The sequence below is a fragment of the Citrobacter sp. Marseille-Q5395 genome (assembly GCF_947057495.1).
GTDB lineage: Bacteria > Pseudomonadota > Gammaproteobacteria > Enterobacterales > Enterobacteriaceae > Citrobacter > Citrobacter murliniae.
The window spans coordinates 344,953-401,980 of sequence record NZ_CAMSEL010000005.1 but is presented as its reverse complement, the minus strand read 5'-3'; the positions used below and the strand labels follow the sequence as shown (position 1 = coordinate 401,980).

Annotated in this window: 55 protein-coding genes, 2 pseudogenes and 1 other annotated feature (2 of these 58 running past the window's edge); of the genes and pseudogenes, 31 read left to right on the top strand and 26 right to left on the bottom strand. The window is 51.2% G+C overall.

Annotated features, from left to right (window positions below; translation table 11 throughout):
* Positions 1-827 carry the 3' portion of a thiosulfate reductase cytochrome B subunit gene (phsC, locus tag OH663_RS08095; protein ID WP_200011117.1) on the top strand. Its footprint begins 781 nt before the window's first position, so 827 of the gene's 1,608 nt are visible here — the last part of the coding sequence; its start codon lies off the left edge, out of view; its stop codon occupies positions 825-827.
* Between the two features lie 42 nt (positions 828-869).
* Here phsC and OH663_RS08090 read toward each other — a convergent pair whose 3' ends face one another.
* From OH663_RS08090 to OH663_RS08065, 6 genes are all read right to left on the bottom strand, one after another.
* Complete coding sequence (locus OH663_RS08090; protein WP_200011119.1) at positions 870-2,282, bottom strand: AAA-type ATPase lid domain-containing protein; 1,413 nt, start codon at positions 2,280-2,282, stop codon at positions 870-872.
* Positions 2,283-2,583: 301 nt separating this feature from the next.
* Entirely contained in the window at positions 2,584-3,150 is a 567-nt protein-coding gene (locus OH663_RS08085) for an NADPH-dependent FMN reductase (protein WP_045448979.1), read from the bottom strand.
* Positions 3,151-3,180: 30 nt separating this feature from the next.
* Positions 3,181-3,930 (bottom strand): 4'-phosphopantetheinyl transferase family protein, encoded by a 750-nt coding sequence (locus OH663_RS08080; RefSeq protein ID WP_045448977.1) that lies wholly within the window; start codon positions 3,928-3,930, stop codon positions 3,181-3,183.
* 167 nt (positions 3,931-4,097) lie between these two features.
* Positions 4,098-5,057: an HTH-type transcriptional regulator YidZ gene (gene yidZ / locus OH663_RS08075; protein WP_045448976.1), complete on the bottom strand. Its 960-nt coding sequence runs from the start codon at positions 5,055-5,057 to the stop codon at positions 4,098-4,100.
* Positions 5,026-6,207 (bottom strand): MFS transporter, encoded by a 1,182-nt coding sequence (locus OH663_RS08070; RefSeq protein ID WP_045448974.1) that lies wholly within the window; start codon positions 6,205-6,207, stop codon positions 5,026-5,028. The genes yidZ and OH663_RS08070 overlap by 32 nt, the downstream gene beginning before the upstream one ends.
* Before the next feature lie 111 nt (positions 6,208-6,318).
* Complete coding sequence (locus tag OH663_RS08065; RefSeq protein WP_200011121.1) at positions 6,319-7,956, bottom strand: hypothetical protein; 1,638 nt, start codon at positions 7,954-7,956, stop codon at positions 6,319-6,321.
* Positions 7,957-8,304: 348 nt separating this feature from the next.
* Between OH663_RS08065 and OH663_RS08060 the strand changes: the two genes are divergently transcribed.
* Together OH663_RS08060 and OH663_RS08055 are read left to right on the top strand one after the other, a co-directional pair.
* The gene (locus OH663_RS08060; protein ID WP_052369298.1) at positions 8,305-8,628 is read left to right on the top strand and encodes a hypothetical protein; all 324 of its coding nucleotides are present in this window, start codon (positions 8,305-8,307) and stop codon (positions 8,626-8,628) included.
* 23 nt (positions 8,629-8,651) lie between these two features.
* The gene (locus OH663_RS08055) at positions 8,652-8,918 is read left to right on the top strand and encodes a hypothetical protein (protein ID WP_045448970.1); all 267 of its coding nucleotides are present in this window, start codon (positions 8,652-8,654) and stop codon (positions 8,916-8,918) included.
* 110 nt (positions 8,919-9,028) lie between these two features.
* Here the strand turns inward: OH663_RS08055 and mnmE are convergent, their stop codons facing one another.
* The 6 genes from mnmE to OH663_RS26070 form a co-directional block, all read right to left on the bottom strand.
* Positions 9,029-10,393 carry a tRNA uridine-5-carboxymethylaminomethyl(34) synthesis GTPase MnmE gene (gene mnmE / locus OH663_RS08050; RefSeq protein ID WP_200011124.1) on the bottom strand — a complete coding sequence of 455 codons (1,365 nt, stop codon included), beginning with the start codon at positions 10,391-10,393 and terminating at the stop codon, positions 9,029-9,031.
* Positions 10,394-10,465: 72 nt separating this feature from the next.
* Positions 10,466-12,112 carry a membrane protein insertase YidC gene (gene yidC / locus OH663_RS08045; protein ID WP_045448966.1) on the bottom strand — a complete coding sequence of 549 codons (1,647 nt, stop codon included), beginning with the start codon at positions 12,110-12,112 and terminating at the stop codon, positions 10,466-10,468.
* 2 nt (positions 12,113-12,114) lie between these two features.
* Positions 12,115-12,372 (bottom strand): membrane protein insertion efficiency factor YidD, encoded by a 258-nt coding sequence (yidD, locus tag OH663_RS08040; RefSeq protein ID WP_003023846.1) that lies wholly within the window; start codon positions 12,370-12,372, stop codon positions 12,115-12,117.
* Positions 12,336-12,695, bottom strand: a complete 360-nt coding sequence (rnpA, locus tag OH663_RS08035) for a ribonuclease P protein component (protein WP_045448963.1) — start codon at positions 12,693-12,695, stop codon at positions 12,336-12,338. The genes yidD and rnpA overlap by 37 nt, the downstream gene beginning before the upstream one ends.
* A 17-nt stretch (positions 12,696-12,712) precedes the next feature.
* Complete coding sequence (rpmH, locus tag OH663_RS08030; RefSeq protein WP_003023858.1) at positions 12,713-12,853, bottom strand: 50S ribosomal protein L34; 141 nt, start codon at positions 12,851-12,853, stop codon at positions 12,713-12,715.
* Positions 12,854-13,081: 228 nt separating this feature from the next.
* Positions 13,082-13,162 (bottom strand): hypothetical protein, encoded by an 81-nt coding sequence (locus tag OH663_RS26070; RefSeq protein WP_442854990.1) that lies wholly within the window; start codon positions 13,160-13,162, stop codon positions 13,082-13,084.
* A 297-nt stretch (positions 13,163-13,459) separates the two neighbouring features.
* Between OH663_RS26070 and dnaA the strand changes: the two genes are divergently transcribed.
* The 6 genes and pseudogenes from dnaA to OH663_RS08000 form a co-directional block, all read left to right on the top strand.
* Entirely contained in the window at positions 13,460-14,863 is a 1,404-nt protein-coding gene (gene dnaA / locus OH663_RS08025) for a chromosomal replication initiator protein DnaA (protein ID WP_045448960.1), read from the top strand.
* Positions 14,864-14,867: 4 nt separating this feature from the next.
* The gene (gene dnaN / locus OH663_RS08020; RefSeq protein ID WP_045448958.1) at positions 14,868-15,968 is read left to right on the top strand and encodes a DNA polymerase III subunit beta; all 1,101 of its coding nucleotides are present in this window, start codon (positions 14,868-14,870) and stop codon (positions 15,966-15,968) included.
* Between the two features lie 145 nt (positions 15,969-16,113).
* Positions 16,114-17,187 (top strand): DNA replication/repair protein RecF, encoded by a 1,074-nt coding sequence (gene recF, locus OH663_RS08015; protein ID WP_045448956.1) that lies wholly within the window; start codon positions 16,114-16,116, stop codon positions 17,185-17,187.
* A 28-nt stretch (positions 17,188-17,215) separates the two neighbouring features.
* Entirely contained in the window at positions 17,216-19,630 is a 2,415-nt protein-coding gene (gene gyrB / locus OH663_RS08010; RefSeq protein ID WP_045448955.1) for a DNA topoisomerase (ATP-hydrolyzing) subunit B, read from the top strand.
* A 160-nt stretch (positions 19,631-19,790) separates the two neighbouring features.
* Positions 19,791-20,603, top strand: coding sequence for a sugar-phosphatase (yidA, locus tag OH663_RS08005; RefSeq protein ID WP_045448953.1), 813 nt, complete (start codon positions 19,791-19,793; stop codon positions 20,601-20,603).
* A 21-nt stretch (positions 20,604-20,624) separates the two neighbouring features.
* Positions 20,625-20,711 (top strand): annotated as a pseudogene (locus OH663_RS08000) (hypothetical protein); the annotation flags it as partial.
* Here the strand turns inward: OH663_RS08000 and cbrA are convergent.
* Positions 20,708-21,814 carry a colicin M resistance lipid reductase CbrA gene (cbrA, locus tag OH663_RS07995; protein ID WP_200011127.1) on the bottom strand — a complete coding sequence of 369 codons (1,107 nt, stop codon included), beginning with the start codon at positions 21,812-21,814 and terminating at the stop codon, positions 20,708-20,710. The pseudogene OH663_RS08000 and the gene cbrA sit on opposite strands and share 4 nt — an antisense overlap.
* 99 nt (positions 21,815-21,913) lie before the next feature.
* On the opposite strand from cbrA, the gene OH663_RS07990 reads away from it, so the two are divergent.
* Complete coding sequence (locus tag OH663_RS07990) at positions 21,914-23,140, top strand: YidR family protein (protein ID WP_045448949.1); 1,227 nt, start codon at positions 21,914-21,916, stop codon at positions 23,138-23,140.
* Between the two features lies 1 nt (position 23,141).
* Here OH663_RS07990 and OH663_RS07985 read toward each other — a convergent pair whose 3' ends face one another.
* The gene (locus OH663_RS07985) at positions 23,142-23,474 is read right to left on the bottom strand and encodes a YceK/YidQ family lipoprotein (protein ID WP_263525713.1); all 333 of its coding nucleotides are present in this window, start codon (positions 23,472-23,474) and stop codon (positions 23,142-23,144) included.
* 240 nt (positions 23,475-23,714) lie between these two features.
* Positions 23,715-23,787: a sequence feature (ROSE (Repression Of Heat Shock gene Expression) occurs in the 5'-region of heat shock genes and acts as an RNA thermometer to modulate expression.), on the top strand.
* On the opposite strand from OH663_RS07985, the gene ibpA reads away from it, so the two are divergent.
* The 6 genes from ibpA (at position 23,781) to OH663_RS07955 (ending at position 27,913) form a co-directional block, all read left to right on the top strand.
* A complete protein-coding gene (ibpA, locus tag OH663_RS07980; protein ID WP_045448945.1) occupies positions 23,781-24,194 on the top strand; it encodes a small heat shock chaperone IbpA in 414 nt (137 codons plus the stop codon). (Overlaps the previous feature by 7 nt.)
* Positions 24,195-24,304: 110 nt before the next feature.
* Entirely contained in the window at positions 24,305-24,733 is a 429-nt protein-coding gene (ibpB, locus tag OH663_RS07975; protein WP_045448943.1) for a small heat shock chaperone IbpB, read from the top strand.
* A 125-nt stretch (positions 24,734-24,858) separates the two neighbouring features.
* Positions 24,859-26,520, top strand: coding sequence for a putative transporter (locus tag OH663_RS07970; RefSeq protein WP_045448941.1), 1,662 nt, complete (start codon positions 24,859-24,861; stop codon positions 26,518-26,520).
* A gap of 166 nt (positions 26,521-26,686) precedes the next feature.
* Positions 26,687-27,034 carry a YidH family protein gene (locus tag OH663_RS07965; RefSeq protein WP_045448938.1) on the top strand — a complete coding sequence of 116 codons (348 nt, stop codon included), beginning with the start codon at positions 26,687-26,689 and terminating at the stop codon, positions 27,032-27,034.
* Positions 27,024-27,386, top strand: a complete 363-nt coding sequence (locus OH663_RS07960; protein WP_045448937.1) for a DUF202 domain-containing protein — start codon at positions 27,024-27,026, stop codon at positions 27,384-27,386. The genes OH663_RS07965 and OH663_RS07960 overlap by 11 nt, the downstream gene beginning before the upstream one ends.
* A complete protein-coding gene (locus OH663_RS07955) occupies positions 27,383-27,913 on the top strand; it encodes a radical SAM protein (RefSeq protein WP_200011130.1) in 531 nt (176 codons plus the stop codon). Before OH663_RS07960 ends, OH663_RS07955 begins: the two co-directional genes overlap by 4 nt.
* Positions 27,914-27,925: 12 nt before the next feature.
* Here the strand turns inward: OH663_RS07955 and dsdA are convergent, their stop codons facing one another.
* Together dsdA and dsdX are read right to left on the bottom strand one after the other, a co-directional pair.
* Positions 27,926-29,248 (bottom strand): D-serine ammonia-lyase, encoded by a 1,323-nt coding sequence (gene dsdA / locus OH663_RS07950; protein WP_200011133.1) that lies wholly within the window; start codon positions 29,246-29,248, stop codon positions 27,926-27,928.
* Between the two features lie 17 nt (positions 29,249-29,265).
* Positions 29,266-30,603 (bottom strand): D-serine transporter DsdX, encoded by a 1,338-nt coding sequence (gene dsdX, locus OH663_RS07945; protein WP_045448933.1) that lies wholly within the window; start codon positions 30,601-30,603, stop codon positions 29,266-29,268.
* 229 nt (positions 30,604-30,832) lie between these two features.
* On the opposite strand from dsdX, the gene dsdC reads away from it, so the two are divergent.
* A complete protein-coding gene (gene dsdC / locus OH663_RS07940; protein WP_045448930.1) occupies positions 30,833-31,756 on the top strand; it encodes a DNA-binding transcriptional regulator DsdC in 924 nt (307 codons plus the stop codon).
* Between the two features lie 89 nt (positions 31,757-31,845).
* On the top strand, positions 31,846-32,907 hold the full coding sequence (locus OH663_RS07935) for a cellulase family glycosylhydrolase (protein WP_200011136.1): 1,062 nt from the start codon (positions 31,846-31,848) through the stop codon (positions 32,905-32,907).
* On the opposite strand, the gene emrD is transcribed toward OH663_RS07935, so the two are convergent.
* From emrD to tisB, 3 genes are all read right to left on the bottom strand, one after another.
* A complete protein-coding gene (emrD, locus tag OH663_RS07930) occupies positions 32,834-34,018 on the bottom strand; it encodes a multidrug efflux MFS transporter EmrD (RefSeq protein WP_045448926.1) in 1,185 nt (394 codons plus the stop codon). The two genes, OH663_RS07935 and emrD, sit on opposite strands and share 74 nt — an antisense overlap.
* Positions 34,019-34,242: 224 nt before the next feature.
* Positions 34,243-35,076, bottom strand: coding sequence for a DMT family transporter (locus OH663_RS07925; RefSeq protein WP_048223184.1), 834 nt, complete (start codon positions 35,074-35,076; stop codon positions 34,243-34,245).
* 118 nt (positions 35,077-35,194) lie between these two features.
* Entirely contained in the window at positions 35,195-35,284 is a 90-nt protein-coding gene (gene tisB / locus OH663_RS07920; RefSeq protein ID WP_003840643.1) for a type I toxin-antitoxin system toxin TisB, read from the bottom strand.
* A gap of 522 nt (positions 35,285-35,806) precedes the next feature.
* Here tisB and ivbL point away from each other — a divergent pair.
* The 3 genes from ivbL (at position 35,807) to ilvN (ending at position 38,119) form a co-directional block, all read left to right on the top strand.
* Complete coding sequence (gene ivbL, locus OH663_RS07915) at positions 35,807-35,905, top strand: ilvB operon leader peptide IvbL (protein WP_003827118.1); 99 nt, start codon at positions 35,807-35,809, stop codon at positions 35,903-35,905.
* Positions 35,906-36,136: 231 nt separating this feature from the next.
* On the top strand, positions 36,137-37,825 hold the full coding sequence (gene ilvB / locus OH663_RS07910; protein ID WP_048223182.1) for an acetolactate synthase large subunit: 1,689 nt from the start codon (positions 36,137-36,139) through the stop codon (positions 37,823-37,825).
* Positions 37,826-37,828: 3 nt separating this feature from the next.
* The gene (gene ilvN, locus OH663_RS07905; protein ID WP_045448917.1) at positions 37,829-38,119 is read left to right on the top strand and encodes an acetolactate synthase small subunit; all 291 of its coding nucleotides are present in this window, start codon (positions 37,829-37,831) and stop codon (positions 38,117-38,119) included.
* A 1-nt stretch (position 38,120) separates the two neighbouring features.
* On the opposite strand, the gene OH663_RS07900 is transcribed toward ilvN, so the two are convergent.
* Positions 38,121-38,906: a DeoR family transcriptional regulator gene (locus tag OH663_RS07900; RefSeq protein ID WP_200011140.1), complete on the bottom strand. Its 786-nt coding sequence runs from the start codon at positions 38,904-38,906 to the stop codon at positions 38,121-38,123.
* Between the two features lie 326 nt (positions 38,907-39,232).
* Here OH663_RS07900 and rbsK point away from each other — a divergent pair, with 326 nt between their 5' ends.
* The 7 genes from rbsK to uhpT all read left to right on the top strand — a co-directional run bounded on the left by rbsK (position 39,233) and on the right by uhpT (position 47,667).
* A complete protein-coding gene (gene rbsK, locus OH663_RS07895) occupies positions 39,233-40,153 on the top strand; it encodes a ribokinase (RefSeq protein WP_263525712.1) in 921 nt (306 codons plus the stop codon).
* A 27-nt stretch (positions 40,154-40,180) separates the two neighbouring features.
* Positions 40,181-41,494, top strand: coding sequence for an L-fucose:H+ symporter permease (gene fucP / locus OH663_RS07890; protein WP_200011142.1), 1,314 nt, complete (start codon positions 40,181-40,183; stop codon positions 41,492-41,494).
* Between the two features lie 11 nt (positions 41,495-41,505).
* The gene (locus OH663_RS07885) at positions 41,506-42,519 is read left to right on the top strand and encodes an aldose 1-epimerase family protein (RefSeq protein ID WP_200011143.1); all 1,014 of its coding nucleotides are present in this window, start codon (positions 41,506-41,508) and stop codon (positions 42,517-42,519) included.
* A gap of 183 nt (positions 42,520-42,702) precedes the next feature.
* A complete protein-coding gene (gene uhpA / locus OH663_RS07880; protein WP_200011144.1) occupies positions 42,703-43,296 on the top strand; it encodes a response regulator transcription factor UhpA in 594 nt (197 codons plus the stop codon).
* Complete coding sequence (gene uhpB, locus OH663_RS07875; protein ID WP_048223173.1) at positions 43,293-44,795, top strand: signal transduction histidine-protein kinase/phosphatase UhpB; 1,503 nt, start codon at positions 43,293-43,295, stop codon at positions 44,793-44,795. The genes uhpA and uhpB overlap by 4 nt, the downstream gene beginning before the upstream one ends.
* Before the next feature lie 9 nt (positions 44,796-44,804).
* Positions 44,805-46,133, top strand: a complete 1,329-nt coding sequence (uhpC, locus tag OH663_RS07870; RefSeq protein WP_200011145.1) for an MFS transporter — start codon at positions 44,805-44,807, stop codon at positions 46,131-46,133.
* 142 nt (positions 46,134-46,275) lie between these two features.
* Positions 46,276-47,667, top strand: a complete 1,392-nt coding sequence (uhpT, locus tag OH663_RS07865) for a hexose-6-phosphate:phosphate antiporter (RefSeq protein WP_045448895.1) — start codon at positions 46,276-46,278, stop codon at positions 47,665-47,667.
* Positions 47,668-47,880: 213 nt separating this feature from the next.
* Here the strand turns inward: uhpT and adeD are convergent, their stop codons facing one another.
* Positions 47,881-49,653, bottom strand: a complete 1,773-nt coding sequence (gene adeD, locus OH663_RS07860; protein WP_200011148.1) for an adenine deaminase — start codon at positions 49,651-49,653, stop codon at positions 47,881-47,883.
* A gap of 176 nt (positions 49,654-49,829) precedes the next feature.
* Between adeD and OH663_RS07855 the strand changes: the two genes are divergently transcribed.
* Positions 49,830-51,164 carry an NCS2 family permease gene (locus tag OH663_RS07855; protein WP_048223164.1) on the top strand — a complete coding sequence of 445 codons (1,335 nt, stop codon included), beginning with the start codon at positions 49,830-49,832 and terminating at the stop codon, positions 51,162-51,164.
* A gap of 52 nt (positions 51,165-51,216) precedes the next feature.
* Positions 51,217-51,669: a DUF1198 family protein gene (locus OH663_RS07850; RefSeq protein WP_045448890.1), complete on the top strand. Its 453-nt coding sequence runs from the start codon at positions 51,217-51,219 to the stop codon at positions 51,667-51,669.
* Between the two features lie 126 nt (positions 51,670-51,795).
* Here the strand turns inward: OH663_RS07850 and OH663_RS07845 are convergent.
* A pseudogene (locus OH663_RS07845) lies at positions 51,796-51,951 on the bottom strand (hypothetical protein); the annotation flags it as partial.
* Between the two features lie 138 nt (positions 51,952-52,089).
* On the opposite strand from OH663_RS07845, the gene nepI reads away from it, so the two are divergent.
* Complete coding sequence (gene nepI / locus OH663_RS07840) at positions 52,090-53,283, top strand: purine ribonucleoside efflux pump NepI (protein ID WP_048223494.1); 1,194 nt, start codon at positions 52,090-52,092, stop codon at positions 53,281-53,283.
* A gap of 106 nt (positions 53,284-53,389) precedes the next feature.
* Here the strand turns inward: nepI and OH663_RS07835 are convergent, their stop codons facing one another.
* From OH663_RS07835 to OH663_RS07820, 4 genes are all read right to left on the bottom strand, one after another.
* Positions 53,390-54,769, bottom strand: a complete 1,380-nt coding sequence (locus tag OH663_RS07835; protein ID WP_200011150.1) for a carbohydrate porin — start codon at positions 54,767-54,769, stop codon at positions 53,390-53,392.
* A 205-nt stretch (positions 54,770-54,974) separates the two neighbouring features.
* Positions 54,975-55,277 carry a PTS lactose/cellobiose transporter subunit IIA gene (locus OH663_RS07830; protein WP_008786514.1) on the bottom strand — a complete coding sequence of 101 codons (303 nt, stop codon included), beginning with the start codon at positions 55,275-55,277 and terminating at the stop codon, positions 54,975-54,977.
* Positions 55,278-55,289: 12 nt separating this feature from the next.
* Positions 55,290-56,672 carry a glycoside hydrolase family 1 protein gene (locus OH663_RS07825; protein WP_200011153.1) on the bottom strand — a complete coding sequence of 461 codons (1,383 nt, stop codon included), beginning with the start codon at positions 56,670-56,672 and terminating at the stop codon, positions 55,290-55,292.
* Between the two features lie 20 nt (positions 56,673-56,692).
* Positions 56,693-57,028, bottom strand: the end of a protein-coding gene (locus tag OH663_RS07820; protein ID WP_045448884.1) for a PTS sugar transporter subunit IIC. 996 nt of this gene lie beyond the right edge of the window; only the last 336 of its 1,332 coding nucleotides appear in the window; its start codon lies off the right edge, out of view; it ends in the stop codon at positions 56,693-56,695.

Below are 57,028 nucleotides of genomic sequence, written 5' to 3'. Positions count from 1 at the left end.
ACGACCTTGCGCTCAGAAATAAACTGGCGGCGGTCGCGGTCTCAGCCCCTGTTGTTCGTCAGGTTGATGGTGCCCTGTTTACCGATACCTATATGATCGGCAATAACGGGAGTGGGCGAGTCGATCGTTTGTTTGCATACGTTCTGTGTGGATTCGTTATTCTGCTTATTTGCCATGGTTTGGGGCGACTTGTGATATCTCATCAGGCAACAGGCGGAAAGATAGAAAAACGTTATCTCTATACGTTGCCCGTTCGCTGCTGGCACTGGCTAAATGCACTTTGTTTTGCCGTACTTATTATCAGTGGTTGCGCATTGCACTGGGTAAGTTTTCGATTCTCTCTTTGGGTCGATGTACATAATATTACTGGCGTGCTTTTGTGTGTTATCTGGTTGGGCTTTATTCTGTTGGCCTGCTGCGGTAACGGGCATCACTATCGGGTTCGTTGGCAGGGAATTATTGGGCGCCTGGTACGTCAGACTCGTTATTATTTGTATGGTATTTTCCGCGGAGAACCTCACCCGGAACATGCTTCATCTGTGGCTAAATTTAATATCCTGCAACAACTGGGTTATATCGTCGTGATGTTTCTGTTGTTACCGCTACTGATTATCACCGGGTTATTGATGATGTACCCCGGTTATACGCCGGAAACCCTCTTCACATTGCCGGGTAAGCAAGTCGTTGCATATCTCCACTATGGTCTTGCTGTCACGATGGTGGCATTTATCATCATACATCTGTATTTGTGCAGTACTGGTGATACGCCAGGTGCGCTGATTAAAGGAATGATTGACGGTTTTCATCGTACCAGGACGCGTAAATAAAGGCGTTGCTCCCCTTTCCCTCATAATGAAAGGGGAGTGCTACTATTTATCTTTCACTGCAATACCGAGTTTCTTTATTTTGCTGTACAGGGTATTGCTATTCACACCAAGCAGTTCCGCTGCCCCACCTTTCCCTGAAATTTTCCCCCGCGTCTGGCGCAGCGCCAGTTGAATATGTTGACGCATCGCTTCATCAAGTGGCGCAATGGCATTGGTATTCATCTCGCCAGGCAGCATGATGTTGAGCTCATTGAGAGTGCCGCGAAAAAAGGCGTTTTCTAACAAACCAATTAATTCAGTAATATTGCCTGGCCAGTTGTACTCCCAAAGCAGGCGAAGAGAGTCTTCGCCTAAAACAGGTAAGGAGGCCTGTTTATGCTGTTTCGACAGGTATCTCAGATAGTGTATCAACAGAAGCGGAATATCGTTATGTCGATAACGGAGCGGAGGTAGCGTAATAACCTGACAGAGAATGTTGGCGTACCGTTGGCTTGTTATATTATGCTGATGAATGCTGTGATTTTCACTGTTACTGGGTATTTGAGTAGCTGAAAATGGTAGGGTCTGAATGGCTATAACCTGTATCTGGCAATATTCTCGGTAGTTTGAATGCAACCCCAGCAGAAAATTTTGCCAGCGCTCGGGTAATAACCTTATTTCATTTATCTGCAAAGACCCCTGATGCAATTCCAGAAATAAAGCAATGTTCGGTGGCAGAGCAAAATCGATAACCACCGTTTTGTCCACTTTTCCATTTTTTATGATTATCAATTGCCGGGCGGAGGCATCAAGTATTCCATAATAATGAATGCCGTTAGAATTGCGCTGTCGTAAAGCAGCTACAAAGGTTTTTTTTCCGACGCCCTCTTCACCCAACATCAGAATGGGTTGTTTACTATTTGCCAGTTCATCTAACGAATTATAAAGCTGGTACAGTGGGATATTGGACGGGCTGACAACGAATTGCTCATCTTCTTCTGATGCAGGAAGTCCTGGTATAAGAGGGGGGATATTTTTCAGTAAGAGGTTATGCCGTGACAGGGCAATGAAGGCAAGCAAGGAGAGCTCTCCTCGTACTGATTCAAACAACGCCGTATGCTGCGGTGTAAAGGCATTTGTATGGTAACTAAACACCCCCATTGCACCCAAACGCACGCCGTCCAGATGCATGCGCATCAGTATAAGGGATTTGATATTACGAAAGCAGGTATTTACAACATATTGAGTCAGCGGGCACTGACTCAGATTATCAATAAGTTGAGTGGAGAAATTATCCGAATAATCGAATTGTCGGGCAATGTTTTCAGGAATAGGGATGACATCCCGTTTCAGTCGTGCCGTTTTATGTGTCGCCAGTGCTAAAAACTGAATACAGCGGATGTCACTACGATAGTAGTTAAAAAAAATACCATCACATTCTATAGAATCTGGTATCGCCTGCAGGCAGGCATACATGGATTTCTCCAGCTGTGTACTGCTACATACTGCTGTCCGCAAATGTGACAAAGTCCTGTCCATGGCATATCCATTGTTCACGAGTGACAAGATGTCGGGAAAAAAAGAGTAGATATATTTATAAATAATATTATTACAACCGTAACAGTTGGTATAACTATGCCATAAATTGCCAGGAGAGAAAACAGAGGAGGGGATAATTCTGGAGCAGAGTCATAAATAACAGGAAATAAGATAATCCAGAAAGATTAGGCTCTTTCTGGATTATTTACAATCATCTGCGAATATTATGCGAACTCTTTTATGCTTTAACTCTCTGAATATATTCGCTAAAAGCAGTCAGCTGGCCGGTGAGATGATCCAACGTACTTTGATCAACCACTTCTCCGGTTTGTGGATCAACTTTGTTCTGAATGACGCCACCCATAAATTCCGGCTTGTTCATAACCATGGCGTCGAGAAATACCAGAATCTGGCGCAGATGGTACTGACAGCGTGCACCGCCGATGCCGCCCATTGAACTGGTCTGAATCAGAACCGGTTTCCCCGCCAGAGGTTGATCGGGCAGGCGAGACAGCCAGTCGATGGCATTTTTCAGTCCGCCCGGAACAGAATAGTTATATTCCGGCGTAACAATAACCACGCCATCGGCTTTCCTGATTTGTTCTGCCAGTGCTTCTACGCTTGCTGGAAAACCCTCTTCTTGCTGCAGATCGGCGTCATACAGAGGAAAATCACCGATAGAGGGTAATGCGTTGATTTCCATCCCCGCAGGAGCAATTTTTGGCAGCGTACGGGCAACCATTCCATTAAATGAACCTTTGCGCAGGCTCCCCAGTAACGTAACAACATTCAATGTTTCAGACATGGTTACTCCTGTTTCATCATGAAGGTTAAATCAGTTAAGCGTATAGCTCTTTGCTGCGGATAATTGTGAAAACCGGATCAGGCGACCCGTCGGCTCATTAGCGCGAGTCTGGATATCAGGCAAACATTTCCAATCCTGTTTACCATCAAACTCCCAAACCTTGAGTTTTTCAATGGCTGGCGTGACCGCGACTGACCATACCAATACATCTTCCGCATCGCAGATGGCTTCGATCTGCGCAGCATGGGCACATTTCAGACGTCCGGCACCGGGTAATAGCTGGAGCTCACGCGGGTCGTCATTGCACACATCACCGGTGAGTTTGAGTACGCTCTGGCGCAGAGTAATAAGTTGTGCGCGTGCTTCATTCGGATCGCTTTGGTTGTTGATCCACAGGTTTTCGTTACTGGAGAAATGGTAGGTTTCGGTTGAATGTGGATTATTAAACCCTCTGTTCGTCCGCTGAAGCTCCATATCCAGACCACATGCACCTTCTGTTGTCAGTGCGACACCAACCATATTTCCGGCATAAGAAATTGAAAAGCCAGGCAGATTTTTATCGCGAAAGACGGGCTTACCTTTGGCTTCAATAACAATGTCGGGCAGTGTGCTTGTGCCGTAAAGCATAAACATCAGTTCGGCGAGCAGGCTTCTGGAGGCCAGAAAGCGTGTCCGGCGGTGAGTCGGTAAATTGCTTGCTTCGATGTGGCATGGAGAAGGGAGACGAACTGAAACAAGGTGTCCCTCCGTAAGAATCCCTCTGGCAAAATGTGTCGCCATTTTTCGCTCCGTGATTAATGGTCCGTGATTATTACCAGAGTAACATTTACACGGCTTATAGGCAGGCTTTGCAGCCCAAAAAGTAGACGGAAACGAAATACATTACGCGACATTTACATTTCTGTAGCCAGCGTGGTTAATTTTGCAACAACATCGGGGGCGGATCGTCAGGTCATATCGCGATAAAGAGCCTTGATCGTCTCTTTTAACCAGACGATCTTAGGGTTGTGGCTGTTGCGTTTATGCCAAAGGAGGGTGAACGGTACGCGCATCTTCTCAAGCTGCGCAGCATCAAAAGGCATCGGACGCGCCACAAGCGGCAGCTGGTGAAGTTGGTTATAGCGCTTACAGTAGACTGGGGCCGTAGCTATCAACGCGTGATCCGGTTGCGCGGCCATAAACAGTGACTGCTCAAAACCAGGCAGACACAATGCGATATTTCGTTCGCGTCCCATCTCCTGGAGCACATCGTCCAGCGCCCAGGTATCGCTCTGCTCCCAGCTAATGCTGATATGGGGATAGCGCAGAAAAGTTTCCAGATTCCACTCTTCCCGCAATGCCGGATGATCCTCGCGCAACCAGACGCACGGGAGATCGGAAAACAACACCTCATAATCGATCGACAAAGGAAGCAGGCTGAGTAGTTCGCGCGATCGCGGGTGGCTTTCGCGGCCGGTAAAACCGATATCTACCTCGCCACGAATAATCGCGTCCAGCGAATCGTAGTCCCAGTTGCGCACTTTGATCGTGGCCTGTGGATAACGCTGATAGATCTGCTGTGAGAGCGTGTTGAACATGATCATCACCAGCGGTGTTTCGGCCACCAGATCAAACTTCAATCCGCGCGGCGATTCGTGGTTTGGCTTATCAAGCAGTTGGTTACTCATCTGCATCCACTCCGCCAGGTTTTGCTCCATGCTGACCATCAGCGGCGTTGGCGTCAGCCCCAGTGGGGTGTTTACAAACAACGGATCGTCAAACCAGGCTCTCAGTTTCGACAACGATTTACTGACCGCCGAGGGCGTGACGCTCATCCGCTTAGCGGTTTTGGTAACGCTGCGCTCCTGCATCAGGAGCTGCAGACAGAGCAGTAAATTAAGATCGAGACTGCTGAGGGATTTCTTCATGAGTTGGCGCGGACCGGTCTGGAGCAACAGTGATAATCAGCATGATACTTACTATGCTACAACCAATCAGAATCCCGATCAGCATATTCAGCGCATCGAGGCCGAGGATAGCGGCCAGCCAAATCCACACTGATGAACCACAAACCTGGGCAATGCCTAATGTCGAGCTGGCCACGCCTGCACGCAGCGAGAATGGCCCCAGCGCCTGGCTCATGGCGACACCGAAGCCCACCGAGAATCCCGCACAGATTAAAGTCAGCCCAAACAGAGTGAGCGCATGCGTATTGGCGAGCGTTAACACGATGCCTGCAGCGAGAAAGAGCCCTTGCGAGGTTAGCATCAGAGTTCGAGGTTTAAACAGGCTCAGGGCGAACGGTGTGGAGAACGATACTGCCATACTGATACCCGCAGTCATTGCCATCGTGGTGGCGTATTCACCACGGTCGAAGCCCATTACTTCCATCAGTAGCACCGGAGAAGTATTCACAAAGGTCAGGATCACAGATACGCTGAGGGTGGTAATAGCCAGTCGGCTGAGGAAAAAGCGGTTCACTAGCGACTCTGCGATTTGGTTGGTTTCCGCAGATGTTGAATGCGTTGCCGGGCGCGATTCCCGCAGGATAAACACTGAGAGCAGACAAACGACTACGCCCATGCCCATCATCGTATAGAACAGGCTCTGCCAGGGGTATTTGAGCATGATCAGGTGCCCCATCACCGGAGCCAGAACTGGCACGATACAGGTGATACCGTTCAACAATGACAGCACCTTCGCCCGACGGCGATCGTCCAGCGTATCGCGCAGTATCGCAAACGCCACTACATAGCAGCAGCCCGCACCAACGCCCTGAATGAAACGCCCTACCAGGAATGGCGTGCCACTTTCGGCAAAGGAGCACAGGGCAGAGGCGAAAATGAATATCAGGGCACCGACTATAGCCACTGGTTTTCGCCCTGACTGGTCCGCTACCTTACCCGCGAATAACATTGCTGTCGCCATCCCGGCAAGATAAACGGAGAATGCGATGTGCAGTTGCGCCTCGCTGGCATTCAGATCGGCGGCAATTCGCGGTAATCCCACCAGATACATATCAATTCCGGCTGGATAGAGTAAAACAAGGGCAAAGCTGCAGATTAGAAAGCGTGTCATAGCGACCTCATGAGGAATGTGGCGCTAAGAATACGGGGAGAGAGTCAGTAGTGCGAGTTGCCATTTGGACAACAGTGATTTCCTGATAGGAAAACACTGTTGTCGATTCAATTACAATTCACTCTTCTCGGTATTATTGGCGTAATCGCATTTTGCCCAAAGGGGTTTAATGGCATGCGTCGCACCGTTGAAGGGAAATTCTGCGTTTTTATTTTGTTGAGCGTGCAATAGCATATCGATCTCCGCATTGATGATAGCTTTCGCTTTGGAGTGATATCGCTGTAGTGAAACCTGGCTTAATTTATCGGGTAATTTCAGAAAGCTGTAACTTTTGACTTTATCGTAAACACCGTCTTTGACCTTCATTTTGCTGCCGGAGGGGACGCCAATTTTGAGATCATAGCTCTTTAGTCCTGCAATCCGCTCGGCAACGGTGATTTTTTCCGTTCGCTTGATATTTTTGCTGATCAGCAGCACTGTATTTCGTTGATGCCAGGCCTCAAACATTTGCACATTACCCACGTTTTCTTCATACGAACGTCTATTTGATTTAGGAAACAGAAAACTATTGGAGTTGTGGATTTTTTGTTCATTCTCAGTGAGGGAGGCCACGCTATCTTTTTTCTGTAATTCTTGCTCTGCAGCTGGGCGATAGATATGCAGCAGCCGATCGGCAAGCGTGAGCACCGCATCATAAAGGGTGTGTGTTTGAATGAGTTCCAATAGGTTATTGCGATCTATGGTTATTTGGCAAAATTCGCTATCCCAACTGATAGATTCGTGTTCTTTTTTTTCTTCGTTTTTTTGGGTTCTATCAGGTGAGATTGTTGTAAATTTCCAGCGATAGGGCGTTGATTGAGGTGTCTTCAGATAACGCAGGATGTCAAAAAGCCAGTGGTGAATATCAGTAGCATAAACGCCGATATAAACGTTCAGGATACGCTGAGCATCGTGCTCTGACCCTTGAGTGAGCACGCTGTCAATTAGTTGTTCGCAACCTTGTTTTTCAAGATCTTCCTTGATGGCTTTAAAATCATGACTTTCACGTATTCCTCTGATGGCGAATCCGCTGAAGGTATCCGCGAATGGTGTCAGCCATTGGGGGAGTGCACTGTGTTTTTGCCGATAATCCGCGATGAGATGGAACACTGTCTCGGATAAAATATCTAATCTATTGATAGAAAAATACTTATCTAATTTTTCTAATAGCAGGTCGCCATGTGAATGTGCTATTGAAAGATCCTGATGGCAGTAGCCTTTCCGTTTTTCTACGGGAATAGCTGGGCAACCTGTTTGACTGCTAGTTAAAATGGCAAACAGATCGTCGCGAATAAATTCCTCATGAAGGGACATCAGATGTTGGTAGCGCCCTCGGCGTTGTTCAGGCGGATGATTCATCTCCCCCCAAGTTTTCAGGCTTACGTTACCTTTATCGAACCCTTCATACAGTGTTCTCATAAACGCGAGAGTGTTCAGAAGAGGATCCTCTTTTTCTTCTTCAGCACCCACGGCATAGTTATCTGATTTATAAATCTCACTGATTTTAGCGCTTTGATCTTGCAGCGCAGTGATGACGCGATGTTGTTCTTCAAACCAATGGCGGCATTCGGGAAGCGTATAAAGGTGGCGAGCTTTAAAAATAAGAAGGAGTATTTGCTCGCTTATCGCATCGTATATATCCGGGAACGGGTGGCGTTCGCCAGAGAGAAAAGTGCGGAAAACCTGTTTTTGATGATCGGAAAGGGCCATTGATTCTCCATTTTTTGTGATTTCTATCACAAAATCAACCTGCGAAATTTTATAAATGTCATGCCGGGAAATGAAAGAACCCGGTAAGCTCAATCATGATATTTTCCGGAACTGATTGAAAAGTCTTCTATGTCTTTTGTATGCATCAAAATATCAAATAAAATCCACTTCAAAAAATATTAATTGAAGATTAAATATCAAGTAGATTTTAGTCATGATTTATTTTCATAATATTTTATTTTTTTTATCAATTTATGTATTTTTTTTAATATTTTGATTTATTTAATGTGTTGAATATCATTGATTTCAACGAGGCATGTGCCTGTTACTTTGATAAAGGTGATAAGTATGTTTAGCGATCTCTTTGATTATATTAGTGAAAATCCTTTCAAATCTCTTGCTGTCGTAGCGGCAACTCTCGCGACAGGCGGGGCGGCGGCGGCCATGGCCCCGGCTATTGGCGCAGCGGTCAGTGCTGCGGGATTGGGCGTGGCCGGGGGGACCTTAAGCGGTGCCGCAGCCTCTTCAGCGGGGCTCGCTGCGTTGGGAGGAGGGAGCTTGGCTTCTGGTGGACTAGGTATGGCTGGAGGGAAGGCTGTTGTAACAACTGTGGGGGCTGTGATTGGCGGCAGTACATCCGGCAGTATTGCCAAATCTTCATCAACTTATTAACACATTATTTGGAGGCATTAATTATGGGTATTGTTGCGGCAGGTTTACGTGAGTGGAACTATCAAAAAATCAACCGATTAACTCACGCTGGCTTTAGCGACGGCACTATCGCCAGTGCAATTAATGATGACTTGAATGAGCGCAATGTTGAATTGCCGTCACCGTTAACTGCAGTAGATGTTGAGTCATACAAAAAATTATCGTTTCTGGCAGGTGAGCGCTCGTTAATTTCTGAGCATAAAATTCGTGCTCTCACTGACGAGTGTGAACCCGACGCCATGGAATGCTGATAATTTGGATCGACGGAGAACCCGGTAAGCATGGGTTCTCCACCTTCTTGCGCCTAGCTTTCAATTTCTCGACAAAAGCACTCTCTCAAATTAAAAGCCAAAATTAGCGCTTACTTACCAATACAGAAACTGGAGAAAATCCTGCCCAGCAGATCGTCGGAAGTAAACTCTCCGGTTATCTCACTGAGGTTTTGTTGCGCCAGTCGCAGTTCTTCCGCCAGCAACTCTCCAGCCCACGCACCCAGCAACTGAGCTTTCCCTTGCTGGAGATGTTCTGCCGCTTCAGCCAGGGCTTGCAGATGACGACGACGCGCCAGGAAGCCGCCTTCCATATTAGTTTCAAAACCCATGCTCTGCTTGAGATGGTTGCGCAGTACGTCCACGCCTTCGCCGGTACGCGCAGAGAGGCGAACCAGTGAGTGGCCATTTACTTCGCTAAGACCCAGTGTTTCGCCAGTGATATCCGCTTTGTTACGCACGATTGTAATCGGTAGCTTCGCAGGCAGACGTGCAATAAAGTCAGGCCATATTTCTGCTGGATTTACTGCGTTCGTGGTGGTGCCATCAACCATAAACAGCACGCGGTCGGCTTGTTCTATCTCCTGCCAGGCGCGCTCGATACCAATACGCTCAACTTCATCGTTTGCATCGCGCAGACCGGCGGTATCGATGATATGCAGCGGCATACCGTCGATATGAATGTGCTCGCGCAGTACGTCGCGGGTGGTTCCGGCAATATCGGTCACGATCGCTGCTTCACGCCCCGCCAGTGCGTTCAACAGGCTTGATTTGCCTGCGTTAGGACGTCCGGCAATGACTACTTTCATCCCTTCACGCAACAGGCTGCCCTGACGCGCTTCGGCACGAACAGCATCAAGATCACTGATGACGCTATTGAGCTGCGCTTCAATTTTGCCGTCGGAAAGAAAGTCTATTTCCTCGTCCGGGAAATCAATCGCTGCTTCCACATAGATGCGCAGGTGAGTGAGTGCTTCCACAAGGTGGTTCACGCGGGCAGAAAATGCACCTTGCAACGAGTTTAGCGCCGAGCGTGCAGCTTGTTCCGAGCTGGCATCAATCAGGTCGGCAATAGCCTCTGCCTGAGCTAAATCGAGCTTATCGTTAAGAAATGCACGTTCAGAGAACTCGCCGGGTCTGGCAATGCGCAGGCCTGGAATCGTCAGAATGCGTTTTAACAGCAGATCGAGAATGACCGGTCCGCCGTGACCCTGAAGCTCTAAAACATCTTCACCAGTAAAGGAGTTCGGTCCGGGAAACCACAGGGCAATCCCCTGATCCAGCGCACTGCCATCTGCGTCTTTAAATGGCAGATAGTCTGCATAACGCGGTTTTGGCAGTTTGCCCAGCACGGTTTCGGCGACTTCGCGCGCTTTAAGGCCGGAGATACGCAGAATACCCACACCACCACGTCCCGGTGGGGTTGCCTGAGCGACGATGGTGTCGTTATGGCTCATGATATGTCTCGCTGAATACAAATAAAAAAGGCGGTCATCTGACCGCCCTTATTTTAGCGTTAACTCACCGAATCAGGAGTTTTTCTTCTCGCGGCTATGCAGGCCACGCTTCTCCAGACCACGGTAAATCAACTGCTGCTGAATAATGGTTACCAGGTTGCTGACGATATAGTACAGCACCAGACCTGACGGGAACCACAGGAAGAACACGGTGAAGATGACCGGCATAAAGGTCATGATCTTCTGCTGCATCGGGTCGGTCACAGTGGTCGGCGACATCTTCTGAATGAAGAACATCGTCACGCCCATCAGGATCGGCAGGATGTAGTACGGGTCCTGTGCAGACAGGTCATGGATCCACAGAGCGAACGGCGCATGACGCAGTTCAATGGAGCCCATCAGCATGTAGTACAACGCCAGGAAGATTGGCATCTGGATGATCAGAGGGAAACAGCCACCCAGTGGGTTAACCTTCTCAGCTTTGTACAGTGCCATCATTTCCTGGCTCTGACGCTGTTTGTCATCGCCCAGACGCTCACGCATTGCCTGAATCTTCGGCTGCAGCATACGCATCTTCGCCATGGAGGTGTACTGCGCTTTGGTCAGCGGGTACATGATGCCACGAACGATAAAGGTGATAACGATGATGGAGAAGCCCCAGTTACCCAGGAAGCTGTGGATGAACTTCAGCAGTTTGAACAGAGGTTGGGAGATGAACCACAGCCAGCCGTAATCCACGGTCAGATCCAGGTGCGGAGCAACTGCCGCCATTTTATCCTGAATTTCCGGACCAACCCACAGGGTGCTGGTCATCGCACCAGTCTGGCCAGGCTGTACCAGTACCGGCTGAGATTTATAGCCGATAGCGGCAATGCCGTTACCCAGATTAGCGGTGTAGAAGTTATTGGTGCCGTCGTTACGCGGAACCCATGCCGTTGCAAAATACTGTTGCAGCATTGCTACCCAGCCGTCTTTAGCATTGACGTTCAGGTTTTCGTTTTCAGCAATGGTGTCGAACTTGTATTTTTCATACTTCTCATCAGGCGTGGAGTACGCTGCGCCACGGAAGGTGTGCAGCGCAAAGTTGCTGCTACCAGTGTCACGATGAGATGGCAGATTGATGGATTGCTTCAGCTGACCAAAGGTGGAGACTTCCAGCGGTTTCTCGCTGGCGTTCTGCACGCTGTAGTTAACGTTGACAGCATATTCACCACGCTTGAGGACAAACGTTTTAGTGAATGTGTTGCCCGCTGCGTCAGTATAGGTCATCGGGATCTGCAGTTCGTTCTGACCATCAGCCAGTACAAAGGCGTCTTTTTCGACGTTGTACAGCGGACGCGGGCCGTTAGCCGGGTTATCCGGGCCATCGCGACCTGTCAGGCCACTTTGCGCCTGATAGATGAACTGTGGCGTGGTTTCCAGTAACTGGAACGGCTCGGTAGAACCGAGTTCTTTCGGGTAAGCTGGCAGCGAGGCCTGTTCCACATCACCACCACGGGTGTTGATGGTCAGATCAAGCACGTCAGTCTTAACCGTAATCAGTTTCCCCTGGCCACTGGCCGGTACGCCCTGGTCGGCGGCGCTACCCGCTGCGGTGGTCGTTGTCTGCGTGGTCTGTTGAGCTTGAGGTTGAGGATTTTTATCCTGCTCCCAGGCTTGCCAGATCATGAAAGACACGAACAGCAAAGCGATGACTAAAAGATTGCGTTGCGAATCCATCGTTAGTGTTCTCTGGTATCAAATGGTCCGGGCGGGACGGGATCGTCACCACCAGGGTGTAAAGGGTGGCATTTTAATACGCGTTTCACCGTCAACCAACTGCCTTTTATCACTCCAAACCTGCGCAATGCCTCAATTCCGTAGCTCGAACAGGTTGGAGTGAAACGGCAATGCGGCCCAAGCAGCGGACTGATAAGGCGTTGATAGACCCGAATGAGGGCTATCAGGACCCGCGAGCCAGGCGACAATGGCGACGCCATAATTTTTCCAACGCTTCCGAGAGAGCACGGTTATCGAGGTCAGCAACCCCTTTTTTAGCCACCACCACGAAATCCATCGCTGGAAGTTCGTGCTGACGAAGACGAAAACTTTCACGCGTCAGACGTTTAATCCGATTGCGTTCATGTGCGCGTCGAACGTTTTTCTTGGCGACTGTAAGACCGATACGGGGATGCCCCAGCGAATTCAGGCGGCCGAGGATGGTGATTTGCGGCGTGCCAGCCCGTTGTGGCTGCTGGAAGACGAATGTGAAATGAGTGGGAGTTAACAAACGTAACTCCCTGGGAAATGCGAGCTTAACCACTCAGGGGCTAGCTTTTATTACTTAGAAACGGTCAGACGAGAACGGCCTTTAGCACGACGACGTGCCAGAACCTGACGACCATTTTTATTAGCCATACGAGCACGGAAGCCGTGAGAACGGTTGCGCTTCAGTACAGACGGTTGAAAAGTGCGTTTCATGGCGATTTCTACCTAAACTTGAATAAATTCACTGACTTTTGCGTATACCCGAACGAATATCGAACGACTTACGCCACAGTGTGGGTGATTAAAGAGGCCGGATTGTAATAATTGTACACTCCGGAGTCAATTCTCTTTCCTTATTTCCCGCTTTTTTCCGCATGGTTTCGCGTAAAAAACAGGCAGCGTTGACGCCGTGAGGCGACCGTTACTCGCTGGGGGTAAGAATTATACGGGCTGGCGGATAAAGCGCAAGGATCGCCCGGGATCTTTATTAGATCGTTTAAGCAAAAAAGCCGCTTTGCTCATTAATTTTTTCAATATGCGCGCGAAAACCTGCAGCACTTCTCCAGGATCGTTTACACTTAGCCGATTCTGGATCATCCTGTGGATAAATCGGGAAGAATCTGTGAGAAACAGAAGATCTCTCGCGCAGTTTAGGCTATGATCCGCGGTCCTGATCGTTTCATTGGATCCTGATCGGGCATATAACCGCAGACAGCGGTTCGTGCGTCACCCTCTTGCAGGGTCTTTTCGACGTGCGCCAACAATCATGAATGTTTCAGCCTTTGTCATTTATCGACTTTTGTTCGAGTGGAGTCCGCCGTGTCACTTTCGCTTTGGCAGCAGTGTCTTGCCCGATTGCAGGATGAGTTACCAGCCACAGAATTCAGTATGTGGATACGCCCGTTGCAGGCGGAACTGAGCGATAACACGCTGGCTTTGTATGCGCCAAACCGTTTTGTGCTCGATTGGGTAAGGGATAAATACCTTAACAACATCAATGGATTACTGAATAGCTTCTGTGGTGCGGATGCCCCGCAGCTGCGTTTTGAAGTCGGTACAAAACCCGTCACGCAAACGCTGAAGACGCCGGTTAATAACGTTGTGGCGCCTGCGTATGTCGCGCAACAAGTACAGCCGCAACGTGCCGCACCGGCGGCGCGCCCGGGCTGGGATAACGTCCCCGCTCCGGCAGAACACACCTATCGCTCTAACGTTAACGTCAAACATACGTTTGATAACTTCGTTGAAGGTAAATCTAACCAACTGGCGCGCGCGGCGGCACGTCAGGTGGCGGACAATCCTGGCGGTGCCTACAATCCTCTATTCCTGTATGGCGGTACTGGCCTGGGTAAAACCCACCTGTTGCATGCCGTCGGTAACGGGATCATGGCACGCAAGCCGAATGCGAAAGTGGTGTATATGCACTCCGAGCGTTTTGTCCAGGACATGGTTAAGGCCCTGCAAAACAATGCGATCGAAGAGTTTAAACGCTACTACCGTTCTGTTGATGCGTTGCTGATTGACGATATTCAATTCTTTGCCAACAAAGAACGATCTCAGGAAGAGTTTTTCCACACCTTCAATGCCCTACTGGAAGGTAATCAGCAGATCATCCTGACATCGGATCGCTATCCGAAAGAGATCAACGGTGTTGAAGATCGTCTGAAATCCCGCTTCGGCTGGGGACTGACTGTCGCGATCGAACCGCCAGAGCTGGAAACGCGCGTGGCGATCCTGATGAAGAAAGCGGACGAAAACGACATTCGTCTGCCGGGCGAGGTGGCGTTCTTTATTGCCAAGCGTCTACGCTCTAACGTGCGTGAACTGGAAGGCGCACTGAACCGAGTGATTGCCAACGCCAACTTTACCGGCCGGGCGATCACTATCGACTTTGTGCGTGAAGCGCTGCGCGATCTGCTGGCATTGCAGGAAAAACTGGTCACCATCGACAATATCCAAAAGACGGTGGCGGAGTACTACAAAATCAAAATTGCGGATCTGCTTTCTAAGCGTCGATCTCGCTCGGTAGCTCGCCCGCGTCAGATGGCGATGGCGCTGGCAAAAGAACTCACCAACCACAGTCTGCCGGAAATTGGCGACGCGTTTGGTGGGCGTGACCATACTACCGTGCTTCATGCCTGCCGCAAGATTGAGCAGTTGCGTGAAGAAAGCCATGATATTAAAGAAGATTTCTCCAATTTAATCAGAACATTATCTTCGTGACGCTATGAAATTTACCGTTGAACGTGAACATTTATTAAAACCGCTTCAGCAGGTCAGCGGCCCGCTGGGTGGTCGTCCTACACTGCCGATTCTCGGAAATCTGTTGCTACAGGTTGCGGATGGTACGCTTTCTCTGACCGGTACCGATCTTGAAATGGAAATGGTGGCACGCGTTGCGCTGATTCAGCCTCATGAACCAGGTGCGACTACCGTTCCGGCACGTAAATTTTTCGACATTTGTCGTGGGCTGCCGGAAGGGGCTGAAATCGCCGTTCAACTGGAAGGCGACCGCATGCTGGTGCGTTCTGGCCGCAGCCGTTTCTCACTTTCCACGCTACCTGCCGCCGACTTTCCGAATCTGGATGACTGGCAGAGCGAAGTTGAATTCACCCTACCGCAGGCCACAATGAAGCGCCTGATTGAGGCCACGCAGTTTTCAATGGCTCATCAGGACGTGCGCTATTACTTAAACGGCATGCTGTTTGAAACCGAAGGTGAAGAGTTGCGTACCGTGGCGACCGATGGTCACCGTCTGGCAGTCTGCTCTATGCCGGTTGGACAATCTCTGCCCAACCATTCGGTGATTGTGCCGCGTAAAGGTGTTATTGAGCTGATGCGTATGCTTGACGGCGGCGACAACCCGCTGCGAGTGCAAATTGGCAGCAACAACATCCGAGCACACGTCGGTGACTTTATTTTCACTTCCAAGCTGGTTGACGGTCGTTTCCCGGATTATCGCCGCGTGCTACCGAAGAACCCGGACAAACACCTGGAAGCAGGCTGCGATATTCTCAAGCAGGCATTTGCCCGTGCGGCGATCCTCTCTAATGAGAAGTTCCGCGGCGTGCGTCTGTACGTCAGTGAGAATCAGCTCAAAATCACGGCGAACAACCCGGAACAGGAAGAAGCAGAAGAGATCCTCGACGTCACCTACCCAGGAACTGAAATGGAAATCGGCTTCAATGTTAGCTACGTGCTGGATGTACTGAACGCACTGAAGTGCGAAAACGTCCGTATTATGCTGACTGATTCTGTTTCCAGCGTGCAGATTGAAGATGCCGCATCACAGTCGGCTGCCTATGTTGTTATGCCAATGAGACTGTAGTGGAAAATAGCGGGCTATCTTACTTGCCATTTTCAACCTGGGCTGTGCTCGCCCCTGTCACGTACTTCGTGTACGCTCCAGGGGCTGTGCGCAGGCCGCGTTGAAGCTGGCTGCGCCGATCGCCCTGGCCTGAAGAAACCCTGATATGTCACTAACGCGCCTTCTCATTAAAGATTTCCGCAATATTGAAAGCGCGGATCTTGCTTTATCTCCTGGCTTTAACTTCCTGGTAGGAGCTAACGGCAGCGGCAAAACCAGCGTGCTGGAAGCTATCTATACGCTGGGCCACGGTCGGGCGTTTCGCAGTTTGCAGATTGGTCGTGTCATTCGTCACGAGCAGGAGTCGTTTGTATTACACGGGCGTTTGCAGGGTACGGAGCGTGAAACGTCGATTGGCCTGACAAAAGATAAGTTGGGTGACAGCAAAGTGCGCATTGACGGCACCGACGGTCATAAGGTTGCAGAACTGGCACACCTGATGCCAATGCAGCTGATTACGCCTGAGGGGTTTACTTTACTCAACGGCGGCCCCAAATACAGGAGAGCATTCCTTGACTGGGGGTGCTTTCACAATGAAGCCGGATTTTTCACCGCCTGGAGCAACCTTAAGCGTCTGCTCAAGCAGCGCAATGCGGCGCTGCGCCAGGTGAGTCGTTATGAGCAACTACGTCCGTGGGATAAAGAACTGATCCCGCTGGCGGAACAAATCAGTACCTGGCGCGCGGAGTACAGCGCCGGTATCGCGCAGGATATGGCGGATACCTGCCAGCAGTTTCTTCCCGAGTTCTCTCTCTCTTTCTCTTTCCAGCGTGGCTGGGAGAAAGAGACTGATTACGCAGAGGTGCTGGAACGCAGTTTTGAACGTGATCGCATGTTGACTTACACCGCGCACGGTCCGCATAAAGCGGATTTCCGTATACGCGCTGACGGTGCGCCGGTGGAAGATACGTTGTCTCGTGGACAGTTAAAGCTGCTGATGTGCGCCTTGCGTCTGGCGCAAGGGGAGTTCCTGACCCGTGAAAGCGGACGGCGCTGCCTGTACCTGATAGATGATTTTGCCTCTGAACTGGATGATGCGCGTCGCGGACTGCTTGCCAGTCGCTTAAAAGCCACGCAATCTCAGGTCTTTGTCAGCGCAATTAGCGCTGAACACGTTCTGGACATGTCGGACAAAAATTCGAAGATGTTCACCGTGGAAAAGGGTAAAATAACGGATTAACCCAAGATAAAATGAGCGAGAAACGTTGATGTCGAATTCTTATGACTCCTCCAGTATCAAAGTCCTGAAAGGACTGGATGCGGTGCGTAAGCGCCCGGGTATGTATATCGGCGACACGGATGACGGCACCGGTCTGCACCACATGGTATTCGAGGTGGTAGATAACGCTATCGACGAAGCGCTCGCGGGTCACTGTAAAGATATCGTCGTGACGATTCACGCTGACAACTCCGTGTCCGTTACCGATGATGGCCGTGGTATCCCAACCGGGATTCACCCTGAAGAGGGCGTTTCGGCGGCAGAAGTTATCATGACCGTTCTGCACGCAGGCGGTAAATTCGATGATAACTCTTATAAAGTGTCCGGCGGTCTGCACGGCGTAGGTGTTTCCGTGGTTAACGCCCTGTCGCAGAAACTGGAGCTGGTGATTCGTCGTGAAGGCAAAGTGCATCAGCAAACTTACGTGCACGGCGTGCCGCAAGCGCCGCTGGCGGTAACCGGTGAGACCGAAGCTACGGGTACCCAGGTACGTTTCTGGCCAAGCCATGAAACTTTCACCAATGTCGTTGAATTTGAATACGATATTCTGGCGAAACGCCTGCGCGAGCTGTCATTCCTGAACTCCGGCGTATCCATCCGCCTGCGTGATAAGCGCGACGGCAAAGAAGACCATTTCCACTACGAAGGCGGCATTAAGGCGTTTGTTGAATACCTCAACAAAAATAAAACGCCGATCCACCCGAATATCTTCTACTTCTCTACTGAAAAAGACGGTATCGGCGTTGAAGTTGCGCTGCAGTGGAATGATGGTTTCCAGGAAAACATCTACTGCTTCACCAACAACATTCCGCAGCGTGATGGCGGTACTCACCTTGCAGGCTTCCGTGCGGCGATGACCCGTACTCTGAACGCCTACATGGACAAAGAAGGCTACAGCAAAAAAGCGAAAGTCAGTGCCACTGGTGACGATGCCCGTGAAGGTTTGATTGCCGTTGTTTCCGTAAAAGTGCCGGATCCGAAATTCTCTTCGCAGACCAAAGACAAGCTGGTCTCCTCCGAGGTTAAATCAGCGGTAGAACAGCAGATGAACGAACTGCTGAGCGAATACCTGCTGGAAAATCCGTCGGACGCGAAAATCGTCGTTGGCAAAATCATCGACGCTGCGCGCGCGCGCGAAGCTGCACGTCGTGCTCGTGAAATGACTCGCCGTAAAGGCGCGCTGGACTTAGCGGGTCTGCCGGGCAAACTGGCAGACTGTCAGGAGCGTGACCCGGCCCACTCTGAACTGTACCTGGTGGAAGGGGACTCCGCGGGCGGCTCTGCGAAGCAGGGGCGTAACCGTAAGAACCAGGCGATTCTGCCGCTGAAAGGTAAAATCCTCAACGTTGAGAAGGCACGCTTCGACAAGATGCTCTCTTCTCAGGAAGTGGCGACGCTGATTACTGCGCTCGGTTGCGGCATCGGTCGCGACGAGTACAACCCGGATAAACTGCGCTACCACAGCATTATCATCATGACCGATGCGGACGTCGACGGCTCGCACATCCGTACGCTGCTGTTGACCTTCTTCTATCGTCAGATGCCGGAAATCGTAGAGCGTGGCCACGTCTACATTGCCCAGCCGCCGCTGTACAAAGTGAAGAAAGGGAAGCAGGAACAGTACATCAAAGATGATGAAGCGATGGATCAATACCAGATCTCTATCGCCCTTGATGGTGCTACGTTGCATACAAATGCCCACGCTCCGGCGCTGGCAGGTGAAGCACTGGAAAAACTGGTCTCTGAGTACAATGCTACGCAGAAAATGATTGGTCGCATGGAGCGTCGCTATCCTCGCTCATTGCTGAAGGAACTGGTGTACCAACCGACGCTGGCTGAAGCCGATCTGGCTGATGAAGCTAAAGTAACGGCCTGGGTTTCTCAGCTGGTTAACGTGCTGAATGAAAATGAAATGCACGGTAGCACCTGGAATAGCATCGTGCGTAAGGACGCTGAACTGAACCTGTTCGAACCGGTGATCCGCGTACGTACTCACGGTGTTGATACCGATTACCCGCTGGAGCATGAGTTTGTGACTGGTGGTGAATACCGTCGTCTTTGCACGTTGGGTGAGAAACTGCGCGGCCTGATCGAAGACGATGCGTTTATCGAACGTGGTGAGCGTCGTCAGCCTGTTGCCAGCTTCGAGCAGGCACTGGATTGGCTGGTGAAAGAGTCCCGTCGTGGTTTGTCTATTCAGCGTTATAAAGGTCTGGGTGAAATGAACCCGGAACAGCTGTGGGAAACCACCATGGATCCGGAAAGCCGCCGCATGCTGCGCGTGACGGTGAAAGACGCGATTGCTGCTGACCAGTTGTTCACTACGTTGATGGGTGACGCCGTTGAACCGCGTCGTGCGTTTATCGAAGAGAACGCCCTGAAAGCGGCGAACATCGATATCTAATCGTTATCCTGGATGAATCTACCCGGTTGTGTTGTGCAACCGGGTATTTTTTTGCCCACAAAAGGGGAATCCTGGTTCCTCTTCCTATCCCTTTTTCGTTGCTGTTTTTTGAGCGGAATCGCGTTAGCATGAGGATGGACTCATTTAATCCGGGGAACTCATGGCTATCAAACTTATTGCTATCGATATGGATGGCACACTTCTGCTGCCCGATCACACCATTTCACCTGCGGTCAAAACGGCGATTGCCGCTGCGCGCGCGCGTGGTATAAACGTGGTGCTGACCACGGGTCGCCCGTATGCCGGCGTCCATAGCTACCTGAAAGAACTTCACATGGAACAACCCGGTGACTACTGCATTACCTACAACGGTGCGCTGGTGCAGAAAGCGGGGGATGGCAGTACCGTTGCACAAACGGCGCTGAGCTATGATGATTATCGTTACCTGGAACAGCTGTCTCGTGAAGTGGGTTCACACTTCCACGCACTCGATCGCAACACGCTTTATACGGCTAACCGCGATATTAGTTACTACACGGTGCATGAATCTTTTGTCGCGACCATTCCGCTGGTGTTCTGCGAAGCAGAGAAGATGGATCCGGCAACCCAGTTCCTGAAAGTGATGATGATTGACGAGCCAGAGATCCTCGATAAAGCGATAGCGCGTATTCCGGCTGAAGTGAAAGAGAAGTATACCGTGCTGAAAAGTGCGCCGTACTTCCTCGAAATTCTGGATAAACGTGTCAATAAAGGCACCGGTGTAAAATCACTGGCGGATGCGCTGGGAATCAAAGCCGAAGAGGTCATGGCGATAGGCGATCAGGAAAATGACATCGCGATGCTCGAGTACGCAGGTATGGGTGTTGCAATGGACAACGCCATTCCGTCTGTGAAAGAGATTGCCAACTTCGTGACGAAATCCAACCTTGAAGACGGCGTGGCGTATGCCATTGAGAAGTTTGCGCTGAAATAAGTCAGCCACTTTTATTTACAGCCCGCGCTGGTCTATATCTCCGTTGTTGCCCTGATTGGCGCGATGTCATACATCCTGCTGGTTGGTGATGTGAAACGCGTAGGTTAATGCTCTTCAATCAGCCCGCCGGGTGTCACGGTGGGCTGCTCTTCCTGACCTGACGGGATATGTGCAACGCCGCTTTGCATTATCCATTTACGTGCTTGTGCTGATGTTAATGCCCGACTCTTAAGGATCTTGCCATACAGCTTGATACGCAGTTTGCGGGTGGCTTTGCGGTAAGCGTTATTGATATCTGGCGCTCCCTGCAGGAGTACGCATTTCAGGATCTCCGCGCTGTCCAGCGCATAGCTAATTCCCTCCAGCGAGCTGGCGCTGATAAATCCGGCAGCTTCACCAATCAGAAATGCGTTTTTCTCACCGCAAACAAAGTCCGACCAGCGTGATGGGAACAGCACCGTGCATTTCTCGCTTTTTACCGGTTTACCGAACTGAAAATGGAACGTCTCCATCTTTGTTTTCAGCGCTTCAAAGCGTGCCTGGCCATCCTTCATTGGGTATGCGCCACCGAAGATAAAAAATCCGTCTTTGCTGATACTCCAGGAATAACAGTCCGTAGCATCGTTATCAAAAATACACGAGTAAAACGGTACGGGATGTTGTTCAGCAAACCACTGCTGAATGGCGACATATTTACGGATTTGATGTTGTGGGTAGAGATGCCGGCGCACCAGTGAATTCGCTCCGTCGGCACCGACCAGATAACGGGCTGTAATCTGCTGTTCCCAACCGTCTGCGCGGAATATCACATGCCATTTACCGTCCTCGTGCCAGATTTTTCGACACAGGCTGTCGTGGTAAATTCTCACATCATCAGGAATAAGAGATTTCAGCCATAAATCAAAAGCATGTCGGTTAATGTTGATGTAGCTACGCTGGTAATTGCGCGTTAGTGATGCCGCTGTATCGATCGTTTTAACACTAAAAATCTGCGGGTTGGCGATGACATCAACGGGTAGCGTAATTCCGTCGCGGATAAACGATCTCTGGGCATCAGGAGCAAGCAAACCACCGCAAGGTTTGGTAAATCCTTCATTTCCACACTGGCGTTTTTTATCCAGTGCAATCACACGCATTTTTCCGCTCAACTGTCGCGCCAGCGTTGCACCTGCCGGGCCTAAGCCGATAATCGCTACGTCAAAATGTTCCATCTTTCTGTCCGCAATAATTAAGATAGCGATACGCTAAAGCCTGAAAGTGAAGTCCTTGTGAAGTATGATTGCTTAAATCGTCTTGTATCAGGGCTCTTCATGAAGCAAATCACCTTTACGCCGCGTAATCATCAGCTTACCAATATCAACACCTGGACCCCGGACAGCCAGTGGCTGGTTTTTGATGTTCGTCCTTCCGGCGCATCGTTTACCGGTGAGACGATTGAACGCGTTAATATTCATACCGGCGAGCTTGAGGTGGTTTATCGCGCTACGCAGGGGGCGCATGTCGGCGTAGTGACCGTTCATCCAAAATCGGAAAAATATGTTTTTATTCATGGACCTGAGAATCCAGATGAACACTGGCGTTACGATTTCCATCATCGCCGTGGCGTGATTGCTGGACCGCGTGGGGTGGTTAATCTGGATGCTATGGATATTACCTCGCCGTACACGCCAGGAGCGTTGCGCGGCGGTAGTCATGTCCATGTCTTCAGCCCGAACGGAGAGTTTGTCAGCTTCACCTACAACGACCATGTATTGCATGAACGCGATCCGGCGCTGGATTTACGTAACGTCGGGGTGGCTGCACCTTATGGGCCGGTGAACGTGTCCGCACAGCACCCGCGTGAGTACAGCGGTAGCTACTGGTGCGTACTGGTGAGCCAGACTACGCCTGCGCCACGGCCGGGCAGCGATGAGATAAACCGCGCCTACGAAGAAGGTTGGGTGGGAAATCATACGCTGGCGTTTATTGGTGACACGTTGTCTGTAAATGGCGAGAAAGTTCCGGAGCTGTTCATCGTTGATACACCGAGGAATGAAGGCGGCTGGAAACAGCCAGGTTATGCGCCTCTGGAAGGGACTGAATCGACAATGCCAGCACCGCCATCTGGTGTGGCTCAGCGTCGCCTGACGTTTACACATAACCGCGCCTTTCCTGGGCTGGTGAATCAGCCCCGCCATTGGGTGCGCAGTAATCCAAAGGCGTCTGAAATTGCGTTTCTGATGCGTGATGATAGCGGTGTTGTGCAGCTGTGGCTGATCTCACCACAGGGCGGTGTACCTCGTCAGCTTACGCGATGTACTACGGATATTCAGTCAGCGTTCAACTGGCATCCGTCGGGAAAATGGCTGGGATTTGTGCTGGAAAACCGAATTGTCTGCTGTGATGCGCAGACCGGAAAAATTGATTATTTAACCGAGCGTCACGGTAATCCACCTTCCGCAGATGCGATCGTGTTCTCACCTGATGGTCAACAGGTCGCGTGGATGGAGGATGTCGAGGGTTTCCGTCAGCTATGGGTGGCGGAAACCGGGCGGTAACTTAAGGGGCGGGCATACTCGCCGGGGGGATAACGGAGTTGGTGACTTGCGTTCTCTCCTCACTCCTTTCTACGCGGGATCTGACTGAGTTATCTGAACGGAAAAGATCCCACGGGAGTAGTATCGTATCCAGGACAGCGGTAAATGGCATATCCAGAATGGCCAGCGACTTTGTTCCCCGGTTTGTATCGCTTTCGCTTATCATCGTAGCGCTGGCGCGAGTGCCAGGATAGGTCCCCTCTTTGCCCCCGGTATGCGACATTACGCTGGAGCAGCCACTCACTAAGACCATCGCGCTGTACATTATCACTGTTAACAACATTTTTTTTATCATCATTTATTCATCTGTTAATCATCGGTATTTGCCTGATGAGTTATCGCGATCCATTGCGAAAAATAACGTCACCATCATGTCGCACTACGGCGGCTATCGCACTCTAACGACAACGACTGTCCACCCAGTGTATGCAATAGACAACAAACTGCAAAAAAAGTCAGATGAATACGCTTGAAAAGTTTGTATTAAGACCCATTTTTAGGATGTAGACACATGAAGGGCACGCCTGATGGGTGTCCTGGCTACCTGACCTGTCCATGATGGAAGGTCTAACATTCTCGCTGATTTCAGGAGCTATTGATTATGCGTAACTTTGACTTATCCCCACTGTACCGTTCTGCAATTGGTTTTGATCGTCTGTTTAACCTTCTGGAAAGCAATCAGAGCCAGAGCAATGGTGGCTACCCTCCGTATAACGTTGAGCTGGTAGACGAAAACCATTATCGCATTGCGATTGCCGTTGCGGGCTTTGCTGAAAGCGAGCTGGAGATTACCGCCCAGGATAATTTGCTGGTGGTAAAAGGCGCTCATGCGGACGAGCAAAAAGAACGTACTTACCTGTATCAGGGTATTGCCGAGCGCAACTTTGAACGCAAGTTCCAGTTGGCTGAGAACATTCATGTTCGTGGTGCAAACCTGGTGAACGGTCTGCTGTATATCGAGCTTGAGCGCGTGATCCCGGAAGCGAACAAACCGCGCCGTATCGAAATCAACTAATTCTGTTGGGCCGCGTCAGGCGGCCTGCTATCCCATGCTCGCCGTCAGGGAGCATATGCGAATCCTTGGATTCGCAGGTACTTACTCGCTTCTTAGAAGGAGAAATGACTATGCGTAATTACGACTTATCCCCACTGCTGCGTCAATGGATTGGTTTTGACAAACTGGCCAACGCTTTGCAAAACAGCGGTGAAAGCCAGAGCTTCCCACCCTATAACATCGAAAAGAGCGATGATAACCACTACCGCATTACCCTTGCGTTAGCTGGTTTCCGCCAGGAAGATCTGGATATTCAACTGGAAGGCACTCGCCTGACCGTGAAAGGCACGCCGCAGCAGCCGGATAAAGAGACCAAATGGCTGCACCAGGGGCTGGTAACTCAGTCCTTTAGCCTGAGTTTTACTCTGGCAGAAAATATGGAAGTCTCCGGCGCAAGCTTCACTAATGGCTTGCTGCACATCGATTTAATTCGCAATGAGCCAGAAACTATTCCGCCGCAGCGGATTGCCATTAGCGAACGTCCCGCATTAAATAGCTAATTAGCTCCTTGCCTTTGCCCCGCCATAAATGACGGGGCTTTTTTTGTGCTTTACCACCCATACTTTGCGCCTGTACTCTGCCAGAATCCATTTACTTAATGATGTTATTCACAGGGAACAGGATAATGAGTGATATAGCATTGACGGTCAGCGTTCTGGCATTGGTGGCGGTTGTCGGGTTATGGATCGGCAACATCAAAATACGCGGCGTTGGTTTTGGCATCGGGGGCGTGCTGTTCGGCGGTATCATTGTCGGGCATTTTGTCGATCAGGCAGGGATGACTCTGAGCGGTGACATGCTGCATTTTATTCAGGAGTTTGGCCTGATACTGTTTGTGTATACCATCGGAATTCAGGTGGGGCCGGGCTTCTTTGCTTCTCTGCGGGTTTCGGGCTTACGCCTGAATCTTTTCGCCGTCCTGATCGTCATTATGGGGGGGCTGGTCACCGCTCTTCTGCATAAGATTTTTGCCATTCCTCTTCCTGTCGTGCTGGGAATATTCTCCGGTGCGGTCACCAATACCCCGGCGCTGGGCGCGGGGCAGCAAATTCTGCGCGATTTGGGTACACCTGTTGATATCGTAGATCAGATGGGGATGAGCTATGCCATGGCTTATCCTTTCGGTATTTGCGGTATCTTGCTCACTATGTGGCTGATGCGTCTTATTTTTCGCGTCAATGTTGAGGCAGAGGCTAAGCAGCATGAATCAACGCTTACTAACGGACATGCGCTGATTCAGACGATGAACATTCGTGTTGAGAACCCGAACCTCAACAATATGGCGATTCAGGATGTGCCTATTCTGAATAGCGATAAAATCATCTGCTCACGCCTGAAACGTGAAGAGACGTTGATGGTGCCGTCGCCGGGGACGATTATCCAATTGGGCGACTTGTTACATCTGGTTGGGCAGCCTGCCGACCTGCACAACGCGCAGGTCGTGATTGGGCAGGAAGTGGATACCTCTCTGTCGACGCGGGGAACGGATTTGCGCGTTGAGCGCGTGGTGGTGACTAACGAGCAGGTACTTGGTAAACGGATCCGTGACCTGCACTTTAAAGAGCGCTACGACGTGGTGATCTCTCGACTGAACCGTGCGGGCGTTGAGTTGGTCGCCAGCAGTGATGCCAGTTTGCAGTTTGGGGATATTCTCAATCTGGTTGGACGCCCCTCGTCCATCGATGCCGTTGCCAATGTCGTGGGCAACGCGCAGCAAAAACTGCAACAGGTGCAGATGTTGCCAGTGTTTATCGGCATCGGGCTTGGGGTTTTGTTGGGGTCCATTCCGTTGTTTATCCCAGGCTTCCCGGTGGCGTTAAAGCTGGGGCTGGCCGGTGGTCCGCTAATTATGGCGCTGATACTTGGACGTATTGGCAGCATCGGCAAGCTGTACTGGTTTATGCCGCCGAGCGCCAACCTGGCGCTGCGTGAGTTAGGTATTGTGCTCTTTCTGGCGGTAGTTGGCCTGAAGTCAGGTGGTGATTTTGTCGATACGTTGATGCAGGGAGATGGTCTGAGTTGGGTTGGCTATGGCATCTTTATCACCGCTATTCCGCTGATTACCGTCGGGATACTGGCGCGTATCTTTGCCAAAATGAACTACCTGACGCTGTGCGGAATGTTGGCTGGTTCCATGACCGATCCACCTGCGCTGGCGTTTGCTAACAACCTCCATGCTACCAGCGGTGCGGCAGCGCTCTCTTATGCCACGGTTTATCCACTGGTGATGTTCCTGCGTATTATTACTCCACAGCTGCTGGCAGTGATTTTCTGGGGAATGGGATAAGTCTTTTAACTCACTGAAGATATTGCTCTTATCAGGCCTACAAGATCTATTTTGTAGGCCTTTCCTTTGTCTGAATCACATTACGCAGCCTAACGTTTGAGAATCGGGTTCATACTCCTTTACTGTTCCGGTATAACGACCAGATAACAACATTGAAGGAGTTGTGATGAAGATTTCCCTCCTCGGAGAAGCGCCAGATTACCGTTTCTCGCTGGCAAATGAGCGTACTTTTCTGGCGTGGATCCGTACCGCGCTGGGGTTTCTGGCCGCGGGTGTCGGCCTGGACCAACTGGCACCGGATTTCGCCACGCCGGTCATTCGAGAACTGTTGGCTCTGCTGCTGTGCTTGTTTGCGGGCGGTCTGGCGATTTATGGTTACTTGCGCTGGCTGCGTAATGAAAAGGCAATGCGTCTGAAAGAGGACTTGCCGTACACCCATAGCCTTTTGATAATCAGCCTGATTTTGATGTTTGTCGCGGTGATTGTGATGGGGCTGGTATTGTATGCCGGATAGCCGTAAATCGCGGCGTATTGCCGATCCCGGGCTGCAACCGGAGCGTACATCGCTTGCCTGGCTTCGAACTCTTCTTGGCTACGGCGCATTAATGGCGCTGGCGTTGAAGCATAACTGGCATCAGGTGGGATTTCTCTTCTGGGTTTCTCTCGGTGTACTGGCGATCGTGGCGATAATTCTCTGGCGCTATACCCGCAGTCGTAATCTGATGGACGTTGCACATAACGATTTTTCTGAATCTCGTGCGGTGCGTGACAAATTTATGATCTCTCTCGCGGTGTTATCTCTCGCAATACTGTTTGCTGTAACACACGTTCGCCAACTTATCGTATTTATCGGGGATTTTGCATGACGGGGTGTGAGGACATGGATGTTAGTGAGGGGGGGATTAAGATGGTGGTGGTGGATCACCAGAAATGTCAGTACCCTGTTGATTTATATCGAAACTTACAGAAAGGCGGCGTTCGTTCTGTGCAGTTTATTCCCCTGGTTGAACGTGATGAAAAAGGCAACCTGACAGCTGAATCTGTTTCTTCAGAAGACTGGGGACGGTTTTTAAATACGGTATTTGATATCTGGGTTCGTGAGGATATTACTCGAATATCCATTCCACTGTTCGATAACACGCTGAATCGGTGGTGTGGTCGGACGGGACAAGCCGATCGACAGACGATTTCACTGCTGAGTACGCGCTGTCAGTCATGTTCCTTGCTGCAATTCTATCGTGGCGATTGCCCGGCATATTGTGATGATGGGAAGGGGGGACTGTGCGCAGGTTATCGAGCGTTCTTTGACCACACCGCCCCGCATATGCGCGTTATGCGCGACTTGCTTAAACAGCATCGCTCACCGATGGAACTGATGGCGATGCTGCGTTAAGGTCAACGGCGTTTAACGTCCTTTAGCGAGGTACTGCGCCATTTCTTCATCCGGCACCATACCGCCGCCGGTGGCCCAGACCAGATGGGTGGCGTTATTGAGCTGCTCTGCGCTGAGTCCGTGCATCTGCTGATAGTCAGCAGAATTGCATACGCGCTGAGGACCGGCCATGCCCGCCAGAGCTGAAGGCTCCAGGCGAATACCTTCCTCCTGTGCCAGCCAGCCCAGCATATCGTACATAGTCTGGTCATCAAGAGTGTACAGGCCATCAAGCAGACGCTCCATTGCGCGGCCTACAAAACCCGAAGCGCGACCGACTGCCAGACCATCTGCCGCGGTCAGGTTGTCGATACCAATCTCCTGAACGGAAATCGTATCGTGCAACCCGGTGTAAACTCCCAGCAGCATGCACGGTGAATGGGTTGGCTCAGCAAAGAAGCAGTGCACGTTATCGCCGAACGCTAATTTCAGGCCAAACGCCACGCCGCCAGGTCCGCCGCCCACACCGCACGGTAGATAGACAAATAACGGATGTTCGGCATCCACCACGCGACCTTGCTGTGCAAACTGTGCCTTCAGACGTTGTCCGGCAACCGCATAGCCCAGGAACAATGTGCGGGAGTTTTCGTCATCGATAAAGAAGCAGTTGGGATCGGATTCTGCCGCCTTGCGACCCTGTTCAACAGCCACGCCGTAATCTTCTTCGTACTCAACTACCGTTACTCCGTGGCTGCGCAGTTTGGCTTTTTTCCATGCACGGGCGTCAGCAGACATATGTACAGTTACCTTAAAGCCAATGCAGGCGCTCATAATGCCGATCGACATTCCCAGGTTACCGGTTGAGCCTACCGCGATGCTGTACTGGCTGAAAAACTGTTTGAACTCAGGAGATAGCAGGATGCTGTAATCATCGTCGGTGGTTAGCAGACCAGCTTCCAGCGCCAGTTTTTCGGCGTGAGTCAGCACTTCATAAATACCGCCACGGGCTTTAATCGAGCCGGAAATTGGCAGGTGGCTGTCTTTTTTCAGCAGTATTTCGCCGCAAATACTCTGGCCGTACTCTTTTTCCAGCCGTTTTTGCATCGCAGGAATAGCGGCTAGCTCAGATTCGATGATGCCGCCGGTTGCAGCGGTTTCCGGGAATGCTTTCGCCAAATACGGTGCAAAACGAGCCAGACGGGCGTGAGCATCCTGCACATCGTGCTCCGTCAGACCCACGTAGGGTAAACCTTCCGCAAGAGAGGTGGTGCCCGGGTTAAACCAGGTCGTTTCTTTGAGTGCGACCAGATCCTCCACTAAAGGATACTGGGCGATGAGTTTTTGCATGTTTTCCATAGTACGTCTCTTTGCGCTTAGATGATAAAGGAAAGCAGGAATGTGCACGCTAGTGCAATCACCGACGCGATAAATGTCGCGGTCGTATAGTATTTAAACGTCTCATTCAGGGTAGCGCCGCAGTACTGCTTCACCAGCCAGAAGAGAGAATCTGTGACGATTGTGCAGCCAATTGCGCCAGAACCGATGGCAATAGTGATGATCTCCGGGCTGACGTTGGGGTAGAGCGGTAGCATCGGAGCAACAATCGCCGTTGCGCCCATCATCGCTACCGTAGCTGAACCCACTGCGGCATGCAGGATCAATGCCACCAGCCAGGCCAGCAGAATCGGGTGCATATGCATGTTGGAGAGGATCAGTGCCAGGGTATCCGCCAGGCCGCTGCTTTTGAGGATAGCGTTGAATGCGCCACCGGCACCGATAATCAGCAGAATGTTAGCAATTGAGCCAAACCCGTTCTCAGTATGGGTCAGCAGTGTGCTCATGCCGATATGCTGGCGCAGGCCGAGAATGTAATAGGCCACGAAGACGGCGATAAACATTGCTGTGATCGGATTACCGATAAACTCCAGCAGCGTATATACCGTACTGCCTTTCGCCATGTTCAGTTCAGCGACTGTTTTCACCAGCATCAGACCAATTGGCAACAGTACGGTAAACAGCGTTGCACCCAGTGATGGCAGCGTGTTTTCGTCTCGTACTTTGAGGTCGGAAAACTCGGCTGGTACTGGTTTAAACGGCAGGCGGTTACCGAGGAATTTGAGGTACAGCGGCCCACCAATCAGGGATGCCATCAGTCCAACAAGTAAACCATAAACGATAACAGTACCTAGATCCGCGCCCAGTTTATTCGCCACAAACAAGGCTGCCGGGTGTGGCGGTACTACACAATGCACCGCCATCAGTGCAGTACACAGCGGAATAGCCAGCTTCAGTAATGAGGTATTCGTTTTTTTGGCAATTGAAAATGCCAGGGGAATCAGAAGCACCACGCCGACTTCAACAAACAGCGTAATACCGCAAATCAGCCCAACCAGCACCATAATGACGTCAGCAGAAAGCCAGCGGCAGCGTTGAAGCGTCAGGCCGATGCGTTCCGCTGCGCCAGAAACCTCCATCATTTTACCAAGAATGGTTCCCAGACCGATAACCGCGGCGAGGAATCCCAGTGTGCCACCGATGCCACTCTCAATGGCATTGACCATATCCAGCGGCCCCATGCCCATCATCGTACCCACGAAGAAACTGGCTAACAGCAGCGCCAGAAACGGATGGAATTTAAACTTCACGATGGTCAAAACGATCAACACGATGCTTATCAGCAGCGTGCTCACAACCCAGATTTGAGAGTGCATATCTCACCTTGCCCTGTGATTAACATAGGTTACATTGGACAAAAAAACGGCATGGGCTGACAAACGATAAAATTGGCCTTTCACATGAGCCAAATTGAATCAAAAGGGTGATTTAGGTCTTATTATGGCTGGTTTATGCGACATGCTTCACTTTGAATCATCTTTGTGCTGATTTTTTCAGCGCGTTTTTTTACACTCCGGCTAAAAATTCAGGATGACGGAGGTAAATATGGATCCCCTGCGTGATGTCAGAAATCGTCTGCTCAATGGCTGGCAGCTATCAAAACTCTATACCTTTGAGGTGGCGGCCAGACATCAGTCTTTTGCGCTGGCGGCAGACGAACTGTCGTTAAGCCCGAGTGCCGTCAGCCATCGTATTAATCAGCTCGAAGAGGAGTTGGGCATCCAGTTGTTTGTTCGTTCACATCGCAAAGTGGAACTCACTCATGAAGGTAAGCGAGTGTTCTGGGCGCTGAAATCATCGCTGGATACACTCAATCAGGAAATTCTCGATATCAAGAATCAGGAGCTGTCAGGGACGCTCACCGTTTATTCACGCCCCTCCATTGCCCAGTGTTGGCTGGTTCCGGCTCTCGGTGACTTTACCCGTCGCTATCCATCGATTTCACTGACGATATTGACCGGAAATGACAACGTCAATTTGCAACGAGCCGGGATCGATCTGGCCATCTATTTTGACGATGCACCTTCCGCGCAACTCACTCACCATTTTCTGATGGATGAAGCGATAGTACCGGTATGCAGCCCGGACTATGCTCGCCGCTATGAGCTGGCAGGGTCTTTGGTGAACCTGCCACATTGCACGCTGCTGCACGACAGGCAGGCGTGGAGCAACGACTCGGGTACCGATGAGTGGCACAGTTGGGCGCAGCATTTTTCAGTGAATTTGCCTACATCGTCTGGTATTGGCTTTGATCGTTCTGATTTAGCGGTGATTGCGGCAATGAACCACATTGGTGTGGCAATGGGGAGAAAGAGGCTGGTGCAAAAACGTCTCGACAGCGGTGAGCTGATCGCCCCTTTTGGTGATATGGCGCTGAAATGTCACCAGCATTATTACATCACCACGCTGCCAGGCAGACAGTGGCCAAAAATCGAGGCGTTTATCGGCTGGCTGCAAGAACAGGTATGATGATAATTATTACGTTTTCGCTCTACACCTGATACCAGAGATTGTGCTAAATACGTGATATCACTCCCGGTTAATGCCTGAGGACAACCGTGTTAAAGCCGCTCATTTCTCTCATGTTGCTGTCCAGTGCCGCTGTGTATGCGGCTGAACCGCCGTTAACGGCTGAACACTACGCGCAACAGCTTGGAGTAGGAATGGACGTCGACTGGGCGCGCACTGAAAGGGGGATCCGTGAGTTCGATCCGCTGGTGGTGCGGGATTTTCGGGCGCAGGGGCTAACTCATGTGCGGATTCGCGTTGCGGGCGAGCCAACAGAGGCCAGGCTTATCCATCTGCGTAAGCTGGTGGAAGCCTGTGAGCAATATGGCGTGATCCCGATAATTGCTTATCAGGCGGATGAGTACAAAAAAGACCCTTCTACCGGAAATGAAAAAGAGGTCGTTAACTGGTGGGTAGCCGTGGCGCATTACTTTGGTCAAAGCTCACCGCTATTGGGTTTTGACCTGATCTATGAACCTGCCGATAAATTAAATCATAATCAGGCATCCCTCAATCGGGTGTATGACAAAACGATTCGCATGATTCATGCCATCGACCCGCAGCGTATGATTTTTGTCGCACCACGCCTGCGCGCCGCGCCGGAAGATTTACCAAACCTGAAGCTACCGCCGCAAAGTCAGAGTTACGTTCTGGCTGAATGGCATATTTTTCCGTGGGGGCTGCTAAAAAATAACGGGAAATACCCGTGGACATCGGGTACAACGGCGGAAAAGGCTGCCATTCGTGCCCGAATTAACAGTGCTATTCACTGGCAGCAGAAAACGGGTCATGTCAGTTGGGTCGGTGGCTGGGCACCCGGTGAAACGATCAAAAACGCGCCTTCCGCTGCGCAGTACGCGTTTGCCAGATTTATGGCATGTGAATTGAAGAAAGCGAAAATTCCCTATGCCATCAATACCAATACACAGTTTTATGATGGCGAGGAAGGAGCCTGGCGTCCGGCGCTGGAACCGTTAATGAAGATGATGATCATGCCGGAGTGTGAAAAGCCCGGCGATAAACCGGGCCATCATTCGCTTAAACCGCCTGCCCCTGATGAGACACACGTGATGCCAGCGGCAACCAGCACACAAAAATCAGTAGCCCCATAAGGGTCATCAGCAGGCCAAGACTGGCCTGTCCGGTTTGCGGCAGCATCGCGGAGAGCCATGCCAGCACGCCGGAACCAATGTTTTGTAAACCGCCGACCAGCGCTCCGGCTGTACCTGCCAGAAACGGGAAAGGCTCCATTGCGCCGCTGGTTGCCAGCGGGAACAGCATTCCGGCACCAAAGAAAAACAATGCGGCGGGAACCAGCAGTGTCCAGACGTTCATCACGTCAAACAGGCCAGGGATCCACATCATCAGCCCGGCTACCAGACAGCAGGTAACGGACTGCCACATCAGCGTCGAGAAGCGCTTGTTTGGGCGACCGGCGAACCACGCGCCGAAAAACGCCGCAGGAATAGGCAGAATAAACAGAATACTGACCGCCATGCTGCTTAAGCCTAAAACAGCGCCCATTAATACCCCGGAGCAGGCTTCGAAGACCGCAACGCCCGCCAGACCGCCAATCAGCATCAGCACGTAACAAGTGAATGCACCGTTGCCAAACAAGGTTTTGTAGCTGGCGATAAGCCGTGGGCGAGGTGCACCCGCAGGTCGCGTTTCAGGCATCCAGCGTGCCATGCTAAAGGTAACGCCCGCGCACAGAATCAACAGGAAAATATAGCAGGCGCGCCAGTTCCACAGGGTATCCAACATGCCGCCAATCAGCGGTGCCAACAGTGGGCTGACGAGGATCCCCATATTTAACAAGCTGTTGGCATGACGCAACTGAGTGCCTTCATACAGATCTCGCGGTAAAGTTCGCGCCATTACACCGCCGACCCCTGTTCCCATTCCCTGTATAGCGCTGGCGATAATCAGTATCGTCAGGCTGTGGGTTGTAATGGCTACCAGCGTTGCCAGCATAAAAATGGACATCCCAGTGAGGATAACCGGGCGACGCCCTACGCGGTCAGAAAGAGGGCCGTAAAACAGCTGTGACACGCCGTAGGTCAGCAGGTAAGCGGCCATTACGCTTTGCACTGCCCCTTCACGAACGTTCAGTTCACGCGCCATATCGGCAATCGCGGGGATATAAATGGTTTGCGCCATTTGTCCGACCGCCACCAGTAGTACCAACATCAACAACAAATTGACGCTTCTATGCCTTTTCATTTCGCTGATTACTTTTCAAAAATAGAAAAAATAAGAATAAGGTGCTGCTAATTCCCGTAAATGCGCGTGGAATCTACCACATTAAAAAAAGAAGACCATATTCAGAACTGCAATGATCGGGAGGTGAACGGCAGGAAATGTAAACAAAAAGCGGCAATAAATGTTGCCGGAATGAATGGTGATGGCGATGACAGGATAGGTAAGGCGTAGCCGGCATCCGGCAATCAGGATAAACGCAATAAAATTGCCCCCAAAGCAATTCCCCCCGCGGCGATAAGACGTATTCCGGCGACTTTTTCCTTAAGCAGTAGCCAGGCGAGCAGGGCGCCAAACAGAATAGACGTTTCGCGCAGCGCGGCGACGACCGCCAGCGGGGCCTGCGTCATCGCCCACAGCGCCAGTCCGTAAGAGCCCATGGTGCCAATACCGCCCAGAATCCCTTTTTTCCACTGTTGTACCAGATAGCGCGATGCTTCCCGGCGTCGGGCAATCATCGCCCAGCTCAGCAGGCATGAGCCGTTCAGAAAGAACGTCCAAAGCGTATAGCCCAGCGCGGTATCTGATAATCTCACACCGGTGCCATCCACCAGTGTATATCCGGCAATAAAGCAGGCATTGATTAATGCCAGGATAATTCCACGCTGCGAACTGCTGCGACCGTTAAATGCCATCCCGAGGATTGCCAGACAGATCGTAGCAATACCTACCCACGCAAGCATCGACAGGCTATCGCCGAGAAACAGGACGCTAATGATAGCGACCAGCAGTGGGGCTGTGCCGCGCATTAAGGGATAGGTCTGGCTCATATCCGAGACCTGATAAGTTTTAGCAACCAGTACGGTATACACCACCTGTAACGCGGTTGAGATCGCTAAATATGGCAGGCTGGCGACAGAGGGATGTGGTGCAAAAGGTAAACATACCAGCGCCATAACAGCCGCCGAGCCACTGACGCTGATGGCTGAGTAAAGTTTGTCGTTTCCTGCTTTTACAATGGCATTCCAGCTGGCATGAAGCAGCGCGGCAAACAGCAAAATGCAGAAAACAGAAAGGGTCATGGCGGTATTCTTCCCTGAGAATGTCATAAAAACGTAACATATTGGCGCGGTGCAAGCACCAGGGAGAAGTGAAAGAGGAGCGGTTTCCCGCTCCTCTTAGGTGCGACTTGAATCTGAATCACTTAATGTATTTCAGAACGGCATCAAGTAGTTGCAGTGCTGCAACAATGAGTTTGAGGATAAGAATAGCGATATCCACGAGGCTCATACGCTCTCCTTTTGGTACAAGGAGCACGGTGCTGGCGTACCTTGCCGCTGCCTGTTACCAGCACCTTTGTTGACATAACACAGTGTGCTCACACGGGGTTCAGGCGCTGACGGCACCACCCGTTTCAGCCAGGACTTTGTTGCGCCGGTTTACGATGCGGCCCCCGCATAACACATTGCGTACGGTGACATTATAGATAAATACTGTATAAATTAACAGTATTATATGGACGTTCTGCCATCGTTAAGCCATACTCAAAAACATCAAAATTCGTGCCGAAATTGCGTGTTCTTCGCGGAACGCGTATACTTTTACCGTTGACATAACACAGTGTGCTTTGCGGCCACCAACCGCACAACGCTGAAAAAACCTCGCTCCGGCGGGGTTTTTTGTTTTTTGCGTCACATATAGTGAAGTGTGATCTTTGACGCATTTTTGTGCAGATGAAAAATTTTCCATTGTCACGCCGAAAAAGCTGTGTTTGTATGAATCCTGTTAACCAACAAACAGACAAGGTCCCTAATGAACCCTTCCATGCTGACTGCGACCCTACTAAAAACTGCGCCATCTCGCGCAGCGGTCGTCGTGCGTGTGGTGGTGGTCGTCGGCAATGCGCCGTAGGGTCCGGAACAACACACGATTCCAAAACCCCGCCGGCGCAAACCGGGCGGGGTTTTTCGTTTAAGAGACCTCCCCGGATACGCTAAGTAATTCGGGTTGCAGGAAGGCGGCAAGTGAGCGAATCTCCAGGAGCGTACATCGGTACGTGACTGAGGGGAACGCGAGCAGCCAACGCACCAGCAACTTGAAATACGACGCGTAAAGTCGGCCCAGAATAAAAAGGACTGGAGCATGGCAAGTTCGGGCATAACATCCAAACGTACGCGTTTTACGGGCGCAGAATTTATCGTTCATTTTCTGGAGCGCCAGGGTATCAAGGTGGTCACCGGTATTCCTGGCGGTTCGATTCTCCCCGTCTACGACGCCTTAAGCCAAAGCACGCAAATCCGTCATATCCTGGCGCGCCACGAGCAGGGTGCGGGGTTTATCGCCCAGGGAATGGCGAGAACCGATGGTAAACCCGCTGTGTGTATGGCCTGTAGTGGGCCAGGCGCAACCAACCTGGTGACCGCTATTGCCGATGCGCGTCTGGATTCCATCCCGCTGGTGTGTATCACCGGGCAGGTTCCGGCCTCAATGATCGGTACCGACGCCTTTCAGGAAGTCGACACCTACGGTATCTCTATCCCCATCACTAAACACAACTATCTGGTCCGACATATCAATGAACTACCGCAGGTTATGAGCGATGCATTCCGCATTGCGCAGTCAGGACGACCGGGTCCGGTGTGGATAGACATTCCTAAGGACATACAAACAGCAACGATTGAGCTGGACGAGATGCCTGAACCGGCCGAAAAAATGTCCACGCCTACTTTTAACGCGGACAGCATCCGTGATGCCGCAGCAATGATTAATGCGGCGAAGCGGCCTGTGTTATACCTCGGGGGCGGCGTCATCAATGCGCCTGCGCGGGTGCGCGAGCTGGCAGAAAAAGCGACGTTGCCAACCACCATGACCTTAATGGCGCTCGGCATGCTGCCAAAAGCGCATCCGTTGTCGTTAGGTATGCTGGGGATGCACGGTGCGCGCAGTACCAACTTTATTCTGCAAGAAGCGGATTTGTTGATTGTTCTTGGTGCACGTTTTGATGACCGGGCGATTGGCAAAACCGAACAGTTCTGTCCGAATGCCAAAATTATTCATGTGGATATCGACCGTGCCGAATTGGGTAAAATTAAACAACCGCACGTGGCGATTCAGGCTGATGTCGATGAGGTGCTGGCGCAGCTGATCCCTCTGATTGAGGCGCAGCCGCGTGAAGAGTGGCATCAAATGGTGGCCGATTTACAGCGCGAATTCCCTTGCTCTATTCCGCAGGAAAGCGACCCACTCACCCATTACGGGCTGATTAACGCCGTTGCTGCCTGTGTGGACGACAGCGCGATAATCACCACCGATGTGGGTCAGCATCAGATGTGGGCGGCGCAGGCTTACCCACTGAATCGTCCGCGTCAGTGGCTGACATCCGGTGGCCTGGGGACTATGGGCTTTGGACTGCCAGCGGCAATTGGTGCTGCACTGGCGAATCCGGATAAAAAAGTGCTGTGTTTCTCTGGTGATGGCAGCCTGATGATGAATATTCAGGAAATGGCCACCGCCAGTGAAAATCAGCTGGATATTAAAATTATCCTGATGAACAACGAAGCGCTGGGGCTGGTGTATCAGCAACAAAGCCTGTTCTACAAACAGGGGGTTTTTGCCGCTACCTATCCTGGAATGATTAACTTTATGCAGATTGCCGCCGGTTTTGGTCTCGACACCTGCGATTTGAACAACGAAGCAGACCCACAGGCGGCGCTGCAGGAGATTATCAATCGTCCAGGACCTGCACTGATCCACGTGCGCATTGACGCCGAAGAGAAAGTGTACCCGATGGTGCCGCCGGGTGCGGCAAACACAGAAATGGTGGGGGAATAAGCCATGCAACAGCAGACTCATGACAACGTAATTCTGGAACTCACCGTACGTAACCACCCCGGCGTAATGACCCACGTTTGCGGCCTGTTCGCCCGTCGGGCATTTAACGTGGAAGGTATTCTCTGTCTACCGATTCAGGGCAGCGATCAGAGTCGTATCTGGCTATTGGTCAACGACGACCAGCGTCTGGAACAGATGATAAGCCAGATAGATAAGCTGGAAGATGTTGTGAAAGTTGCACGTAACCAGTCCGATCCCTCAATGTTTAATAAAATTACCGTCTTTTTTGAGTAGCTTAGTCGCCGTCTGAATCGGGGGTGATCACTTTGACGGAACCGTTCCGGCAGTGGGTGGCGTAATCTGCCGGTAACGGACGGTCGCTGATCAGCACATCAAAGGTGGAAAGCGGACCAATGCTGGCAGGTGCGACCTCATCAAAAAGGGCGTGACGGGTCAGCAAAATTTTACGGAGCCCGCGCTCCATTGCTTTGCGTTTGGTGGCGAGGTCGTCCGGGTTAAACCAACTGACGCCGAAGTGCTCGTGTACACCGCTGGCGGAGATAAAGACTTTTCGAGGATTCAGTGAGTCCAGCGGCGAATGATTACTGGTGTCGTAGAAGGCGTCACTTTTCGCCCGATAGGTCCCCCCGCAGAGGATCGCTGTGGCATTAGGCTTTTCATTCAGCGCCACAAACACCCGGTGCGAGTAGCAAATCCCGGTAAAGGTTATATCGTCAGGGATCATGCTGACCACCAACGGCATTTCCACACCATTATCAAAAAAGACCAGATCGTTTTCACTCACCAGTCCTGCGGCCAGAATGGCAACCGGTAGATCGTCGCGATGATAAGGTTTTTGCGCGGGGAGCGGAGCGTTAACGATGGTGGCGGGTTTGTTCACCATCACAATATAGCCGCCGAGCAGCGTCAGGGGTAACGGTTCGTCATCCTGGCTGAGATCCCGGCGAATGGTCATCACGGAAACTTCCAGCATCCGCGCGGCGTCTTTCAGATGGATGCGGTCGGTCTTCTTCAACAGTTCCATCAGGCGTCGAATACGTTCTTTTTGCTTGGTTTCCATTCACCTTCTCCGCGATTCATATTGTGCATGTTCCGTTAGTAACATTTTTGTGTCGTAAGGAACATCACATTGCTGCATTACTATACGTCCGACGGGCGGGAATTAAAAGCGCGTTTATTCGCGTTTTTTTGATTATAAACAGTTTAATTTCAGTAGATTGTAATTGTTGTGAGAAGGGGGTGATTAATCAACTGCTAATCTCGTGTTTAATAAATAAACAGAAAAATGATCCTCCAATCGCGATCGTAATCACAAATGATACGAAAGTAACATGATAATGTTATTTTAATATCATTGTTGTGTGATTGTTTCTGAGAGGTAGTAAAATGGATATCGCTGTTATTGGCTCTAACATGGTGGATCTCATCACCTACACCAACCAGATGCCGAAAGAAGGGGAAACCCTGGAAGCACCGGCGTTTAAAATCGGCTGTGGTGGCAAAGGGGCGAATCAGGCCGTTGCGGCCGCGAAACTCAATTCTAAAGTGCTGATGCTGACGAAAGTCGGTGATGATATTTTTGCCGATAACACCATTCGTGACCTCGAATCCTGGGGTATTAACACCACCTATGTAGAAAAAGTTCCATGTACCAGCAGCGGCGTCGCACCGATCTTTGTGAATGCCAACTCAAGTAACAGCATTCTTATTATTAAAGGGGCGAACAAATTTCTCTCTCCGGAGGATATCGATCGTGCAGCGGAAGATTTAAAAAAATGCCAGCTTATTGTCCTGCAACTGGAAGTCCAACTGGAAACAGTTTATCACGCGATTGAATTTGGTAAAAAGCATGGCATTGAAGTGTTATTAAATCCCGCACCAGCATTACGTGAATTAGATATGTCCTACGCTTGTAAATGTGATTTCTTTGTGCCGAATGAAACCGAACTTGAAATATTAACGGGGATGCCGGTTGATACTTATGACCATATTCGCGCAGCTGCCCGTTCCCTGGTGGATAAAGGACTTAACAATATTATTGTGACAATGGGTGAAAAAGGCGCGCTATGGATGACGCGTGACCAGGAAGTACATGTCCCGGCGTTTCGCGTCAATGCCGTCGATACCAGCGGCGCAGGCGACGCCTTTATTGGTTGTTTTGCCCATTATTATGTCCAGAGTGGTGATGTCGAAGCCGCCATGAAAAAGGCCGCCCTTTTTGCTGCGTTTAGCGTCACCGGAAAAGGTACGCAATCTTCTTATCCGAGTATCGAACAATTTAATGAGTTTCTTACCCTAAACGAATAACACTCCTGCATTGTAAAAGGTAGCACTATGAACGATAAAAACATCATTCAGATGCCCGATGGGTATCTGAATAAGACCCCTCTGTTCCAGTTTATTTTGTTATCCTGTTTATTCCCGTTATGGGGATGCGCAGCCGCATTAAATGATATTCTGATTACGCAATTTAAAAGCGTATTTTCACTCAGTAACTTTGCCTCGGCATTAGTTCAGAGCGCCTTTTATGGCGGCTATTTTTTAATTGCGATTCCAGCGTCTCTGGTGATTAAAAAGACCAGCTATAAAGTGGCGATATTAATTGGCCTGACGCTGTACATTGTTGGCTGTACGCTCTTTTTCCCGGCATCGCACATGGCAACCTACACCATGTTCCTTGCGGCAATCTTCGCGATTGCGATCGGTTTGAGTTTCCTGGAAACCGCAGCGAATACCTACAGTTCGATGATTGGGCCAAAAGCCTATGCCACGTTGCGACTGAATATCAGCCAGACCTTTTACCCGATTGGTGCAGCATCCGGCATTTTGTTGGGTAAATACCTGGTCTTTTCCGAAGGCGATAGTCTGGAAAAACAGATGGCGGGGATGAATGCCGAGCAGATCCATAACTTCAAAGTGCTGATGCTGGAAAACACCCTTGAGCCGTATAAGTATATGATTATGGTTCTGGTGGTCGTGATGGTGCTGTTTCTACTTACCCGTTTCCCGACCTGCAAAGTGGCGCAAACCGCGGACCATAAACGCCCGTCGGCGATGGACACGCTGCGCTATCTGGCGAGCAATGCCCGCTTCCGGCGTGGCATTGTGGCGCAGTTCCTGTATGTGGGGATGCAGGTAGCTGTGTGGTCATTCACCATTCGTCTGGCGCTGGAGTTGGGCGATATCAACGAACGTGATGCCTCTAACTTTATGGTCTACAGTTTTGCCTGCTTCTTCATCGGCAAGTTTATCGCCAATATTCTGATGACCCGCTTTAACCCGGAAAAGGTGCTGATTCTTTACTCTATCATCGGCGCATTGTTCCTTGCCTATGTCTCCCTGGCACCGAGCTTTAGTGCCGTTTACGTTGCGGTGTTGGTGAGCGTGCTGTTTGGTCCCTGCTGGGCGACTATCTATGCCGGCACGCTGGATACCGTAGATAACGAACATACTGAAATGGCTGGCGCAGTGATTGTGATGGCCATTGTTGGCGCGGCCGTGATACCGGCGATCCAGGGTTATGTCGCGGATATGTTCCACTCGCTGCAACTCTCTTTCCTTGTCTCCATGCTGTGCTTTGTTTACGTGGGGATCTACTTCTGGCGCGAAAGCAAAGTGCGCAGTCTGGCCGAAGCAACTGCATCCTGAGGAGAACGATCATGACAACACGAATCACGCTGTGGCGGGAGCTCTTTAGCGAACATCCGCGAACCCTAATAGAGAACAGTGATTTCACTATCACCGCATTTCGCTATGCCAGCGGTGTGGAAGGGCTGAAGGTCCAGAACAGTCGTGGATACCTGGTTATTCTGCCCTGGATGGGGCAGATGATCTGGGATGCTCAGTTTGATGGTCACGATCTGACCATGCACAACATGTTCAGCCAGCCAAAACCTGCAACGGAAGTGATCGCGACTTATGGCTGTTTTGCCTTCCATTCCGGGTTACTGGCGAATGGCTGTCCGTCACCAGAAGATGTTCACCCGTTGCACGGTGAAATGGCCTGTGCCGCGATGGACGAGGCCTGGCTGGAACTGGAAGGCGATAGCCTGCGTGTGACCGGACGCTGTGAGTATGTGATGGGATTCGGTCATCATTATCAGGCGCAGCCTGCGGTGGTGATGCGTAAAGCAAGTGCGCTTTTTGACATTCAGATGGCCGTCACTAACCTGGCATCTGTCGCGATGCCACTTCAGTATATGTGCCACATGAATTATGCGTACGTACCGGAGGCTACCTTTAGCCAGAATATCCCGGATGAAGCGCTGAAGTTGCGTGAATCTGTTCCGGCACATGTGAAACCCACCGAACAGTGGCTGGCGTTTAATCAACGGATCTTACAAGGTGAAGCGTCACTGACAACGCTCAATGAACCTGACTTTTACGATCCGGAAATCGTCTTCTTTGCTGACAAGCTGGACAGATACACGGATAAACCCGAATTCCGGATGATCGCCCCGGATGGCACCACGTTTGTTACCTGTTTTGCCAGTTCCGAACTCAACTACGTGACTCGCTGGATCCTTTATAACGGCGATCAGCAGGTGGCAGCATTCGCCCTGCCTGCGACTTGTCGGCCGGAAGGGTTCCTGGCTGCCAGGCGAAACGGTACTTTGCTTGAGGTACAACCGCAGCAAACCCGGTCATTTACGGTCACTACTGGTATCGTCTGAGCGCTCAAGGTTTGAATAGCAACGCGCTGGTACACAAAATTATTCAAGTTGCATCAAGGCGGTAAGACTGAGAATCCCCAGGCGCTTTCTTCAGTAAGCTCCTGGGGTGAAAAGACGCAGCTTGAAGGATGAAGTGTATATCGTTAAGGTAAGCGCGTTTTTTATACCCGCCAGGACAAAACCATGATCACCGTTGCCCTCATTGACGATCACCTTATCGTCCGCTCCGGCTTTGCTCAGTTGCTGGGGCTTGAACCCGATTTGCAGGTTGTTGCCGAATTTGGCTCCGGGCGAGAGGCGCTGGCAGGGTTGCCGGGACGCGGTGTGCAGGTGTGCATCTGTGATATCTCAATGCCGGATATTTCCGGGCTGGAGTTACTCGGTCAGTTGCCGAAAGGGATGGCGATCATCATGCTCTCCGTTCACGACAGTCCGGCGCTGGTGGAACAGGCGCTGAACGCTGGTGCGCGAGGTTTTCTCTCCAAACGCTGTAGTCCCGACGAGTTGATTGCAGCGGTACATACCGTCGCAACGGGCGGTTGTTATTTAACGCCGGATATTGCGGTTAAGCTGGCTGCCGGGCGTCAGGATCCACTGACCAAACGTGAACGACAGGTGGCGGAAAAACTGGCGCAGGGCATGGCGGTGAAAGAGATTGCCGCCGAACTGGGCCTGTCGCCAAAAACGGTACACGTACATCGCGCTAACCTGATGGAAAAGCTGGGCGTCAGTAACGATGTTGAACTGGCGAGACGGATGTTTGACGGCTGGCAATGAACACCTTTTTCTCCCGCTTAATCACTGTTGTCGCCTGTTTCTTTATCTTCTCCGCCGCATGGTTCTGTTTGTGGAGTGTCAGCCTGCATCTCGTAGAGCGTCCTGAGTTGGCGGTACTGTTATTTCCGTTCGGCTTGCGTCTGGGACTGATGCTGCAATGTCCGCGTGGCTACTGGCCTGTGTTGTTGGGGGCGGAATGGCTGCTCCTGTTCTGGCTGGTGCAGGAAGTTGCGCTGGCACATCTACCCCTTTTGATGATCGGTAGCCTGTTGACGCTGCTCCCTGTGGCACTGATCTCTCGCTATCGCCATCAGCGCGACTGGCGCACTCTGCTGTTACAGGGCGCGGCGCTGACCGCGGCGGCGCTGCTGCAGTCCGCTCCGTGGCTGGGGCAAGGTGGCGAGGCGTGGAACGCCCTGCTGCTGACGTTAACCGGTGGATTGACGCTGGCTCCTGTCTGCCTGGTGTTCTGGCACTATCTCACCAGTACCACCTGGCTGCCGCTTGGTCCGGCGGTGATTTCCCAGCCGGTGAACTGGCGCGGGCGGCACCTGGTGTGGTATCTGCTGCTGTTCAGCGTCAGCCTGTGGCTCCAGTTGGGGTTGCCGGATGAGTTGTCACGCTTTACGCCGTTCTGCCTGGCGCTGCCGATTATAGCGCTCGCCTGGCACTACGGCTGGCAGGGGGCGTTGATTGCGACGCTGATGAACGCTATCGCACTCATTGCCAGCCAGACCTGGCACGATCATCCGGTTGATTTGCTGCTCTCACTGTTGGCGCAAAGTCTGACCGGACTGCTGCTCGGTGCAGGCATTCAGCGTTTGCGCGAATTAAACCAGTCGTTGCAAAACGAACTGGCGCGTAATCATCGCCTGGCAGAACGCCTGCTGGAAACCGAAGAGAGCGTGCGTCGCGACGTAGCGCGTGAGCTACACGATGACATCGGCCAGACTATTACCGCCATTCGCACTCAGGCGGGCATCGTACAGCGACTGGCCCCGGAAAATGCGGGCGTTAAGCAGAGCGGGGCGCATATCGAGCAGCTCTCTCTGGGTGTCTATGATTCGGTACGTCGCCTGCTTGGGCGCTTACGTCCACGTCAACTGGATGATTTGACGCTGGAACAGGCTATCCGCTCCTTGATGCGAGAAATGGAACTGGAGAGTCGCGGTATCGTCAGTCATCTTGACTGGCGGATAGATGAAGCCGTGCTCAGCGAAAGTCAGCGGGTGACGCTGTTTCGCGTCTGTCAGGAAGGTCTGAATAACATAGTGAAGCACGCTAACGCCAGCGCGGTAACGCTGCAGGGGTGGCTTCAGGACGAGCGATTAATGCTGGTGATTGAGGACGATGGCAGCGGCTTGCCGGCGGGCGTGAATCAGCAGGGATTTGGCCTGACCGGGATGCGAGAGCGCATCACTGCCCTTGGAGGTTCGCTTGCTATTTCCTGTACGCACGGTACGCGAGTTAGCGTGTCTTTGCCTCAGCGTTATGCGTAAGGAGCGACAATGTTTCAGTTTTTAAAAGCCCCGGCGAACGCGCCGCGCCTTACCGATAAACACGAGATCGATGCCCGTTACCGCTACTGGCGGCGGCATATTCTGCTGACCATCTGGTTTGGTTATGCGCTGTTCTATTTCACCCGCAAAAGCTTCAACGCCGCCGTGCCGGAAATCCTTGCCAGCGGTGTGCTGACTCGCAGCGATATTGGCCTGCTGGCGACGCTGTTTTATATCACCTACGGGTTGTCAAAGTTTGTCTCCGGTGTCGTCAGCGACCGCTCTAATGCCCGTTATTTTATGGGCATCGGGCTGATTGCCACCGGAGTAGTGAACATTCTGTTTGGTTTTTCTACTTCGCTATGGGCGTTTGCCGTGCTGTGGGCGCTGAACGCCTTCTTTCAGGGATGGGGTTCGCCCGTATGCGCCCGATTACTGACCGCATGGTATTCGCGTACCGAGCGCGGCGGCTGGTGGGCGCTGTGGAATACCGCACATAACGTCGGCGGGGCGCTGATCCCAATCGTTATGGCGGCTACCGCGTTGCACTATGGTTGGCGTGCGGGAATGATGATTGCCGGGCTGATGGCGATTGTCGTAGGCGTGCTCCTCTGCTGGCGACTGCGTGACAGGCCACAGGCGATTGGTCTGCCGCCGATTGGTGACTGGCGGCACGATGAGCTGGAAATAGACCAACAGCAGGAAGGTGCGGGGCTTAGCCGAAAAGAGATCCTCACCAAATATGTGCTGCTGAATCCGTATATCTGGCTGCTGTCGTTGTGTTATGTGCTGGTGTACGTGGTGCGTGCTGCGATTAATGACTGGGGCAATCTGTATATGTCCGAGACGCTGGGTGTTGACCTGGTCACCGCTAATACCGCAGTGACCATGTTCGAGCTGGGCGGGTTTATCGGTGCACTGGTTGCGGGGTGGGGCTCGGACAAACTGTTTAACGGGAACCGTGGCCCGATGAACCTGATTTTTGCCGCCGGAATATTACTCTCTGTGGGTTCATTGTGGCTGATGCCGTTTGCCAGTTACGTGATGCAGGCTGCGTGCTTCTTCACTACCGGATTCTTTGTCTTCGGCCCGCAGATGCTGATCGGTATGGCGGCGGCAGAGTGTTCGCATAAAGATGCTGCGGGCGCGGCAACCGGGTTTGTTGGGCTGTTCGCTTATCTGGGCGCGTCGCTTTCCGGCTGGCCGTTGGCGAAGGTGATGGAGGTCTGGCACTGGACCGGTTTTTTCGTGGTAATCGCCATTGCCGCAGGGATTTCTGCTCTGCTGTTGCTGCCGTTTTTGAATGCTCAGGCTCCGCGCGAAGTTAGTGAAGCGTGATGCACCTCACTTTTTTGCCCCGAGTGGGGCAAAACTAAGAAATTTTCCCGGTTTCACCTGGACGCTGTCTCAGGCGTGCCTCCCGGCTGATTTTTACAATGCCTGCCATTCGCAGGTATAAAAATTAGCTCGGGAGTGTCCTATGCTGGCCTTTCTAAACCAGGTGCGCAAGCCGACCCTGGATTTGCCGCTCGATGTGCGGCGTAAAATGTGGTTCAAACCATTCATGCAGTCCTACCTGGTGGTTTTCATCGGCTACCTGACCATGTACCTGATCCGCAAAAACTTTAACATCGCGCAGAACGACATGATCTCCACCTACGGGCTGAGCATGACGCAGCTGGGGATGATTGGCCTGGGCTTCTCCATCACCTACGGTGTAGGTAAAACGCTGGTTTCCTATTACGCGGATGGCAAAAACACCAAGCAGTTCCTGCCGTTTATGCTGATCCTCTCGGCTATCTGTATGCTCGGCTTCAGCGCCAGCATGGGCGCAGGCTCAACCAGCTTGTTCCTGATGATTGCCTTCTACGCGCTGAGTGGTTTCTTCCAGAGTACTGGTGGCTCGTGCAGCTATTCGACGATCACCAAATGGACACCGCGCCGTAAACGTGGCTCTTATCTCGGGATGTGGAATATCTCCCACAACCTCGGTGGTGCAGGTGCGGCAGGTGTGGCGTTGTTTGGTGCTAATGTGCTGTTCGATGGTCACGTGATCGGCATGTTTATCTTCCCGTCGATTATCGCCCTGATTGTGGGCTTTATTGGCTTGCGCTATGGCAGCGACTCCCCGGAATCTTATGGTCTGGGTAAAGCCGAAGAGTTGTTTGGGGAAGAGATCAGCGAAGAGGACAAAGAGACTGAAGAAAATGACATGACCAAGTGGCAGATCTTTGTTGAGTACGTGCTGAAAAACAAAGTGATCTGGCTGCTGTGCTTCTCCAACATCTTCCTGTACGTGGTGCGCATCGGTATCGATCAGTGGTCCACTGTCTACGCCTTCCAGGAGCTGAAACTCTCCAAAGAAGTCGCGATTCAGGGCTTTACCCTGTTTGAAGTCGGGGCGCTGGTCGGTACGCTGCTGTGGGGTTGGCTCTCTGACCTGGCAAACGGCCGTCGTGCGCTGGTGGCCTGTGTCGCGTTGGCATTAATCATTGCCACGCTGGGTGTCTACCAGCACGCCAGCAACCAGTACGTTTACCTGGCGTCGTTGTTTGCCCTTGGCTTCCTGGTGTTTGGCCCGCAATTGTTAATCGGTGTGGCGGCAGTTGGTTTCGTACCGAAAAAAGCGATCGGTGCTGCCGATGGGATTAAAGGTACTTTCGCTTATCTGATTGGCGACAGCTTTGCCAAGCTGGGTCTGGGGATGATTGCCGATGGTACGCCAGTCTTTGGTCTGACCGGCTGGGCGGGGACTTTCGCCGCGCTGGATACCGCTGCTATCGGCTGTATCTGCCTGATGGCTATCGTCGCCGTATTTGAAGAACGTAAAATTCGCCGTGAGAAAAAGATCCAGCAGTTAAAAACCGCTTAAGTGTGTATTGGTAACTTTTGCCCGCCTCTGAATCTTATTCATCAGGGCTATCTTGCTTGTCATTTTGAACCAGGGCAGTGCTCGAAATCCTCAGGTACTATCTGTACATTCCGGTTTCTGCGCGCTGTCCGTGTTCAAACTGTCTGCGCCGATAACGCCCAATGTATAAAGTTCTCATAGCGGGCTTTTTTTATGCTTCGGATTCGCTGTTCCTTACGGCGAGTCAGCAATCTCCAGCGATGTAAACGTAAATGCTTCGCCATCAAATAATCCCTGGCTGGTGAGCTTTAGCGCGGGGATCACCGGCAAAGAGAGAAATGCCATCTGAATAAAGGGCTCATCGGGGAGCGTGCCGCACGCCCGGCCTGCTGCTTTCAGTGAATCGATTTGTTCGGCCAGCGATTCTGCCGTATCAGTGCTCATCAGTCCGGCGACTGGTAGCGCTAAATGGCATTGAACTTCCCCATGACGAACCACGCATAAGCCACCACCGTCGGCGATCACCTGATTAACCGCCACCGTCATCTCTTCAGCGCTGTGACCGATGACCACGATGTTATGGCTGTCGTGGCTGACGGTTGCTGCCAGCGCCCCCTCCTTCAGCCCAAACCCGCCTAATAAACCACAGGCAGGTGGGTGCTGATAGCCATAGCGCTCAAGAACAGCGATAAAACAAATATCATCACGATCAAAGCCGTCTTCCGTGTAACAGCATTTGCTGGCGGGGGTGATTAATTCGTTGGGGATGACTTCAATCACCCGATAGCATTTTCCAGGGGTGAAATGAAACCGAAAATCCGTGGCACGGACCAGTTGCCGCGCCACGGTGTTGCCGTATGGAGGCGCTGTGCGCGCCAGCCTGGACGATTCGTCAGCTTTCAGCGCATCGGCATTGAGTGGTTCACCTTTAATAAAGACCTGTTGCACCGTGACGTTGTGGGCATCGCTGAGCAGGACAATATCCGCCTGTTTTCCAGGAGCCAGCAGGCCGAGATGGCGCAGGCCAAAATGTTGCGCAGCAGACCAGCTGGCGACGCGGTAAGCGATGTGAAGCGGTACGTGGTGCTGTGTAATGAGGCGTCGAATCAGTGCGTCAATATGCCCTTCGTGGGCGATCTCCCAGGGGTTACGATCGTCGGTACACAGCATGCATTGTGGGCTATTTAGCGCGTTAATGAGCGGAGCCAGCGCGTCGAGGTTGCGGGCGGCAGAACCTTCGCGAATCATCAACGCCATTCCAAGCTGCAGCTTTCGTCGTCCTTCTTCTGGCAGGTAGCTTTCATGGCAATTTTCAATTCCGGCGGCAATGTAAGCGTTCAACGCTTTGCCTTGCAGGCCGGGGCTGTGACCGTCCAGCGTCAGATGTCGAAAGGCATCCATTTTATCAAGAAGTGCGTCCTGCCCGGCAATGACGCCAGGGTAATCCATTACCTCCGCCAGACCGGCAACGTGTGGATGATCCCGCCAGGTGAGCATTTGTTCAAGTGTAAAGCTGGCACCGTTGATGTCGCAGCCAGCCAGCGCCGGGACGCAGGAACTGATTTGAATATATTGATTTTGTGTTGCCTGTTCGGCGCAGCGGATAAACCAGGCAAGGCCAGTTTCCCCCATCACGTTGACGATTTCGTGCGGGTCGCAGATGACGGTAGTGAGCCCGCGAGGAAGCGTCGCGGTTTCAAAGGCCACAGGTGTCATCATGCTGGATTCAATATGCAGGTGAGCGTCGATAAAACCGGGAACTGCTGTTGCGCCGAGAGCATCAATACGCCGTAATGCACTGGCATGAGAATATTCCGGACCGATACCGGCGATATGCCGTCCTTTAATCAAGATTGGCCCTGGCATTTCTCCACCGTTGATCAGATCGAGAATTTTGACATTATCAATAATATAATCGGCAGGTGCGTCACCGCGAGAAACAGCTAGCAAATTTTGTCTTTGCTGACGGCTAATGTAATGAAATTTATCGTTAATCGTATTATTCATATTTTTCTCATTTTGATTTTATCAATTTGATTGTTATTTATCATTTAAGAATAGCTGTGATTATTTAAAGTTTATCGATTAACGTGCGTTTGCAATGTGATAACTATCACTGAATTAAGTATGCCATCTGTTTTAAAAAGAGACTGAATTTATACTCTCATCAATGGATGAAAAAAATGAATAATGAAATCAGTGATGATGTAAACGAGAGCTCAGGGTGGCTTGCGAGATTATTTAAGTTGCAACAGCACGAGACCACAGTACGTACAGAAATGATTGCGGGAATGACGACATTTTTAACGATGGTGTATATCGTTTTTGTGAATCCGCAAATACTGGGCGCTGCGCAAATGGACCCGAAGGTGGTGTTTGTGACCACGTGCCTGATTGCGGGCATCGGCAGTATTGCGATGGGACTGATTGCCAATCTGCCGGTAGCCCTGGCTCCTGCTATGGGGCTGAATGCCTTTTTTGCTTTTGTCGTCGTGGGGGCGATGGGGGTGAGTTGGCAAACGGGGATGGGGGCGATATTTTGGGGTGCCGTCGGATTATTTCTGCTTACCCTTTTTCGTATTCGTTACTGGATGATTTCAAACATACCCGCTAGCTTACGTATTGGCATTACCAGCGGTATCGGTTTATTTATTGCGTTGATGGGTTTAAAAAATTCAGGCGTTATTATTGCCAATAAAGATACGCTGGTAGCGATCGGTGATTTAAGCTCACATAGCGTATTGTTAGGTATTCTTGGGTTCTTTATTATTACGGTCCTGTCATCGCGTAATTTCCATGCGGCAGTATTGATTTCTATTGTTGTGACGTCATGTTTTGGATTGTTTTTTGGTGATGTTCAGTTCCTCGGTATATATTCTGCACCACCTAACATCAGTGCAGTGATTGGTGAGGTTGATTTACGCGGTGCGTTGTCGTTGAATCTGGCCGGTATTATCTTCTCGTTTATGTTAATTAATCTCTTTGACTCATCAGGAACATTAATTGGCGTAACAGATAAAGCCGGATTAATCGATCGTGACGGTAAATTTCCCAATATGAATAAGGCGTTGTACGTGGATAGTGTCAGCTCTGTTGCAGGGGCATTTATCGGCACATCTTCCGTAACGGCGTACATTGAAAGTACGGCCGGCGTGGCGGTCGGTGGACGCTCGGGGCTGACTGCCGTGGTGGTTGGTGCACTATTCCTGCTGGTGATGTTTTTTTCACCTCTGGTCAGTATGGTGCCTGCCTATGCGACAGCAGGTGCGCTTATTTTTGTGGGTGTGCTGATGACCTCAAGCCTGGCGCGCGTTAGCTGGGATGATTTAACCGAGTCAGTGCCTGCCTTTATCACGACGGTGATGATGCCCTTTAGTTTTTCTATTACCGAAGGAATTGCGCTGGGTTTCATGTCGTATTGCATCATGAAAGTGTTTACCGGGCGCTGGCGTGAGCTGAATCTTTGTGTGGTCGCCGTGGCATTGCTGTTTGCGTTGAAAATCATCCTGGTGGATTAGTATTCGCAGTCTGTTTCCAGATATCATGAGCGCGGATAACGCAGGAGAACTCATGATCTGGATAATGCTGGCCACGTTGGTTGTTGTTTTTGTAGTGGGTTTTCGGGTGCTGACGTCTGGATCACGACGCGCGATTCGTCGCCTGAGCGAACGGTTGAGCATTGACGTCGTGCCGGTAGAATCGATGATCGATCAGATGGGAAAAGTGCAGGGAGAAGCGTTTTTACAGTATCTTCATCGGCCTGACGAATCGCATTTGCAAAATGCCGCCCAGGTGCTGTTGATCTGGCAAATCGTCATTGTTGACGGTAGTGAACAGAACTTGCTGCAGTGGCATCGATTGTTGCAAAAAGTCCGCCTGGCAGCGCCGGTTACCGATGCACAGGTGCGCCTGGCGCTGGGTTTTCTGCGAGAAATGGAGCCAGATATGCAGGAAATAAATGCGTTTCAGATGCGCTATAACGCCTTTTTTCAACCTGAAGATGGGGTGCACTGGCTGCACTGATATCATGCTTGTTTATGACGATTTTTTTTAATCGTCATAATATTTATATCTATCTCCCGCACAGGGGCCCTCGTTACACTTACACGACGAGGTGCATCATGAAACAAGCGACTCAACACAGTGCGATTATCTGGCCGGAAACCTATCTGCCAGGTACGACCGATAATTTTGCCTCACAAGCGCAGTAATCTTATCGTCGTTGAGAAGCGCATAATGCCTGGCTAACTCGCGAAATCCAGCGGGTTCATGGTTGTTGATGTTGGTCATATCCTGTTTGGCGTATCAATGCGTCGTTTTTATTATGCGATCTGCCGCGCAGCGCTATTGCAAATCCTGGAAAGTTGCCTAAACGTTAAATCCGTCACATTTTTAATGTTACACTGCGTGACTTTTCTACAGAAATACCACGCAGGTTACAAAATGAGTGACGTTATTGAACAAAAATCCCGCGCTGAGGTAAATGCCCGACCAAACTGGTCGGCGGTATTCGCCGTGGCGTTCTGTGTTGCCTGCCTGATAACCGTTGAGTTTCTGCCCGTCAGTTTGTTGACGCCTATGGCGCAGGACCTGGGGATTTCAGAAGGTGTGGCCGGACAATCGGTGACCGTGACGGCATTTGTCGCCATGTTTGCCAGCCTGTTTATTACCCAAATTATTCAGGCGACCGACCGCCGCTATATCGTCATCCTGTTCTCCGTGCTGCTGACGCTCTCCTGCCTGCTGGTTTCATTTGCTAACTCTTTTACGCTGCTACTGATTGGTCGTGCCTGTCTTGGGCTGGCACTCGGCGGTTTCTGGGCGATGTCGGCCTCGCTGACCATGCGTCTGGTGCCCGCCCGCACGGTACCGAAAGCACTGTCGGTTATCTTTGGCGCAGTTTCTATCGCGCTGGTGATCGCCGCTCCGTTGGGCAGCTTCCTTGGCGGTATCATCGGCTGGCGCAACGTTTTTAACGCGGCAGCGGTAATGGGGGTGCTGTGTATTATTTGGGTTGTTAAATCGCTGCCTTCGTTGCCTGGCGAGCCATCGCACCAAAAACAAAATATGTTCAGCCTGTTGCAACGTCCTGGTGTGATGGCCGGCATGATCGCCATCTTTATGTCTTTTGCCGGGCAGTTCGCCTTCTTTACCTATATTCGCCCGGTGTATATGAATCTGGCGGGATTTGATGTTGATGGCCTGACGCTGGTACTGCTGAGTTTTGGTATTGCCAGCTTTGTTGGCACGTCGCTCTCTTCTGTGATTCTGAAACGTTCGGTCAAACTGGCATTGGCAGGTGCGCCGCTGGTGCTGGCGCTCAGTGCGCTGGTATTGATCCTGTGGGGGAGTGACAAAGTGGTGGCGGCAGGCATTGCGATTATCTGGGGACTGGCGTTCGCTCTGGTACCGGTAGGCTGGTCGACGTGGATCACCCGCTCGCTTGCGGATCAGGCAGAAAAAGCCGGATCCGTCCAGGTCGCCGTGATCCAGCTTGCCAATACCTGTGGGGCTGCGGTTGGAGGATATGCACTCGATAACCTCGGACTGCTGTCGCCCCTGATGCTCTCCGGCAGCCTGATGCTGCTGACGGCGCTTCTGGTGGCAGCGAAAGTACGCATAAAGGGTATGCAGTGATCGCCAGTTCTATTTGCCGTATGGTGTTGTAAATGCGTCATCCGGCCTACAATCGCAATACAGGCCGGATAAACGCAGTGCCATCAGGCATTACACCTTTCACTAATCAGAACCACGCCTCCCACATTGCGCCGAGGTTAAAGTCATCCAGCGTTTCATCCTTCGTACCGTTGACGCGAGCAGTGCGGTCATTATCAACTTTGCCGCCGGTGACATAGAAGCGCAGCATTGGGCGGAATTCTGGACCCATAGCGATCGACATGTTCTGCGACAGCGTTAACTTCCAGCCGTTGTTATCCCCGCCGTTATCATAATCAACCCGCTGATAGCCTGCTTCCAGCCAGGTGGAGTGAACATCGTTCCAGAAATACATCGGACGTATAATCGCGCCGTAGTTCTTACGGTTGTCGCTCTTGTCTGTGCTGTTGTCGTAATCATGGAACGCCAGCAGGTATTCGACCTGCGCCTGTTGGGTGAACTTATGGCTCCCCTCAAAACTGGCGTATATCGCTGTCAGATCGTCGGTTTTGTTATAGACGCTGTTATCTGAATTATCAGAATAACGGGCGATAACCTTGTTCACACCACTGTCGTTAGTGTGGCTCAGCACAAATGCACCCTGCCAGGCTTTCAGGCGGTCATCGCTCTCGACGGCTTTAGAGTCAAAACCATAGTTGGCGTAAATCTCCAGATCCAGTGGACCGATCTTCATATTGTGGATTTTTGACGTTACTGCGTAGTTACCCTTATCGCCCGTACCAGAACCGCCGGTACAGGTAATGCGTGATGGGTTGGCTTCGTCTTCCATCACTTCCGGGCTGCACGATTCAACCGCGGCGACAGTGGCGACATCAAACTGCACGCCGCCAATGTCGAAGTTTTTAACCCCGGCTCCCTGACCGTCATGGTTCATCCAGAAGTAGTCGTTGATGCCTTGTTGTGGACGCTGATGGAAGTCGCGGCCCGCCCAGATATAAGCGTTAGGATTGGATTCCAGCACGTTAGTTACGCCGGCGTAGGCTTTTTTGAGGTTAACTTCGTCGCCCCAGTGGTCGATCATCACGTTGATGTCCCAGATGGCGCCGTTGTCGCTTTTGAACGCTTTGGAGAGCTGGAATTCGCCGCCGTTGCCTTCGTTACCCAGACGGCCAATGGCCGACGCACCGTTATAGGAACCATCAACGCCGACGTATTTCTGATCACCGCTCTGGAAATGTGCGCCGTAGCGCGCATATCCGCTGAATTTCACGCCGAACGGAATCGCCATATCCGGGGATTGTGCTGCACTTTGTGGTTCATTAATCACATCGGCTTTTTTCGCCACAGCAGCGTCCATTTTCGCCTGACGTTCCGTAAGTGCTTTATCTACGGCTTTGGCGACGATGGCGTCGATTTGTTCCTGAGTAAATTCCTGTGCGAGGACAGAAACTGGGCAAAGCGCGGCCACGACCGCCATGGCTAGTGGAAGTTTCTTAGTTAAATTCATGGTTATCTCATTTACACTTTACCCTTCAGGTTGCCATAAGCATTCCGAATAAGCGTGTGTATTAATTTATTTTAAGATAATAACCATCCCGTCTTGGGTTAATTTGCTATCACCAAAACAAGTTGATCTGTTTATTTTGTTAACGGGTACAGAAATATTTTATTTAATCGTAATAAACTCTCCGTTCGTAAAGTGTAAGTTCATATTAGCGCTGATACAGATGAATAATTTCTTCTGACAGTTCGCGGGCTAATAGCGATGTCATTAAGTGGTCCTGCGCATGCACCATAATTAATGTCATAGGCTGCCGGGCTTCCCCGGCGTCCTGTTCGATCAATTTTGTTTGCATGTGGTGAGCTTGACGTGCGTAGCCATCAGCCTCACGAAGCAGGCTTTTCGCTTCATCAATGTTCCCGGCGCGTGCAGCGTGGAGTGCTTCGAAGCACAGGCTTCGGGACTGGCCGGCATTAACGATGATTTCCATTACTGCTTCTTCTAATGCAATCATGATCTTCTGTTCTCAATTAAAACCATTGCTTTCGGCGGTATCGGCAAACCACTCGCCACTCTTTTTCACCGTACGTTTTTGCGTTTCTAAATCTAACTGAACAAAGCCATAGCGGTTTTTATATCCGTTGAGCCATGACCAGTTATCAATAAAGGTCCACATGTGGTAGCCAAGACAATTACAGCCTTCGCTTATTCCCTTATGCAGCCATTTAAGATGTGCAGAAACGAATTCAATACGGTAGTCATCGTTGATTTGATCCTGCTGAATGAATCGCTGTTCGTTTTCTACCCCCATTCCATTTTCAGAAATAAAACAGCGTGGGTTACCGTAATTATCTCGCAGGTTGGTAATAATATCGTAAATACCTGGCTCATAAATTTCCCAGCCACGGTAAGGGTTCATTTTGCGTCCCGGCATTTCGTAATAATCGAACAACCATTCAGGCATAAACGGTGCATCAGGATTGACCGCGCTATCACGACATTTCACCCGTCGGGGCTGGTAATAGTTAATGCCCAACAGGTCGATTTTGCCATCGGATATCAGCTGGCTATCGCCAGGCTTACACGTGGGCAGCTGATCGTACTCTTTCAGCAGTTCCACCAGGTCCGCAGGATATTCACCTTTCAGTACCGGGTCGAGAAAACTGCGGTTGAAGAGCAGATCCGCATGGTGTGCGGCTTTCACATCCGCCGGATTTTGTGAGCGTGGATAGGAAGGCGTTAAATTTAGCACTACGCCAATTTCACCGTCATAGTTCCCGGCGCGATACGCGCGAACAGCCGTCGAATGTGCCAGTACAGTGTGGTACGCCACGGTTACGGCACGTTTGAAATCCACCACGTTTGGATAATGGAAGTCATACAGATAGCCGCCTTCGACCGGGACAATCGGTTCATTAAAGGTGAACCAGTGCTTAACCCGATTGCCGAACAAGTCGAAGCATGTTTGTGCGTAGCGACCAAATGCCTCGACCACTTCCCGGTTTTCCCAGCCGCCTTTTTCCTGCATCACCATTGGCATGTCAAAGTGGAACAGGGTGATAAATGGCGTGATGCCCTGTGCCAGCAGCTCATTGATCACATTGTTATAGAAATCGACGGCTTCAGGATTTACTTCACCCGTACCGTCAGGGATCAGGCGCGACCAGCTCAGGGAAGTTCGGAAGCTGTTGTGCTTCAGTTGCTTCAGCAGCGCGATGTCTTGCTTCCAGTGCTGATAAAATGTCGAGGTGTTCGCCGGGCCAACCCCCTGATGGAAACGGCCTGGCTGACGGTCGAACCATACGTCCCATGTGGTCTGGCTTTTGCCACCGTTCAGGCTATCCCCTTCGGTTTGCAGCGCTGAACAGGCACTGCCCCACCAGAAGTTTTCAGGAAAACGGTATCTCATTGTTCTGACTCCTTGATCGATTATGAGTTGCTACGGGCAGCGTTCGCCACGGAGACGGCATCCTGGGCCTTTTGCTCTTCAGTTTTCATCAAAGAGCGTTCGTATGCGCGCAGGAAAGGGAGGTACATCAGCGCTGACATCGCCATACAGATAAAGCACATCACCACCGGGCTTAATGCCCAGTTCGCGGCCCAGGAAGCACCAATTGGTGCTGGTGTGGTCCACGGTGTCAGTGAAACAACCTGCGCCAGCCAGCCAAGTTTTGTGGCGCTATATGCCAGCACAGCGTTAACCAGCGGTACGCAGACGAACGGAATGAATAGCATCGGATTCATGATGATCGGCGCACCAAACAG

Bases quoted from the DNA above. Each gene is read 5' to 3' on its own strand.
- rpmH (WP_003023858.1), bottom strand. From the start codon at position 12,853: ATGAAACGCACTTTTCAACCGTCTGTACTGAAGCGCAACCGTTCTCAC.
- OH663_RS07965 (WP_045448938.1), top strand. From the start codon at position 26,687: ATGAAGATTTCCCTCCTCGGAGAAGCGCCAGATTACCGTTTCTCGCTG.
- OH663_RS08055 (WP_045448970.1), top strand. From the start codon at position 8,652: ATGGGTATTGTTGCGGCAGGTTTACGTGAGTGGAACTATCAAAAAATC.
- OH663_RS08085 (WP_045448979.1), bottom strand. From the start codon at position 3,150: ATGTCTGAAACATTGAATGTTGTTACGTTACTGGGGAGCCTGCGCAAA.
- recF (WP_045448956.1), top strand. From the start codon at position 16,114: ATGTCACTAACGCGCCTTCTCATTAAAGATTTCCGCAATATTGAAAGC.
- ibpB (WP_045448943.1), top strand. From the start codon at position 24,305: ATGCGTAATTACGACTTATCCCCACTGCTGCGTCAATGGATTGGTTTT.
- OH663_RS07955 (WP_200011130.1), top strand. From the start codon at position 27,383: ATGACGGGGTGTGAGGACATGGATGTTAGTGAGGGGGGGATTAAGATG.
- OH663_RS07855 (WP_048223164.1), top strand. From the start codon at position 49,830: ATGAATAATGAAATCAGTGATGATGTAAACGAGAGCTCAGGGTGGCTT.
- uhpB (WP_048223173.1), top strand. From the start codon at position 43,293: ATGAACACCTTTTTCTCCCGCTTAATCACTGTTGTCGCCTGTTTCTTT.
- OH663_RS07885 (WP_200011143.1), top strand. From the start codon at position 41,506: ATGACAACACGAATCACGCTGTGGCGGGAGCTCTTTAGCGAACATCCG.
- OH663_RS07960 (WP_045448937.1), top strand. From the start codon at position 27,024: ATGCCGGATAGCCGTAAATCGCGGCGTATTGCCGATCCCGGGCTGCAA.
- yidA (WP_045448953.1), top strand. From the start codon at position 19,791: ATGGCTATCAAACTTATTGCTATCGATATGGATGGCACACTTCTGCTG.
- fucP (WP_200011142.1), top strand. From the start codon at position 40,181: ATGAACGATAAAAACATCATTCAGATGCCCGATGGGTATCTGAATAAG.
- cbrA (WP_200011127.1), bottom strand. From the start codon at position 21,814: ATGGAACATTTTGACGTAGCGATTATCGGCTTAGGCCCGGCAGGTGCA.
- ibpA (WP_045448945.1), top strand. From the start codon at position 23,781: ATGCGTAACTTTGACTTATCCCCACTGTACCGTTCTGCAATTGGTTTT.
- ivbL (WP_003827118.1), top strand. From the start codon at position 35,807: ATGAACCCTTCCATGCTGACTGCGACCCTACTAAAAACTGCGCCATCT.
- OH663_RS08060 (WP_052369298.1), top strand. From the start codon at position 8,305: ATGTTTAGCGATCTCTTTGATTATATTAGTGAAAATCCTTTCAAATCT.
- emrD (WP_045448926.1), bottom strand. From the start codon at position 34,018: ATGAAAAGGCATAGAAGCGTCAATTTGTTGTTGATGTTGGTACTACTG.
- dsdA (WP_200011133.1), bottom strand. From the start codon at position 29,248: ATGGAAAACATGCAAAAACTCATCGCCCAGTATCCTTTAGTGGAGGAT.
- rbsK (WP_263525712.1), top strand. From the start codon at position 39,233: ATGGATATCGCTGTTATTGGCTCTAACATGGTGGATCTCATCACCTAC.
- dnaN (WP_045448958.1), top strand. From the start codon at position 14,868: ATGAAATTTACCGTTGAACGTGAACATTTATTAAAACCGCTTCAGCAG.
- OH663_RS07825 (WP_200011153.1), bottom strand. From the start codon at position 56,672: ATGAGATACCGTTTTCCTGAAAACTTCTGGTGGGGCAGTGCCTGTTCA.
- uhpT (WP_045448895.1), top strand. From the start codon at position 46,276: ATGCTGGCCTTTCTAAACCAGGTGCGCAAGCCGACCCTGGATTTGCCG.
- OH663_RS07970 (WP_045448941.1), top strand. From the start codon at position 24,859: ATGAGTGATATAGCATTGACGGTCAGCGTTCTGGCATTGGTGGCGGTT.
- dsdX (WP_045448933.1), bottom strand. From the start codon at position 30,603: ATGCACTCTCAAATCTGGGTTGTGAGCACGCTGCTGATAAGCATCGTG.
- gyrB (WP_045448955.1), top strand. From the start codon at position 17,216: ATGTCGAATTCTTATGACTCCTCCAGTATCAAAGTCCTGAAAGGACTG.
- OH663_RS08090 (WP_200011119.1), bottom strand. From the start codon at position 2,282: ATGTATGCCTGCCTGCAGGCGATACCAGATTCTATAGAATGTGATGGT.
- uhpC (WP_200011145.1), top strand. From the start codon at position 44,805: ATGTTTCAGTTTTTAAAAGCCCCGGCGAACGCGCCGCGCCTTACCGAT.
- OH663_RS08080 (WP_045448977.1), bottom strand. From the start codon at position 3,930: ATGGCGACACATTTTGCCAGAGGGATTCTTACGGAGGGACACCTTGTT.
- yidC (WP_045448966.1), bottom strand. From the start codon at position 12,112: ATGGATTCGCAACGCAATCTTTTAGTCATCGCTTTGCTGTTCGTGTCT.
- OH663_RS07835 (WP_200011150.1), bottom strand. From the start codon at position 54,769: ATGAATTTAACTAAGAAACTTCCACTAGCCATGGCGGTCGTGGCCGCG.
- ilvB (WP_048223182.1), top strand. From the start codon at position 36,137: ATGGCAAGTTCGGGCATAACATCCAAACGTACGCGTTTTACGGGCGCA.
- tisB (WP_003840643.1), bottom strand. From the start codon at position 35,284: ATGAGCCTCGTGGATATCGCTATTCTTATCCTCAAACTCATTGTTGCA.
- OH663_RS07850 (WP_045448890.1), top strand. From the start codon at position 51,217: ATGATCTGGATAATGCTGGCCACGTTGGTTGTTGTTTTTGTAGTGGGT.
- OH663_RS07830 (WP_008786514.1), bottom strand. From the start codon at position 55,277: ATGATTGCATTAGAAGAAGCAGTAATGGAAATCATCGTTAATGCCGGC.
- OH663_RS07900 (WP_200011140.1), bottom strand. From the start codon at position 38,906: ATGGAAACCAAGCAAAAAGAACGTATTCGACGCCTGATGGAACTGTTG.
- ilvN (WP_045448917.1), top strand. From the start codon at position 37,829: ATGCAACAGCAGACTCATGACAACGTAATTCTGGAACTCACCGTACGT.
- adeD (WP_200011148.1), bottom strand. From the start codon at position 49,653: ATGAATAATACGATTAACGATAAATTTCATTACATTAGCCGTCAGCAA.
- OH663_RS07925 (WP_048223184.1), bottom strand. From the start codon at position 35,076: ATGACCCTTTCTGTTTTCTGCATTTTGCTGTTTGCCGCGCTGCTTCAT.
- OH663_RS08070 (WP_045448974.1), bottom strand. From the start codon at position 6,207: ATGACACGCTTTCTAATCTGCAGCTTTGCCCTTGTTTTACTCTATCCA.
- OH663_RS26070 (WP_442854990.1), bottom strand. From the start codon at position 13,162: ATGAGCAAAGCGGCTTTTTTGCTTAAACGATCTAATAAAGATCCCGGG.
- uhpA (WP_200011144.1), top strand. From the start codon at position 42,703: ATGATCACCGTTGCCCTCATTGACGATCACCTTATCGTCCGCTCCGGC.
- OH663_RS08065 (WP_200011121.1), bottom strand. From the start codon at position 7,956: ATGGCCCTTTCCGATCATCAAAAACAGGTTTTCCGCACTTTTCTCTCT.
- mnmE (WP_200011124.1), bottom strand. From the start codon at position 10,393: ATGAGCCATAACGACACCATCGTCGCTCAGGCAACCCCACCGGGACGT.
- nepI (WP_048223494.1), top strand. From the start codon at position 52,090: ATGAGTGACGTTATTGAACAAAAATCCCGCGCTGAGGTAAATGCCCGA.
- yidD (WP_003023846.1), bottom strand. From the start codon at position 12,372: ATGGCGTCGCCATTGTCGCCTGGCTCGCGGGTCCTGATAGCCCTCATT.
- OH663_RS07990 (WP_045448949.1), top strand. From the start codon at position 21,914: ATGAAGCAAATCACCTTTACGCCGCGTAATCATCAGCTTACCAATATC.
- yidZ (WP_045448976.1), bottom strand. From the start codon at position 5,057: ATGAAGAAATCCCTCAGCAGTCTCGATCTTAATTTACTGCTCTGTCTG.
- dsdC (WP_045448930.1), top strand. From the start codon at position 30,833: ATGGATCCCCTGCGTGATGTCAGAAATCGTCTGCTCAATGGCTGGCAG.
- OH663_RS07985 (WP_263525713.1), bottom strand. From the start codon at position 23,474: ATGATAAAAAAAATGTTGTTAACAGTGATAATGTACAGCGCGATGGTC.